At 60.2% G+C, this 56,683-nt stretch carries 52 protein-coding genes (2 of these 52 running past the window's edge); 18 read left to right on the top strand and 34 right to left on the bottom strand.

Annotation, left to right across the window (positions count from 1 at the left end; translation table 11 throughout):
- From CXK91_RS03450 to CXK91_RS03405, 10 genes are all read right to left on the bottom strand, one after another.
- On the bottom strand, positions 1-656 hold the 5' portion of the coding sequence (locus tag CXK91_RS03450) for an isocitrate lyase (RefSeq protein ID WP_103454973.1). The gene continues 940 nt to the left of window position 1, outside the view; 656 of the gene's 1,596 nt are visible here — the first part of the coding sequence; its start codon is at positions 654-656; the stop codon falls past the left edge of the window.
- A gap of 484 nt (positions 657-1,140) precedes the next feature.
- Positions 1,141-1,950 (bottom strand): secretin N-terminal domain-containing protein, encoded by an 810-nt coding sequence (locus tag CXK91_RS03445; RefSeq protein WP_103454972.1) that lies wholly within the window; start codon positions 1,948-1,950, stop codon positions 1,141-1,143.
- Positions 1,947-2,576, bottom strand: coding sequence for a histone acetyltransferase HPA2 (locus CXK91_RS03440; RefSeq protein WP_103454971.1), 630 nt, complete (start codon positions 2,574-2,576; stop codon positions 1,947-1,949). The genes CXK91_RS03445 and CXK91_RS03440 overlap by 4 nt, the downstream gene beginning before the upstream one ends.
- Before the next feature lie 6 nt (positions 2,577-2,582).
- A complete protein-coding gene (locus CXK91_RS03435) occupies positions 2,583-3,008 on the bottom strand; it encodes a GNAT family N-acetyltransferase (protein ID WP_103454970.1) in 426 nt (141 codons plus the stop codon).
- A complete protein-coding gene (locus CXK91_RS03430; RefSeq protein ID WP_103454969.1) occupies positions 3,001-4,167 on the bottom strand; it encodes a cupin domain-containing protein in 1,167 nt (388 codons plus the stop codon). Before CXK91_RS03430 ends, CXK91_RS03435 begins: the two co-directional genes overlap by 8 nt.
- Before the next feature lie 76 nt (positions 4,168-4,243).
- On the bottom strand, positions 4,244-5,614 hold the full coding sequence (gene purB / locus CXK91_RS03425) for an adenylosuccinate lyase (protein ID WP_103454968.1): 1,371 nt from the start codon (positions 5,612-5,614) through the stop codon (positions 4,244-4,246).
- Between the two features lie 87 nt (positions 5,615-5,701).
- Positions 5,702-6,340 carry a high frequency lysogenization protein HflD gene (gene hflD / locus CXK91_RS03420; protein ID WP_103454967.1) on the bottom strand — a complete coding sequence of 213 codons (639 nt, stop codon included), beginning with the start codon at positions 6,338-6,340 and terminating at the stop codon, positions 5,702-5,704.
- Entirely contained in the window at positions 6,337-7,464 is a 1,128-nt protein-coding gene (mnmA, locus tag CXK91_RS03415; RefSeq protein ID WP_146048116.1) for a tRNA 2-thiouridine(34) synthase MnmA, read from the bottom strand. The genes hflD and mnmA overlap by 4 nt, the downstream gene beginning before the upstream one ends.
- A gap of 69 nt (positions 7,465-7,533) precedes the next feature.
- Positions 7,534-7,974, bottom strand: a complete 441-nt coding sequence (locus CXK91_RS03410) for an NUDIX hydrolase (RefSeq protein WP_103454965.1) — start codon at positions 7,972-7,974, stop codon at positions 7,534-7,536.
- Between the two features lie 100 nt (positions 7,975-8,074).
- Positions 8,075-10,303: an NADP-dependent isocitrate dehydrogenase gene (locus tag CXK91_RS03405; RefSeq protein WP_103454964.1), complete on the bottom strand. Its 2,229-nt coding sequence runs from the start codon at positions 10,301-10,303 to the stop codon at positions 8,075-8,077.
- A 359-nt stretch (positions 10,304-10,662) separates the two neighbouring features.
- Here CXK91_RS03405 and icd point away from each other — a divergent pair, with 359 nt between their 5' ends.
- Positions 10,663-11,919 (top strand): NADP-dependent isocitrate dehydrogenase, encoded by a 1,257-nt coding sequence (icd, locus tag CXK91_RS03400; protein ID WP_103454963.1) that lies wholly within the window; start codon positions 10,663-10,665, stop codon positions 11,917-11,919.
- 60 nt (positions 11,920-11,979) lie between these two features.
- Here icd and cspD read toward each other — a convergent pair whose 3' ends face one another.
- The gene (cspD, locus tag CXK91_RS03395) at positions 11,980-12,243 is read right to left on the bottom strand and encodes a cold shock domain-containing protein CspD (RefSeq protein ID WP_103454962.1); all 264 of its coding nucleotides are present in this window, start codon (positions 12,241-12,243) and stop codon (positions 11,980-11,982) included.
- Positions 12,244-12,461: 218 nt separating this feature from the next.
- On the opposite strand from cspD, the gene clpS reads away from it, so the two are divergent.
- Positions 12,462-12,824 carry an ATP-dependent Clp protease adapter ClpS gene (gene clpS, locus CXK91_RS03390; RefSeq protein ID WP_103455014.1) on the top strand — a complete coding sequence of 121 codons (363 nt, stop codon included), beginning with the start codon at positions 12,462-12,464 and terminating at the stop codon, positions 12,822-12,824.
- Positions 12,825-12,852: 28 nt separating this feature from the next.
- A complete protein-coding gene (clpA, locus tag CXK91_RS03385) occupies positions 12,853-15,123 on the top strand; it encodes an ATP-dependent Clp protease ATP-binding subunit ClpA (protein WP_103454961.1) in 2,271 nt (756 codons plus the stop codon).
- A 132-nt stretch (positions 15,124-15,255) separates the two neighbouring features.
- Here clpA and infA read toward each other — a convergent pair whose 3' ends face one another.
- From infA to trxB, 4 genes are all read right to left on the bottom strand, one after another.
- A complete protein-coding gene (gene infA / locus CXK91_RS03380) occupies positions 15,256-15,474 on the bottom strand; it encodes a translation initiation factor IF-1 (RefSeq protein ID WP_002553999.1) in 219 nt (72 codons plus the stop codon).
- A gap of 100 nt (positions 15,475-15,574) precedes the next feature.
- Positions 15,575-16,282: an arginyltransferase gene (locus CXK91_RS03375; protein WP_103454960.1), complete on the bottom strand. Its 708-nt coding sequence runs from the start codon at positions 16,280-16,282 to the stop codon at positions 15,575-15,577.
- A 52-nt stretch (positions 16,283-16,334) separates the two neighbouring features.
- A complete protein-coding gene (gene aat / locus CXK91_RS03370; RefSeq protein ID WP_103454959.1) occupies positions 16,335-17,015 on the bottom strand; it encodes a leucyl/phenylalanyl-tRNA--protein transferase in 681 nt (226 codons plus the stop codon).
- Positions 17,016-17,060: 45 nt separating this feature from the next.
- Positions 17,061-18,008 carry a thioredoxin-disulfide reductase gene (gene trxB, locus CXK91_RS03365; protein WP_103454958.1) on the bottom strand — a complete coding sequence of 316 codons (948 nt, stop codon included), beginning with the start codon at positions 18,006-18,008 and terminating at the stop codon, positions 17,061-17,063.
- A 161-nt stretch (positions 18,009-18,169) separates the two neighbouring features.
- Here trxB and ftsK point away from each other — a divergent pair, with 161 nt between their 5' ends.
- The 6 genes from ftsK to cysG all read left to right on the top strand — a co-directional run bounded on the left by ftsK (position 18,170) and on the right by cysG (position 25,895).
- On the top strand, positions 18,170-20,623 hold the full coding sequence (gene ftsK / locus CXK91_RS03360) for a DNA translocase FtsK (RefSeq protein ID WP_181003910.1): 2,454 nt from the start codon (positions 18,170-18,172) through the stop codon (positions 20,621-20,623).
- A gap of 17 nt (positions 20,624-20,640) precedes the next feature.
- On the top strand, positions 20,641-21,267 hold the full coding sequence (lolA, locus tag CXK91_RS03355; RefSeq protein ID WP_103454956.1) for an outer membrane lipoprotein chaperone LolA: 627 nt from the start codon (positions 20,641-20,643) through the stop codon (positions 21,265-21,267).
- 61 nt (positions 21,268-21,328) lie between these two features.
- Positions 21,329-22,654 (top strand): replication-associated recombination protein A, encoded by a 1,326-nt coding sequence (locus CXK91_RS03350; RefSeq protein ID WP_103454955.1) that lies wholly within the window; start codon positions 21,329-21,331, stop codon positions 22,652-22,654.
- Positions 22,651-23,025: a fluoride efflux transporter CrcB gene (gene crcB / locus CXK91_RS03345; protein ID WP_103454954.1), complete on the top strand. Its 375-nt coding sequence runs from the start codon at positions 22,651-22,653 to the stop codon at positions 23,023-23,025. The genes CXK91_RS03350 and crcB overlap by 4 nt, the downstream gene beginning before the upstream one ends.
- Positions 23,026-23,097: 72 nt before the next feature.
- A complete protein-coding gene (serS, locus tag CXK91_RS03340) occupies positions 23,098-24,378 on the top strand; it encodes a serine--tRNA ligase (RefSeq protein WP_103454953.1) in 1,281 nt (426 codons plus the stop codon).
- 122 nt (positions 24,379-24,500) lie between these two features.
- The gene (gene cysG, locus CXK91_RS03335; RefSeq protein ID WP_103454952.1) at positions 24,501-25,895 is read left to right on the top strand and encodes a siroheme synthase CysG; all 1,395 of its coding nucleotides are present in this window, start codon (positions 24,501-24,503) and stop codon (positions 25,893-25,895) included.
- 34 nt (positions 25,896-25,929) lie between these two features.
- Here cysG and CXK91_RS03330 read toward each other — a convergent pair whose 3' ends face one another.
- The 8 genes from CXK91_RS03330 to CXK91_RS03295 all read right to left on the bottom strand — a co-directional run bounded on the left by CXK91_RS03330 (position 25,930) and on the right by CXK91_RS03295 (position 33,957).
- On the bottom strand, positions 25,930-26,595 hold the full coding sequence (locus tag CXK91_RS03330) for a response regulator transcription factor (protein WP_103454951.1): 666 nt from the start codon (positions 26,593-26,595) through the stop codon (positions 25,930-25,932).
- A gap of 52 nt (positions 26,596-26,647) precedes the next feature.
- The gene (locus CXK91_RS03325; RefSeq protein ID WP_103454950.1) at positions 26,648-27,211 is read right to left on the bottom strand and encodes a PQQ-dependent catabolism-associated CXXCW motif protein; all 564 of its coding nucleotides are present in this window, start codon (positions 27,209-27,211) and stop codon (positions 26,648-26,650) included.
- A 102-nt stretch (positions 27,212-27,313) separates the two neighbouring features.
- On the bottom strand, positions 27,314-28,105 hold the full coding sequence (locus tag CXK91_RS03320) for an ABC transporter permease (RefSeq protein ID WP_103454949.1): 792 nt from the start codon (positions 28,103-28,105) through the stop codon (positions 27,314-27,316).
- A complete protein-coding gene (locus tag CXK91_RS03315; protein ID WP_256055717.1) occupies positions 28,105-28,980 on the bottom strand; it encodes an ABC transporter ATP-binding protein in 876 nt (291 codons plus the stop codon). Before CXK91_RS03315 ends, CXK91_RS03320 begins: the two co-directional genes overlap by 1 nt.
- Positions 28,977-30,074 (bottom strand): YVTN family beta-propeller repeat protein, encoded by a 1,098-nt coding sequence (locus tag CXK91_RS03310; RefSeq protein WP_423833537.1) that lies wholly within the window; start codon positions 30,072-30,074, stop codon positions 28,977-28,979. Before CXK91_RS03310 ends, CXK91_RS03315 begins: the two co-directional genes overlap by 4 nt.
- The gene (locus tag CXK91_RS03305) at positions 29,974-30,459 is read right to left on the bottom strand and encodes a tetratricopeptide repeat protein (RefSeq protein ID WP_103454947.1); all 486 of its coding nucleotides are present in this window, start codon (positions 30,457-30,459) and stop codon (positions 29,974-29,976) included. Before CXK91_RS03305 ends, CXK91_RS03310 begins: the two co-directional genes overlap by 101 nt.
- Complete coding sequence (locus CXK91_RS03300) at positions 30,456-31,643, bottom strand: ABC transporter substrate-binding protein (RefSeq protein WP_103454946.1); 1,188 nt, start codon at positions 31,641-31,643, stop codon at positions 30,456-30,458. Before CXK91_RS03300 ends, CXK91_RS03305 begins: the two co-directional genes overlap by 4 nt.
- A gap of 142 nt (positions 31,644-31,785) precedes the next feature.
- Positions 31,786-33,957 (bottom strand): methyl-accepting chemotaxis protein, encoded by a 2,172-nt coding sequence (locus tag CXK91_RS03295; protein WP_103454945.1) that lies wholly within the window; start codon positions 33,955-33,957, stop codon positions 31,786-31,788.
- A gap of 416 nt (positions 33,958-34,373) precedes the next feature.
- Between CXK91_RS03295 and CXK91_RS03290 the strand changes: the two genes are divergently transcribed.
- Genes CXK91_RS03290 through CXK91_RS03280 form a run of 3 tightly spaced genes read left to right on the top strand, consistent with a single transcriptional unit; the run spans position 34,374 to position 36,793 of the window.
- On the top strand, positions 34,374-34,811 hold the full coding sequence (locus tag CXK91_RS03290; RefSeq protein ID WP_103454944.1) for a copper-binding protein: 438 nt from the start codon (positions 34,374-34,376) through the stop codon (positions 34,809-34,811).
- 60 nt (positions 34,812-34,871) lie between these two features.
- Positions 34,872-36,137 carry a HAMP domain-containing sensor histidine kinase gene (locus tag CXK91_RS03285; protein WP_103454943.1) on the top strand — a complete coding sequence of 422 codons (1,266 nt, stop codon included), beginning with the start codon at positions 34,872-34,874 and terminating at the stop codon, positions 36,135-36,137.
- On the top strand, positions 36,134-36,793 hold the full coding sequence (locus CXK91_RS03280) for a response regulator transcription factor (RefSeq protein WP_103454942.1): 660 nt from the start codon (positions 36,134-36,136) through the stop codon (positions 36,791-36,793). Before CXK91_RS03285 ends, CXK91_RS03280 begins: the two co-directional genes overlap by 4 nt.
- A gap of 61 nt (positions 36,794-36,854) precedes the next feature.
- Here CXK91_RS03280 and CXK91_RS03275 read toward each other — a convergent pair whose 3' ends face one another.
- From CXK91_RS03275 to exaA, 4 genes are all read right to left on the bottom strand, one after another.
- A complete protein-coding gene (locus tag CXK91_RS03275; protein ID WP_181003906.1) occupies positions 36,855-37,490 on the bottom strand; it encodes a 3'-5' exonuclease in 636 nt (211 codons plus the stop codon).
- Between the two features lie 166 nt (positions 37,491-37,656).
- Positions 37,657-38,973 carry a methyl-accepting chemotaxis protein gene (locus CXK91_RS03270; RefSeq protein WP_103454940.1) on the bottom strand — a complete coding sequence of 439 codons (1,317 nt, stop codon included), beginning with the start codon at positions 38,971-38,973 and terminating at the stop codon, positions 37,657-37,659.
- Positions 38,974-39,124: 151 nt separating this feature from the next.
- A complete protein-coding gene (locus CXK91_RS03265) occupies positions 39,125-39,778 on the bottom strand; it encodes a pentapeptide repeat-containing protein (protein WP_103454939.1) in 654 nt (217 codons plus the stop codon).
- Positions 39,779-39,937: 159 nt separating this feature from the next.
- The gene (gene exaA / locus CXK91_RS03260; protein WP_103454938.1) at positions 39,938-41,809 is read right to left on the bottom strand and encodes a quinoprotein ethanol dehydrogenase; all 1,872 of its coding nucleotides are present in this window, start codon (positions 41,807-41,809) and stop codon (positions 39,938-39,940) included.
- Between the two features lie 322 nt (positions 41,810-42,131).
- On the opposite strand from exaA, the gene pedF reads away from it, so the two are divergent.
- From pedF to CXK91_RS03240, 4 genes are read left to right on the top strand one after another with little or no spacing between them, the layout of a single operon-like run.
- Complete coding sequence (pedF, locus tag CXK91_RS03255; protein ID WP_103454937.1) at positions 42,132-42,569, top strand: cytochrome c-550 PedF; 438 nt, start codon at positions 42,132-42,134, stop codon at positions 42,567-42,569.
- The gene (locus CXK91_RS03250; protein WP_103454936.1) at positions 42,569-43,483 is read left to right on the top strand and encodes a substrate-binding periplasmic protein; all 915 of its coding nucleotides are present in this window, start codon (positions 42,569-42,571) and stop codon (positions 43,481-43,483) included. Before pedF ends, CXK91_RS03250 begins: the two co-directional genes overlap by 1 nt.
- A 50-nt stretch (positions 43,484-43,533) precedes the next feature.
- Positions 43,534-44,280, top strand: coding sequence for a quinoprotein dehydrogenase-associated SoxYZ-like carrier (locus CXK91_RS03245; RefSeq protein ID WP_103454935.1), 747 nt, complete (start codon positions 43,534-43,536; stop codon positions 44,278-44,280).
- Between the two features lie 56 nt (positions 44,281-44,336).
- Positions 44,337-45,266, top strand: a complete 930-nt coding sequence (locus CXK91_RS03240; RefSeq protein WP_103454934.1) for a quinoprotein relay system zinc metallohydrolase 1 — start codon at positions 44,337-44,339, stop codon at positions 45,264-45,266.
- 28 nt (positions 45,267-45,294) lie between these two features.
- On the opposite strand, the gene CXK91_RS03235 is transcribed toward CXK91_RS03240, so the two are convergent.
- A complete protein-coding gene (locus CXK91_RS03235; RefSeq protein ID WP_103454933.1) occupies positions 45,295-46,533 on the bottom strand; it encodes an ABC transporter substrate-binding protein in 1,239 nt (412 codons plus the stop codon).
- 279 nt (positions 46,534-46,812) lie between these two features.
- Between CXK91_RS03235 and CXK91_RS03230 the strand changes: the two genes are divergently transcribed.
- Positions 46,813-48,588 (top strand): PQQ-dependent methanol/ethanol family dehydrogenase, encoded by a 1,776-nt coding sequence (locus CXK91_RS03230; protein WP_103454932.1) that lies wholly within the window; start codon positions 46,813-46,815, stop codon positions 48,586-48,588.
- A gap of 103 nt (positions 48,589-48,691) precedes the next feature.
- Here the strand turns inward: CXK91_RS03230 and CXK91_RS03225 are convergent, their stop codons facing one another.
- Positions 48,692-49,561 carry a helix-turn-helix domain-containing protein gene (locus CXK91_RS03225; protein WP_103455013.1) on the bottom strand — a complete coding sequence of 290 codons (870 nt, stop codon included), beginning with the start codon at positions 49,559-49,561 and terminating at the stop codon, positions 48,692-48,694.
- 249 nt (positions 49,562-49,810) lie between these two features.
- On the opposite strand from CXK91_RS03225, the gene CXK91_RS03220 reads away from it, so the two are divergent.
- Positions 49,811-50,575 carry an SDR family NAD(P)-dependent oxidoreductase gene (locus tag CXK91_RS03220; protein ID WP_103454931.1) on the top strand — a complete coding sequence of 255 codons (765 nt, stop codon included), beginning with the start codon at positions 49,811-49,813 and terminating at the stop codon, positions 50,573-50,575.
- A 72-nt stretch (positions 50,576-50,647) separates the two neighbouring features.
- Here the strand turns inward: CXK91_RS03220 and fabI are convergent, their stop codons facing one another.
- The 5 genes in view from fabI to CXK91_RS03195 are tightly spaced (at most 2 nt apart) and all read right to left on the bottom strand, a layout consistent with a single transcriptional unit that may run on beyond the window.
- On the bottom strand, positions 50,648-51,442 hold the full coding sequence (gene fabI, locus CXK91_RS03215; protein ID WP_003282073.1) for an enoyl-ACP reductase FabI: 795 nt from the start codon (positions 51,440-51,442) through the stop codon (positions 50,648-50,650).
- Positions 51,423-53,084 carry an ABC transporter ATP-binding protein gene (locus CXK91_RS03210; protein WP_103454930.1) on the bottom strand — a complete coding sequence of 554 codons (1,662 nt, stop codon included), beginning with the start codon at positions 53,082-53,084 and terminating at the stop codon, positions 51,423-51,425. The genes fabI and CXK91_RS03210 overlap by 20 nt, the downstream gene beginning before the upstream one ends.
- A 1-nt stretch (position 53,085) precedes the next feature.
- A complete protein-coding gene (locus CXK91_RS03205; protein ID WP_103454929.1) occupies positions 53,086-54,105 on the bottom strand; it encodes an ABC transporter permease in 1,020 nt (339 codons plus the stop codon).
- Position 54,106: 1 nt separating this feature from the next.
- Positions 54,107-55,180, bottom strand: a complete 1,074-nt coding sequence (locus CXK91_RS03200; RefSeq protein WP_103454928.1) for a microcin C ABC transporter permease YejB — start codon at positions 55,178-55,180, stop codon at positions 54,107-54,109.
- 2 nt (positions 55,181-55,182) lie between these two features.
- A protein-coding gene (locus tag CXK91_RS03195; protein WP_103454927.1) for an extracellular solute-binding protein crosses the window boundary here: on the bottom strand, positions 55,183-56,683 show its 3' portion. Its footprint extends 383 nt past the window's final position; 1,501 of the gene's 1,884 nt are visible here — the last part of the coding sequence; its start codon lies off the right edge, out of view; it ends in the stop codon at positions 55,183-55,185.

The raw sequence follows: 56,683 nt of genomic DNA, 5'->3' as shown, positions 1-56,683 counted from the left end.
TCGTCGGAGACCTGGTTTTCGATCTGGATGCAGCAAGCGCCTGCTTCAATCATGCGCTTGGCCAGCAGGTAGGTCGCTTCCGGGTTGCCGAAGCCGGCGTCGATGTCGGCGATGATCGGTACGATGTGGGTTTCGTAGTTGTCGATCTGATTCTGGATATCTGCAGCCTTGGCGCTGTCGCCAGCTTCACGAGCGGCATCCAGGGCGGTGAACAGCAGGTCCAGTTCGCGGCTGTCAGCCTGACGCAGGAAGGTGTACAGCTCCTCGATCAGATCGGAAACGGCTGTTTTTTCGTGCATGGACTGGTCCGGCAGCGGGCCGAACTCGGAACGCAGAGCAGCAACCATCCAGCCCGACAGGTAGAGGTAACGCTTGTTAGTGGTCTTCAGGTGCTTCTTGATGGAGATCAGCTTCTGCTGCCCGATGAAGCCATGCCAGCAGCCAAGAGACTGCGTGTATACGGACGAATCGGCGTCGTACTCGGCCATGTCCTTGCGCATGATGTCGGCAGTGTACTGAGCAATTTCCAGACCGGTCTTGAAGCGGTTCTGGGCGCGCATGCGAGCGACGGATTCAGGGTTGATGGCGGCCCAGCTGCTGCCGTATTGCTCTTTCAGGGCGGCAACGGCCTTGATGTCGTCTTGATATGCGGACATGTTCAATCCTTCAAAAATAAGTGTGGTTGAGCACCGACTTTTCCCACCGAAACCTACGTGCTATCGCTGATCTTTGCGGGCAACACGCGGCAGAGCGTCGAAATATCGACTGGGACGAGGATTGAACCAAGAGAAGGGGGGATACGATCGCCGGGCTGGTTCCGGTCATTGCGCCCACAGCCGGCGTGGCTGCCGTGTGCGCTACAACAACGAGAAGCGGTCAGTCTGGCTGATGCGTCAATCGCTACCCCGTCCCTCAGGACGACTCGTTCCAGTCGCAACCTCGTCAGTCCGCCTTGTGGGCAGTACAGTCACGGAACGGCTCGGCTGGTTGGCTTGAGCACGCCCCGGAGACCCTTGCCAGGGCCCCTGGTTAGCGGGAGCGGGGCAATAATGCTCCGCCGAAATAGCATCGTCAATCGTTTTGTAGTGTTTTTTTCAGGGCACTACATTGCTGCGAGAGTGTCCGGACAGGCGCTGGCGTTCAGTCGAGAACATCGACCTTCAAGCGCATCGACAGGTTCTGGCCGCCCTCAGTCGAGTAGCGACGCAGCGTTCCGCGCTGTTCGGCACTGGCGCTTTCATCTATGCCGCCAATGGCGATCCACTCGCCGACGCGGCCGCTGACTCGCGTGTCGGCGCTCTGCACCTCGACGACACCACTACGGCCCTGGGCGAGCCGGTCACGAGTGCTACTGATGGTGATCTGCACTCGGTCGCCGTGCACCGTGGCGGTGGCATAGAAACCCCGAAGGACATCACGATATTGCGTTTGCTGGTAGATCTGGCCGTAGCCGTCCGTGTTCTGCGTGGTAAGCGGTACGCTCTGGCCAACCTGTATCAGTGCCGGATAACCCTCACTGGCCTGTATCTGCTGTACGCCACCGTCCCGACTGTTGGTGCTGCGGCGGATGATTCGTACCTGGTCGCGGCCACCTATCTCGCCGCGGCCGGTTTCGAACTCCACGTTACCGGAGCGCACTGACCCGTCGACCCGATATCCGCTGGCGCTGCTGCTTGCAGAGTCTTGGGTGTCGACGCTAATGAGTAGACGTTTGGGTTCCACGTCCAGTTGATCGACCACCCGGCGCAGTTCGCTGATCAACGATTCAGGTGCGTTGACGATTAGCTGGTTGCCATAGGCTGTAGCCCGTCCCTGATTGCCTAACACTGACTCGGCGACAGAGAGAACATCTTCGGCCATCCGGTTGTTCAACTGGATGACTTCAGTTGCGGCCTGAAGTGGCAGACACACGCTGAGTGTAACGGCCAACAGCAAGGTACGAGGGGTCATAGCAGGAAACTCCGCAGGTTCGCATCCGTTAGTCCATGTTCCCACGCCTTATCGAATTCCGCTTGGCGCACTCGCACCCGTGCGAGGTCACTGTACAGTGCGTAGCCAGTGTATTGGTCGACCTTGGGGCGTTCCAGTAACCCGCAGTCGTCGGCGATTAGATAGGCGCCGCCGGGCTCGGGATAATCCGGGTTTAGTTTACGGATATGTACGCTACTGGTCAGGCGGCGGGCAAGCTGCAGCAGCCGATTGCCTTCCTTCACTGCACGCGATGGATCACGTATCAGGATGCGTAGCTGATTACGAGGATGAGCCAAAAGCAAGCGTGCGCAAGCCTGCTGGACACTGCTGTGGTGATAAAGCCAAGGTTCTAGATCAGTACTGCAAATGCACACTGACCGATTCGCCTGCTGCAACATTGCCAGTGCATGCTCGCGCACCTCGGTAGGTTTGCTGAAGCGCTGGAGCGATGTGTGTTGACCGAGAAGAAAAGGCGCAGCATCGCAGCCTTGGGGCTCTGGAATTTCAGTTTGCGGGTTATGCAGCGCAAAACGCCCAGGGGAAAGAAAGTCGATGGCAGGCAGCTCGGCCTGATCAATTCGTTCGTCCGGGGCGTTATTGCTCATATGGTCTCAGTGGCTCCGGCGCAGCATTTCGACATGAGGTATGCCTGCTTCGAGAAATTCGTCGCTGACAATTTCAAAGCCGAGGCGCTCGTAGAACGCGGTGGCGTGCACCTGTGCGGTCAGTGTTTGCTGCGTCAGCCCGCGGCGTTCGGCCTCTGCAATGACGGCACGCATCAAAGCATCGCCAACGTTCATGCCACGCCAATCGCGTAGTACGGCTACTCGCCCGATCTGCCCGTCGGTTAAGAGGCGGGCAGTGGCTATTGGGTAGTCACCCTCCAATGCGAGAAAGTGAATGGCCTCGGCATCATCAGCATCCCATTCCTGTTCTGGGGGGACAGCTTGTTCGGCTATGAAGACTGCTTCGCGGATGCGACGCAGCTCGGCGTTGTCCTGTTCCCAGTTGGCGATGCGTACCTGAACGCTATTCATCAGCAAACTCCAGACTTCCCTGTTTGACCAGTTCACACAGCAGGCTACGCCCATCTTCGTCGCTGAGCCACGGGCCGATATTCTCGACATGTAACGCGTCGGCTGAGCAAACTAACTTTAGAAGGTCGCGCAGCTTGGCGGGCAGCAGGCGACTTTGACCACTGGCGAACAGCAGAAGGCCGATGTCCACTTCGCTCCAGGCCAGGCGGGCTGCTGGGTTGCGCACCAGAACAGCACCATCTTCCAGCGCGGATAACAGCTCGGCTTGCTCCAGTCCGGGGCCCTCTACACGCTCGGGGTAACGCGGTTCGGTCATGAACTGGCCGAACCAGGTGAGCAATAGACGCTCATCGCTCATATGCTCTGCAAGCAGCGCTTTTAGTCGATCCAGCGCGTCACTTTGAATCTGGTACGGATCGTCGGTCGGCTGCAGATCAGCGTCGCTGTAGCGATCTTCGTCCGGCAGGAACTGGGCCAGGAAGTCCGTGAAATGGGTCAGTACCTCGGCGGCGCTTGGAGCGCGGAAGCCGATCGAGTAGGTCATGCAGGCGTCTTCGGCAGTACCGAAGTGGGCAAGGCGGGGAGGCAAATAAAGCATGTCGCCCGGCTCCAGTACCCACTCGTCGGTACCCTGGAAGTCGGCGAGTATCCGCAGATCGCCGTGGGCGAGCATCGGGCTTTCGCTGTCGCACATTTGCCCGATGCGCCAGCGTCGCTGGCCATGTGCTTGCAGCAGGAACACATCGTAGTTATCAAAATGCGGACCTACGCCGCCACCCGGCGCCGCATAGCTGATCATCACGTCATCAATCCGCCAGTTGGGCAGAAAGCGGAAGTGCCCGATCAAGTCGGCAACTTCCGGTACCAGCTGATCTACGGCTTGCACCAGCAATGTCCAATCGCGCTCGGGAAGTTGCTGATAGGTATCGTCGGGGAAAGGTCCACGACGCAATTCCCAGGGGCTTTCACCGTGCTCGATGATCAGGCGGGATTCGACTTCCTCTTCCAAAGAAAGGCCAGCCAGTTCGTCTGGTGAAATGGGGCTCTGGAAGTCTGGGATGGCTTGGCGAATAAGCAGAGGTTTCTTCTGCCAGTAATCGCGCAAAAATTCCCGAGCGCTGATGCCGCCCAAAATTTGAAGTGGAATATCAGAAGTCATGCGTAACACCTTGCTCTATATACAGAGCTGAAAATAAAAACGCCCGGCACAGCCGGGCGTGCATACATGTGATCGCTTAGATGCGCTTGGCCTGGGCAACGGCATTGCCGATGTAATTGGCCGGCGTCAGTCTGCGCAGTTCTGCCTTGGCTTCGACTGGAATGTCCAGCCCTTCAATGAACGTCTGCAGGGCTTCGGGCGTAATGCCTTTGCCACGGGTCAGGTCCTTGAGCTTCTCGTAAGCATTTTCCACGGCATAGCGGCGCATTACGGTTTGAACCGGCTCGGCCAACACTTCCCAGCAGGCGTCCAGATCGTCAGCGATGCGGGAAACGTTGAGCTCCAGCTTGCCGATGCCTTTGAGGCTTGCTTCATAAGCGATGACGCTATGGGCGAAGCCCACGCCGAGATTGCGCAGCACTGTGGAGTCGGTGAGGTCGCGCTGCCAGCGGGAGATCGGCAGTTTGCTGGCCAGATGCTGGAACAGCGCGTTGGCGATCCCCAGATTGCCTTCGGAGTTCTCGAAGTCGATCGGGTTGACCTTGTGCGGCATGGTCGAAGAGCCGATCTCGCCGGCAACGGTCTTCTGCTTGAAGTAACCGAGGGAGATGTAGCCCCAGACGTCACGATCGAAATCGATGAGGATGGTGTTGAAGCGCGCAATGGCGTCGAACAGTTCGGCGATGTAGTCGTGCGGCTCAATCTGCGTGGTGTAGGGGTTCCAGGACAGGCCGAGGTCACGTTCGATGAATTCGCGCGCGTTGGCCTCCCAATCGATCTCTGGATAGGCACTGAGGTGGGCGTTGTAGTTACCTACCGCGCCGTTGATCTTGCCTAGCAGCGGAACAGCCTCGACCTGCGCAATCTGACGCTCCAGGCGGTAAACGACGTTCGCCAACTCTTTGCCGAGAGTTGTAGGCGAAGCCGGTTGGCCATGGGTGCGCGATAGCATTGGCACGTCGGCGAACTGCACCGCCAGGGTCCGGATCGAGTCGGCGATCTGGCGCATCAGCGGCAGCAGAACGCTGTCGCGCCCTTCGCGCAGCATCAGCGCGTGGGAAAGATTGTTGATGTCTTCGCTGGTGCAGGCGAAGTGGATGAATTCGTTGACTTTGGCCAGTTCCGGTAGCTGCTTGGCCTGCTCTTTGAGCAGGTACTCCACGGCTTTGACGTCATGGTTAGTGGTGCGCTCGAATTCTTTCACACGCTCGGCATGTACCAGCTGGAAGTTCTCGGCCAGTTGGTCCAGCAAGGCGTTGGCTTCAGCGGAGAAGGGGGGGACTTCCGGAATGCCTGGATGGGCTGCCAGGCGCTGGAGCCAACGAACTTCGACCTGTACGCGGCAACGGATCAGACCGAATTCGCTGAAGATCGGGCGTAGGGCGCTGGTTTTGCCGGCGTAGCGGCCGTCGACGGGGGAAACCGCCGTGAGCGAGGAAAGCTGCATAGAGGGCATTCTCGGACAGTCAGGCAACGAAAAGAGGGCGCAGATTATACATGAATGTACCGGGTGGACCCGGCACATTCGCTGCGGTTAGAGGTCTTCGCTCTGGGTCGAGCGAAGCCTGGGATAAAGCGCATCGAGTAGCTTGCGGCGGCTGAAGATCAGTTGCCAGCGATGTCCGCCGAGTTGGCGCCACAGGCGGGCCGAACGAATGCCTGATAGCAGCAGGGCGCGGATCTTTGAGGCATTGTCCGTCTGTTGAAGGTGGCGCATGTCGCCCTGGACTTGAATGCGCTGACGGAAAGTACTCAGGGTGTCCTGATAGAGGCCACCGAACGAGGCGACGACATTTTCATGGGTAATACCGAAGTGTTCGACCTGCTGCTGAATCTGGTCAAGACGACTGCCGATGACCTGAAGCATGTCGTCGCGTTTGTCGAGCTGGCGCTCCAGGCCGATCATCGCCAAGGCGTAGCGCAGCGGCTCGCGTTGCAGGGTGCTGCTGTCGCGCTCCAGCGCGCCGACCAATGCACGGTAGCCGTCTCGCAGGTTCAGGTCATCGCCGCCGTAGATTTCAAGGGTGGTTTCCGGGTTGCGGGCCAGTAGACTGCCAAGCATGCAGCCGAGCGAAGCGCTTGGGATCTGGCCTGTACGAGCGATGCGGTCCACCAGTGTTGCGGCTTCGAAAACCGCGCCAAGTGCGATCAGCTGTTCGTCCAGCGCTTTCATGGGCGGCCCTCGAACCAGGGTTCGGCCTGCTCGATCACTCCGCCCCCCAAACAGACTTCGCCTTCATAGAATACGACCGACTGGCCGGGTGTGACGGCGCGCTGAGGAGCTTCGAAAACAGCGCGATAGCCGCCTGAAGTCTTTTCCAGTCTGCAGGCTTGATCAGCCTGGCGATAGCGAACCTTGGCAGTCAGTTTGAGTGGCTCACTGAGATTGATCGGGTTCACCCAGTAGATATCCGATGCCAGCAGGGCGCGAGAAAAAAGCCATGGATGATCGTTACCCTGGCCGACTACCAGCACATTGCGCTGCAGGTCCTTGCTCAGAACGTACCAGGGTTCATCCGAAGCATCCTTGAGGCCACCTATGCCCAGTCCCTGGCGCTGTCCGATGGTGTGATACATCAGTCCGTGGTGGCGGCCGATCACTTCACCGTCGATGGTTTCGATATCGCCGGGTTGGGCCGGGAGGTACTGCTTGAGAAAATCACTGAAGCGCCGCTCGCCGATAAAACAGATGCCGGTGGAGTCTTTCTTCTTCGCCGTGGCGAGGCCGTACTTTTCGGCGATCGCGCGCACTTCGGGCTTTTCCAGTTCGCCGACAGGAAACAACGTTTTGCTCAGCTGATCTCCGCCAACAGCATGCAGGAAATAGCTCTGGTCTTTGTTCGGATCCAGTCCCTTGAGCAGCTCGCTGCGTCCATCCACGTCCCGGCGACGTACGTAGTGGCCGGTCGCGATGAGGTCTGCTCCCAGCATCAGTGCATAGTCTAGGAAGGCCTTGAACTTGATTTCCCGGTTGCAAAGGATGTCTGGGTTGGGCGTGCGCCCGGCCTTGTATTCGGCGAGGAAGTGTTCGAAAACGTTGTCCCAGTATTCGGCTGCGAAATTGGCGGTGTGCAGCTTGATGCCAATGCGGTCGCATACGGCCTGGGCGTCAGCCAGGTCTTCCTTGGCGGTACAGTATTCCGTGCCGTCATCCTCTTCCCAGTTCTTCATGAACAGGCCTTCGACCTGATAACCCTGCTCGAGAAGCAGAAGAGCGGAAACGGAAGAGTCCACTCCGCCGGACATGCCGACGATGACACGAGTTTTTTCCGGGGCGGTGAGGGGTGATACAGACATAGGAATACGCTGAGGCTCTGCAAAGGAGCGGAATTCTATCAGGCTGCACCTGGCATGACGAAGTGGTGATCAGTTGCGAATCACATCAAGCGAGTGCAACGGGCCGGCAAGGTAATCGTCGATGCAGCGGGGCACCAGTTCGCTGCGCCAGCGTTCGGGATGTTGGGCAAGGTCTTCGCGGCTCAGCCAGGGAGCAGCGACAATGCCGTGGTCGAGAGGGCGTTGCGGGTCATGGCATAACGCTTTGGCGGCAAAGCAGACACGTTGGTAGGTCACGCCGTTGCTGGGTGCCGTGTACAGGTAGATTCCGACCACGCCGACGAGCTCAACCTCCCAGCCGGTTTCCTCGAGCGTTTCACGCACGGCGGCCTGGGTTAGCGTTTCGTTGGGTTCCAAATGACCGGCTGGCTGGTTGAGCACCAGACGTCCAGCCTTCAATTCTTCTACCAGCAGGAAACGCCCTTGGTTTTCGATCACCGTTGCGACAGTGATATGAGGTTGCCAGTCCATATAAGCTGCCTTGCGCAAATGATCTGATCATAGCAGCCGGCTATCAGAAGCACGAACCCCGGCACGAGGCCGGGGTTCGTGGTGATGCTCTGGTGCTGACTCAGGTGTTCAGTGCGGCCAGGGCTGCATTGAAGGTCGCGCTGGGACGCATGACCTTGCTGGTCAGCTCTGGGTTGGAGCGGTAGTAACCACCGATGTCGACCGGCTTGCCCTGAACGGCAGCGAGTTCGGCAACGATGGTCGCTTCCTGGTCGGCCAGCTGCTTGGCCAGTGGGGTGAAATGCGCCTTCAGCTCAGCGTCTTCGTCCTGTGCTGCCAGGGCCTGCGCCCAGTAAAGTGCCAGGTAGAAGTGGCTGCCGCGGTTGTCGATCTGACCGACCTTGCGCGCCGGTGACTTGTTGTTGCCCAGCAGCTTGCCGGTGGCCTGATCGAGCGTCTTGCCGAGGATTTTGGCCTTGGTGTTGCCGGTCTTGATCCCGGTTTCTTCCAAAGACACGGCCAGAGCAAGGAACTCGCCCAGGGAATCCCAGCGCAGGTAGTTTTCTTCGACCAGCTGCTGCACGTGCTTCGGCGCGGAACCACCAGCGCCGGTTTCGTACATGCCACCGCCAGCCATCAGTGGAACGATGGAGAGCATCTTCGCCGAAGTGCCCAGCTCCATGATCGGGAACAGGTCGGTCAGATAGTCGCGCAGGACGTTGCCGGTCACCGAAATGGTGTCCTGACCGCGAATCATGCGCTCCATGCTGACGCGGATGGCTTCGTTGTAACCCATGATGCGGATGTCCAGACCGGTCAGGTCGTAATCCTTGAGGTAGAGCTCGACCTTCTTCTGCAGCTCGCGGTCGTGTGCGCGCTCCGGGTCCAGCCAGAAGATGGCCGGGGTGCCGGACTGGCGTGCGCGGGTGACGGCCAGCTTGACCCAGTCGCGAATCGGCGCGTCCTTGGTCTGGCAGGCGCGCCAGATGTCGCCTTTCTCGACTTCGTGCTGCATCAGCACGGTGCCATCGGCCAGGACGACGCGTATGGTGCCGTCAGCCTGCATCTCGAAGGTCTTGTCGTGCGAGCCGTACTCCTCGGCCTTCTGCGCCATCAGGCCGACGTTCGGTACGCTGCCCATGGTGACCGGATCGAAGGCGCCGTTGGTCTTGCAGAAGTTGATCATCTCCTGGTAGATGCGGGCGTAGGTGCTCTCCGGCATTACCGCTTTGGTGTCCTTCTGCTTGCCGTCCTTGCCCCACATCTGGCCGGAGTTGCGGATCATCGCAGGCATCGAGGCATCGACGATGACGTCGCTCGGAATGTGCAGGTTGGTGATGCCCTTGACCGAGTCGACCATCGCCATTTCCGGGCGGTGGCTGTACACCTCGTGAATGTCATGCAGGATTTCTTCCTGCTGCGAAACCGGCAGCGACTTGATCTTGTCGTAGACGCTGCTGATGCCGTTGTTCGGGTTGACGCCCAGCTCCTTGAACAGATCGCCGTACTTGTCGAACACGTCCTTGTAGTAAACGCTGACCGCATGGCCGAAGACGATCGGGTGCGAGATCTTCATCATGGTGGCCTTGACGTGCAGCGACCACATCACGTTGGTCTCTTTGCAGTCCTGCAGCGTTTCTTCGAAGAACGCACGCAGCTTGTTGCAGCTCATGAACATGCCGTCGAGCACTTCGCCTTCTTGCAGGGCGAGCTGCTTCTTGACCTCGACCTTGCCGTCCTTGCCGACGAACTCGATGCGCACGTCACCGGCTTTGTCCATGGTGATCGACTGTTCGCTGGAGAAGAAGTCGCCGCCGCGCATGTAATCGGCGTGGGACTGTGATGCCTTGCTCCACTTGCCCATGGAATGTGGGTGCTTGCGGGCATAGGCTTTGACGGCAGCCGGGGCACGGCGGTCGGAGTTACCTTCGCGCAGAACCGGGTTCACGGCGCTACCAAGGACTTTGCTGTAACGCGCGCGCGCGTCTTTCTCGGCGTCGGTCTGCGGGTCTTCCGGAAAGTTGGGGATGTTGTAACCGAGGGCTTGCAGTTCGGCGATGGCGGCCTTGAGCTGCGGAACGGAGGCGCTGATGTTAGGCAGCTTGATGATATTGGCGTCAGGCTGGTTGGTCAGCTCGGCGAGCTTGGCCAGGTCGTCTTCGGCTTTTTTATCCGCGTCCAGCTGATCGGCAAAACTCGCAAGAATGCGCCCTGCAAGAGAGATGTCGCGTGTTTCGACGGCTAGGTCGGCGGAGGCTGCAAACGCTTCTACAATGGGGAGAAGTGAATAGGTAGCCAAGGCTGGAGCTTCGTCGGTGAAGGTATAGATGATCTTCGAAGGGGTGGACATTTAGCGTTAACTCTCTTCTTGCTGGGCGTGCACAGAATCCCGAGTGCGCCGGGTAGGCGCTCTGGCTCTCCGTCTAGTTGAACCAGAAGTGGGATTCGCCGCGGTGTGATGGATGCACCAATAGAGTGTCGAGCATTTGAACCGGTGAGCCGCGATAGCAGCTCGACGGTTTCAAGAGGCGGGTCTTGTACAAGACAGGCTCGTCCCTTATGACTTGTTAGTCATCCGGGCAGTATACCATTGAGCCAGTGCATGGCAGAACGGCGTTGCGCATACGACGAACGAACATGTAGTTTCAGTCGATTCAAGTGAGTTACCCTCAAGATGATCGATGTCTAACCACGAAGACGGAGTCAAGCATGGGATACCAAAAGATCCAGGTGCCAGCCAGCGGTGACAAAATCACCGTTAATGCCGATAACACACTGAACGTCCCCAACAACCCCATCATTCCCTATATCGAGGGTGATGGCATCGGCGTTGACATCAGCCCGGTGATGATCAAGGTCGTGGACGCAGCTGTTCAGAAGGCCTATGGCGGTGAGCGCAAGATTGCCTGGATGGAAATCTATGCAGGTGAGAAGGCCACACAGGTCTACGACCAGGACACCTGGCTGCCGAAGGAAACTCTCGAGGCCGTTCGTGATTACGTTGTGTCCATCAAGGGGCCATTGACTACTCCGGTTGGCGGCGGTATCCGTTCATTGAACGTTGCGTTGCGTCAGGAGCTGGACCTTTATGTTTGTCAGCGCCCGGTTCGTTGGTTCACTGGCGTGCCGAGCCCGGTGAAAAAGCCGGAAGACGTGGATATGGTTATCTTTCGCGAGAACTCCGAAGATATTTATGCCGGCGTCGAATGGAAGGCCGGATCTCCGGAGGCGGAAAAAGTCATCAAGTTCCTGACTGAGGAAATGGGCGTCAAGAAAATCCGCTTCACCGAGAACTGCGGCATCGGCATCAAGCCCGTCTCCTTGGAAGGCACCAAGCGCTTGGTACGCAAGGCGCTGCAATATGCCGTCGACAATGACCGCAGCTCGGTGACCATTGTCCACAAGGGCAATATCATGAAGTTCACCGAAGGTGCCTTTAAGGAGTGGGGCTACGAAGTTGCCCGTGACGAATTCGGTGCGGAGCTGCTGGATGGCGGCCCTTGGATGCAGTTTAAGAACCCGAACACCGGCAAGAGCATCGTGGTAAAGGACGCCATCGCCGATGCCATGTTGCAGCAGATTCTGCTGCGCCCGGCTGAGTATGACGTCATCGCTACGCTCAACCTGAACGGTGACTACCTGTCTGACGCACTGGCTGCGGAAGTGGGCGGTATCGGTATCGCTCCAGGGGCAAACCTCTCGGACACCATCGCCATGTTTGAGGCGACTCACGGCACAGCGCCGAAGTATGCCGGTCAGGACAAGGTCAATCCGGGCTCGCTGATTTTGTCTGCCGAGATGATGCTGCGTCACATGGGCTGGGTTGAAGCGGCAGACCTGATCATCAAATCGACTGAAAGCGCAATCGCCGCCAAGACGGTTACGTACGACTTTGAGCGTCTGATGGACGGCGCTCAGCTGATGTCCTGCTCGCAATTCGGCGATGCAATGATCAGCCACATGTAAAACTGGTGCATCAAAAAGGCCGATCATCTGATCGGCCTTTTTGTTTTGTATCATGAAGAGTCAGGCGTCTACCGTTGAAACGCCTTGGGCTGCAGCAGGGGTCGTCGCTTCAGACACGACCTGCTGAGGTCTTATGTCGGTTGCGTGAAGGCCTTTCGGACCCTGCAGGATATTGAACACGACCGCTTGCCCAGCTTTGAGAGTTCGGTAGCCTTCCATCTGGATGGCCGAGTAGTGGGCGAACAGGTCCTCATCGCCGCCGTCTGCTACGATGAATCCATAGCCCTTGGCGTTGTTGAACCACTTGACCTTACCGCTTAGCATGCTGTTATCCCTCTGCAAATGAGTCCATTACTGGAGTAACATCCATTTCATTCCGCGCTTATGCAGCCCGAGGCCTCATGTTGCGCAACCCGTTTGCCCTTGTAGGCACATACTGTTTGTATCACCGTTTTGCCGATAGTCAAGGCGACTCGTCAGCTGGCTGCGAAGCTGTCCATATTTATCTGGCCCCCGCGCCACGACCTAGAACCGTTATGCGCATGCATGCTATTGCTCAGATTCGACTAACATTCAATCAGGATCGGCCCCTCGGGGACGAGGATGACGCCGCTGGCCTTGCTGTGCAGGAGGCCAAGCCTGAATTAAAGGCACCACCGATGTACAAAGTTGTCATGTTTAATGATGACTACACGCCGATGGATTTCGTCGTCGAGGTGCTGGAAGGTATTTTCAATCACAGCAGGGAGCAGGCCACCAAGATCATGCTGGCCGTTCATACCGAGGGGAAGGCGGTCTGCGGGATGTATACCCGTGACGTAGCCGAAACCAAAGCGATGCAAGTGAATCAATATGCAAGGGAGTGCCAGCACCCGCTGCTTTGTGAGATCGAGAAGGACGGTTAACTCCGACTGCTGGGGAAGAGGTGAAGCTATGTTGAACCGTGAGCTCGAAGTCACTCTGAATCTGGCTTTCAAAGAGGCACGTACCAAGCGTCATGAATTCATGACGGTTGAACACCTCCTGTTGGCCTTACTGGACAATGAAGCGGCTGCGACCGTATTGCGGGCCTGTGGCGCAAGCTTGGACAAGCTGCGCCATGATCTGCAGGAGTTCATTGATTCCACCACTCCACTTATTCCACAGCACGATGAAGAGCGCGAAACCCAGCCTACGCTTGGGTTTCAGCGAGTCTTGCAACGCGCAGTGTTCCACGTACAAAGCTCCGGCAAGCGCGAGGTCACCGGGGCCAACGTTCTGGTGGCGATTTTCAGCGAGCAGGAAAGCCAGGCTGTGTTCCTGCTTAAGCAACAGAACGTTGCGCGCATCGACGTCGTCAACTACATCGCCCATGGCATTTCAAAAGTGCCTGGTAGTGGAGGCAATCCGGAGGGCGATGCGGAAATGCAGGATGAGGACGGCGGCGAGCCGGGTGCATCGAGCAATCCGCTGGATGCATACGCCAGCAATCTGAATGAGCTGGCGCGCCAAGGGCGAATCGACCCACTGGTAGGGCGCGAAAGCGAGGTGGAGCGGGTTGCGCAGATTCTGGCGCGTCGTCGCAAGAACAATCCGCTGTTGGTTGGTGAGGCCGGTGTGGGCAAAACGGCAATTGCCGAAGGGCTCGCCAAGCGTATCGTCGATAATGAGGTGCCCGATCTGCTGGCCGACAGCGTCGTCTACTCGTTGGACCTGGGTGCGCTGCTGGCTGGAACCAAATACCGTGGGGATTTCGAAAAGCGCTTCAAGGCGCTGCTTGGGGAGCTGCGCAAGCGGCCTCATGCGATTCTCTTCATCGACGAGATCCATACGATCATCGGCGCCGGGGCTGCGTCCGGTGGTGTGATGGATGCATCGAATCTACTCAAGCCTTTGCTTTCTTCTGGTGAGATTCGCTGCATTGGTTCCACGACGTACCAGGAGTTTCGTGGAATCTTCGAGAAAGACCGGGCGCTTGCGCGGCGCTTCCAGAAGGTTGATGTAACCGAGCCTTCGGTCGAGGACACCATCGGCATTCTGCGCGGCCTGAAAGGGCGCTTCGAACAGCATCACAATATCGAATACAGTGATGAGTCGCTTCGTGCGGCGGCGGAACTGGCATCGCGTTATATCAACGACCGCCACATGCCGGACAAAGCCATTGATGTGATCGATGAAGCAGGCGCCTATCAGCGCTTGCAGCCGGAAGATCGGCGAGTCAAGCGCATCGAGGTGGAGCAGGTTGAGGATATCGTTGCAAAAATCGCGCGAATTCCTCCCAAGCATGTCAGCAGCTCGGACAAAGAGTTGCTGCGCAATCTTGAGCGTGACCTCAAGCTCACTGTTTTTGGACAGGACGACGCAATCGACTCGCTCTCCACTGCCATCAAGCTTTCGCGTGCCGGACTCAAGGCGCCAGATAAGCCGGTCGGCTCATTCCTTTTCGCCGGACCTACCGGCGTCGGTAAAACAGAGGCCGCGCGGCAGCTTGCCCGGGCGCTGGGCGTGGAGCTGGTGCGATTCGACATGTCGGAGTACATGGAGCGTCACACCGTATCTCGTTTGATCGGTGCGCCTCCCGGGTACGTCGGTTTTGATCAGGGTGGATTGCTGACCGAGGCGATTACCAAGCAGCCGCATTGCGTGCTGCTGCTGGACGAGATCGAGAAGGCGCATCCCGAAGTCTTCAACCTGCTTCTGCAGGTCATGGATCATGGCACGCTGACTGATAACAACGGGCGTAAAGCTGACTTCCGCAATGTGATCATTATCATGACCACCAATGCAGGGGCGGAAACGGCGGCGCGCGCTTCCATCGGCTTCACCTTTCAGGATCATGCGTCTGACGCGATGGAAGTCATCAAAAAGAGCTTCACGCCGGAGTTTCGCAACCGCTTGGACACGATCATCCAGTTTGGCCGCCTGAGTCACGAAGTGATAAAGAGTATCGTCGACAAGTTCCTCATCGAACTGCAGGCGCAACTCGAAGACAAGCATGTGACGTTGGAAGTGTCGGACGCCGCTCGCGGGTGGTTGGCAGAGCATGGTTACGATGCGCAGATGGGCGCACGCCCAATGGCGCGGCTGATTCAGGACAAGATCAAACGGCCACTGGCTGAAGAAATCCTGTTTGGAGAGCTGGCTGAACACGGCGGAGTGGTGCATATCGATATTCGCGGCGGGGAGCCGTTCTTCGAATTCGAGACCACTGCCGAGTTGGCGTGACTGTAAGTTGTATCGAGCGCCCGGCCTTGGCTGGGCGTTTTCGTTCTTGCTGCTTGTAGTGGCGTCTCTAGCAGTGGCGCTACTACAACAAAAAAGCCCGGTAAGAACCGGGCATTTTTTCTCGCAGCTCGCTTAGCGGGCGCGGTAGGTAATGCGACCCTTGCTCAGATCGTAGGGGGTCAGTTCCACGCGAACCTTGTCACCGGTAAGAATCCGGATGTAGTTCTTGCGCATCTTTCCGGAGATGTGCGCAGTAACGACGTGCCCGTTTTCCAACTCCACACGAAACATGGTGTTAGGCAGGGTGTCGACGACAGTACCTTCCATTTCGAAGCTGTCTTCTTTCGACATTCAGTAAAGTCCTCGGTGTCCAAATGAGTAACCCGGCGCATGCGTGCGCGGGCAAAAGCGGCAAGCATTGTGCCCGAAATGGGCCGATGAGCCAAGGACTTCAGCTGAGCGTAATCCAGCGCTGGTTAACCAGTAGTTCGATGGGACGATATTCGGTCTTGTAATTCATCTTCCGGCAGTTCTTGATCCAGTAGCCGAGATAGACCGCCTTCAACCCAAGACGCGCCGCTTCGCCGATCTGCCAGAGAATCGCATAGCGCCCCAGGCTGCGGCGTTCTTCTTCGGGATCGTAGAATGTGTAGACCGCGGATAGCCCGTTGGGCAGTACGTCGGTTACTGCGACCGCCAGCAGACGCCCGTTCAGGCGGAACTCATAGAAACGTGAGAACGGTAGGTCGCGTACCAGAAAGGTGTTGAACTGGTCCCTGCTGGGTGGATACATGTCGCCATCGGCGTGCCGCTTATCGATATAGGCGGCGTAGAGCGTGTAAAGCTCTTCACTGAATGCTGGGCGGACGCTACGAACTTGCAGGTCGCAATTGCGCTTCAGGATCCGCTTCTGTTGACGGCTCAGGTCCGGCGCGTTCACTGGGATACGTGCGGGGATGCAGGCCGAGCAGCGTTGACAGTGGGGGCGATACAGGTGGTCCCCGCTGCGCCGAAAGCCCATCTCCGACAGCTCTGCATACACCTGCACGTCCATCGGCTGGCTTGGGTCGAGGAACAGAGTGGTGGCCTGTTCATCGGGCAGGTAGCTGCACGGATGGGGCTGGGTGGCATAGAACTTGAGGCGAGCCAGTGAAGTCATGGTCAACTCTCAGAAATCATGAGCTCAGTGTAGGTCAGCTTACGATGGTCGACTAGGCGCGCCAATCGGCTGCGCCAGGGCGATCCAGGTGCTCGGCGAGAGCGTTCGCAAACGCCTCACGTGCAATGCTGCGAGCGCCGAAGCTTTCCAGGTGACGCGTGGGCATCTGGCAGTCGATCAACGCAAACTCCTGCTCTCGCAACCGCTGCACAAGGGTGACGAATCCGACCTTGGAAGCATCGGTCGCGCGACTGAACATCGACTCGCCAAAAAATAGCTTACCGATGGCCAGCCCGTAGAGTCCTCCGACGAGATGTTCGTCCTGCCAAACCTCTACCGAGTGTGCAAAGCCCATTTCGTGCAGTTTGATGTAGGCCTGCTGCATCGGCGTGGTTATCCAGGTTCCTTCTGCATAACTGCGAGGGTCGGCGCAGCCTTGAATGATGTCGCTAAACGCCCGGTCGAACGTAACCTGGAAATCGCCCTGGCGGATGCGCTTGCGTAGGCTGCGGGAGACGTGCAGCTCGTCTGGATAGAGCACAGTGCGTGGGTCAGGCGACCACCATAGCAATGGCTGTCCGTCCTGATACCAGGGGAAGCAGCCATGGCGATAGGCGGCCAGTAGACGCTCGCAGGTCAGATCGCCTCCGGCTGCCAGCAGGCCGTTAGGTTCGCGCAGAGCCGTTTCGAGGGGAGGAAAACTAAGGTCGTCGCGCTTCAGCCAAGTCAGCATATCGCCACGCTGGTAGAGGAGGGCGGGCCGAAGCCCGCCGCATGATCAGTTATCGAGGTACTTTTCGGCGTCCAGCGCTGCCATGCAGCCGGCACCGGCAGAGGTAATTGCTTGCCGATAGACGTGGTCCGCCACGTCGCCGGCAGCGAAGACTCCCGGAATGCTGGTGCAGGTGGCATCGCCTTCGCCGCCGCCCCGGATCTTCAGGTAACCATCCTTCATCTCCAGCTGGCCCTGGAACAGGTCGGTGTTCGGCTTGTGACCGATGGCGATAAACACACCGGCGAGGTCGAGTTTGTTCTCTTCGCCGGTAAGCGTGCTCTTCAGCCGAACGCCGGTCACGCCGCTTGCGTCACCAAGCACCTCTTCGAGCGTGTGGTTCCAATGCAGACGGATATTACCGTTGGTCGCCTTGTCCATTATCTTGTCCTGAAGGATCTTCTCCGAACGCAGCTTGTCGCGACGGTGGATGAGGTGGACTTCCTTGGCGATGTTGGACAGATAAAGGGCTTCCTCGACCGCAGTATTGCCGCCGCCGATCACAGCGACCACCTGGTTGCGATAGAAGAAGCCGTCACAGGTCGCGCAGGCCGAAACACCGCGTCCAGCGAACGCCTCTTCCGAAGGTAGGCCAAGGTACTGAGCCGATGCGCCGGTGGCGATGATCAGCGCGTCGCAGGTATACACGCCGCTGTCGCCGCGAAGGGTGAACGGGCGCTGCTGCAACTCTGCGGTATGGATGTGATCGAAGACGATCTCGGTGTCGAAGCGCTCGGCGTGCTTCTGCATGCGGACCATCAGGTCGGGGCCGGTCAGGCCTTCGACGTCGCCGGGCCAGTTATCGACTTCTGTTGTGGTTGTCAGCTGGCCGCCGGGCTGGATGCCAGTGATCATCAATGGCTTCAGATTGGCGCGCGCAGCGTATACCGCGGCGGTATAACCGGCCGGGCCGGAGCCGAGGATGATCAGACGCGAATGCTTGACTTCACTCATAAAAAGCCCTCATAAGCCTTTGTTGCAAATAGAGAAGCGTGCTCCAGTCGAGCCGCGTCGGGAAATCGGGCGTTTATGCTACACCGAAGCATCGGCAAAAGCCCAAGCCGCCGCGGAACCCGCATGCCATCGAATCGACAAACCCGTACAATGCCGAGGTTCTGGCTGACTACGGTTCATCGCGCCGCAGGCGCAGGAAAGAAAGCGTTTTGAAGAATTCCTCATCTCCCGCGCCGGCAACTGTCTGGCGACAACAATTGCACTATCGCCTCAAGGAAGGCGCGTTGATAGCGCTCGGTGCGCTCTGCGTCTACCTGTGGATGGCTCTACTGACCTATGACCCGGGCGACCCCGGCTGGACGCATACGAGTAATGTCGATCAGGTCCGCAATGCGGCGGGGCGTGCCGGCGCCTGGTTTGCGGATGTTCTGTTCATGGCGCTAGGCTATTTCGCTTATCTGTTTCCTCTGCTGCTCGGCGTCAAGACTTGGCAAGTCTTTCGTGCGCGGCATCAGGCCTGGGTGTGGAACGGTTGGCTGTTTTCCTGGCGTCTGATTGGACTGGTATTCCTGATCCTGTCGGGGTCGGCCTTGGCCTACATCCATTTCCAGTCAGCAGCTGGTTTGCCTGCGTCTGCCGGTGGTGCGCTGGGCGAAAGCCTCGGCCAGTTGGCTGTACTTTCGCTCAACGTGCAGGGCAGTACCCTCGCGCTCTTGGCGTTCTTCCTGTTCGGCCTGACCGTTTTTACCGACCTGTCCTGGTTCAAGGTGATGGACATCACCGGCAAGATCACCCTGGATTTGATAGAGCTGATCCAAAGCGGCTTCAGCCGCTGGTGGAACGCACGGGCAGAGCGCAAACAGATGGTTGCTCAGCTTCGGGAAGTTGACGATGTGGTGAGTGAGGTGGCGGCGCCCATGGTTCGCGACCGGCGTGAGCAGGCCAAGGTCAAGGAGCGCATCATCGAGCGCGACGAATCCCTGGCCAAGCACATGAGCGAGCGTGACAAGCGTGTGGCGCCGGTTATCGCGCCTTCTGCACCGCCCAAAGCCGCCGAGCCGAGCAAGCGCGTGCAGAAAGAGAAGCAGGCCACGCTGTTCGTTGACCCACTGATTGAAGGCAGCCTGCCTCCGATTTCTCTGCTCGATGCCGCCGAAAAGCAGCAGAAGCAGTACTCGCCGGAGTCGCTGGAGGCAATGTCGCGACTGCTGGAAATCAAGCTGAAAGAGTTTGGCGTCGAGGTCATCGTCGAGTCCGTTCATCCAGGTCCGGTCATTACCCGGTTCGAGATCCAGCCTGCGGCGGGGGTCAAAGTCAGCCGCATTTCCAACCTGGCGAAGGATCTTGCGCGCTCCCTGGCGGTTATTAGCGTGCGCGTGGTTGAGGTCATTCCAGGCAAAACCACGGTAGGTATCGAGATTCCCAACGAGGATCGCCAGATCGTGCGCTTCTCCGAGGTTCTTTCCTCCGCACCTTATGACGATGCCAAATCGCCGGTCACCATCGCCCTTGGCCACGATATCGGCGGCAAGCCGGTCATTGCCGACCTGGCGAAGATGCCGCACCTGCTGGTAGCCGGCACCACTGGTTCCGGTAAGTCGGTGGGGGTCAACGCGATGATTCTGTCGATCCTGTTCAAGTCCACGCCGGCAGAGGCGCGGCTGATCATGATCGACCCGAAGATGCTCGAACTGTCGATCTACGAGGGTATTCCGCACCTGCTCTGCCCGGTGGTTACCGACATGAAGGAGGCGGCCAATGCCCTTCGTTGGAGTGTCGCGGAGATGGAGCGACGTTACAAACTGATGGCGGCCATGGGCGTGCGCAACCTTGCGGGCTTCAATCGCAAGGTCAAGGACGCCGAGGAGGCCGGTACACCGCTTACCGATCCGCTGTTCCGCCGCGAAAGCATGGACGACCAACCGCCGCCGCTGAAGACGTTGCCAACCATTGTGGTGGTGGTGGACGAATTTGCCGACATGATGATGATCGTCGGCAAGAAGGTCGAAGAGCTGATCGCCCGCATCGCGCAGAAAGCACGTGCGGCGGGCATTCATCTGATACTTGCCACTCAGCGTCCGTCGGTTGATGTGATCACCGGTCTCATCAAGGCCAACATTCCTACCCGCATGGCGTTCCAGGTATCGAGCAAGATCGATTCGCGGACCATCCTCGATCAGGGCGGAGCCGAGCAGTTGCTCGGCCACGGCGACATGCTGTATCTGCCACCGGGCACCGGTTTGCCGATTCGCGTACATGGTGCCTTCGTTTCCGACGAAGAGGTCCATCGAGTGGTTGAGGCCTGGAAGGCCCGTGGTGCGCCCGATTACATCGAAGAGATCCTCGTTGGCGTGGAAGACAGCGGCAGCGGCTTCGATGGCGGCAGTGGCGAAGGTAGCGGAGAAGGCAGTGAAGAGGATCCGCTGTACGACGAGGCCGTGCGCTTCGTTACCGAAAGCCGTCGTGCGTCGATCTCTGCCGTGCAGCGCAAGCTGAAGATTGGCTACAACCGTGCCGCGCGGATGATTGAGGCCATGGAAATGGCTGGTGTGGTGACGTCCATGAATACCAATGGCTCGCGCGAAGTTATCGCGCCGCCACCTATGCGCGATTGAATCGCTTCGAGGGCTAAATGCAATTGATACGTTTGCTGTGTGCATCTGTCCTGATGGTCGCCCTGGTCCCGGCTCACGCCGACCAGGCTGCGTCCACCAAACGACTGACTGGCTTGCTTAACCAGGCTGAAACCCTGACCGGCCGCTTTTCGCAGCTTTCGCTCGATGGCGGCGGTACGCAACTGCAAGAAACCTCCGGTGAGCTGGCGCTAAAGCGTCCCGGACAGTTCCGCTGGCACACCGATGCTCCGATGGAGCAGCTGCTGGTCTCCAATGGTGAGAAGGTCTGGCTGTACGACCCGGATCTCGAACAAGTCACCATTCAACAGCTCGACCAGCGTCTGACCCACACTCCGGCGCTACTGCTCTCGGGCGACGTATCGACGATCAGCGAGAATTTCGAGGTCTCTCACACGGAGGCTGGCGAAGTGGTGGACTTCACCCTCAAGCCCAAGGCCAAGGACACACTGTTTGACAATCTGCGGCTGTCCTTCCGCGGTGGAGTGATCAACGACATGCAGTTGATCGACAGTGTTGGTCAACGCACCAACATTCTCTTCATGGGCGTGAAGATGAATCAGCCGCTCAGGGCCGATCTGTTCACCTTCGAGATTCCAGAGGGTGCCGACGTCATTTCCGAGTGACCGTCATCTGACATCCGGCCTGCGCAGCTGCGGGCCGCTGCAATCGAGGTAACCGTCCGCAATGGACCTGTTCAACCGCGAACCTGTCGCTCAGCCACTTGCCGCGCGCCTGCGTGCGTCCAGTCTCGACGAGTACGTTGGGCAGGACCACCTGCTCGCTCGCGGCAAGCCTTTGCGCGAGGCGCTAGAGCAGGGTGCGCTGCATTCGATGGTGTTCTGGGGGCCACCCGGAGTCGGCAAGACAACTCTGGCGCGATTGTTGGCCAAAGTGTCTGATGCCCATTTCGAGACGGTCTCCGCCGTGCTCGCCGGGGTCAAGGAGATTCGCCAGGCGGTGGAGATCGCCAAGCAGCAGGCGGCTCAATATGGCCGGCGCACCATCCTGTTCGTCGACGAGGTGCATCGTTTCAACAAGTCCCAGCAGGACGCATTCCTGCCTTATGTTGAAGACGGCACGCTGATCTTCATCGGGGCTACCACCGAAAATCCTTCCTTTGAACTGAACAACGCTCTGCTCTCGCGTGCTCGCGTATACGTGCTGAAAAGCCTGGACGAAGCAGCTCTGCGCAAACTGGTGGTGCGGGCGCTGAGCGAACCGAAGGGCCTGGGCAACCTGCGTCTGGAACTGCCGGAGGAGAGCTTCCAGATGCTGTTGGCGGCCGCCGATGGCGATGGCCGTCGGTTGCTCAACCTGCTGGAGAACGCATCGGACCTGGCCGAGGAGGGCGGGAGCATCAGTACCGACCTGCTCCAGGATCTGCTGGGCGACAGTCGACGACGTTTCGATAAGGGCGGCGAAGCGTTCTACGACCAGATTTCCGCCCTGCATAAGTCCGTACGTGGTTCCAATCCGGATGCGGCACTTTACTGGTTCGCACGGATGCTCGATGGCGGCTGCGATCCGCTGTATATCGCCCGGCGTGTCGTACGCATGGCCAGCGAGGAGATTGGCAATGCCGACCCTCGCGCGTTGCCGTTGTGTCTCAATGCCTGGGATGTTCAGGAGCGTCTGGGTAGCCCGGAAGGGGAGCTGGCAGTCGCGCAGGCCATCGTCTATCTCGCCTGTGCACCGAAGAGCAACGCCGTATACACAGCCTTCAAGGCAGCAATGCGCGATGCCGCCGAGAATGGCTCGCAAGAGGTTCCGTTGCACCTGCGTAATGCGCCGACGAAGCTGATGAAAGAGCTTGGTTACGGCAATGAATACCGCTACGCCCATGACGAGCCTGAGGCTTACGCCGCAGGCGAGGATTACTTCCCCGAGGCCATGGAGCCGCGCCGCTACTACCAGCCTGCGCCACGTGGGCTGGAGGGCAAGATCCGCGACAAGCTGGAGCATCTGGCGCGGTTGGACCGTGAGAGCCCCATTAAACGGAGAAAAGGATGATCCGCATGGCCCTGGCCGTCGCCTGCGGCGGTGTGATTGGAACCTTGCTGCGCTTTGCCGTCGCCACCTGGGTTAGCGTCCAGTGGCCACGGTATTTCTATCTGGCCACGCTGGCGGTGAACCTGCTCGGGTGTCTGCTGATCGGCTATCTCTATGCAACATTTCTCGCCCGGCCTGACATCTCTCCGGAGTTGCGCGGCGCGTTGATCATCGGCTTTCTCGGTGCGCTGACGACTTTCTCCAGCTTTTCGCTGGATGCACTGCGGTTATTGGAGAGCGGCCAGCTGGCGACCGCTTTCGCCTATGTCGGTGGCAGCGTGCTCGGCGGGTTGCTGGCAGCCTGGGCCGGACTCACGCTCGCAAGGTTATGAAGCGACGCCCGTTCACAGTAAACTTCGCTCCCTCTTCGCCCTTCATCCAAGCTTTCACAGACGAGACCCACCATGCTTGATTCGAAACTGGTACGCACTCAGCTACAGGACGTGGCGGCCCGCCTGGCCACTCGTGGCTACCAGCTGGACGTAGCGCGCATCGAGGCGCTGGAAGCTCAGCGCAAGACCGTGCAGACCCGCACCGAACAACTCCAGGCCGAGCGCAACGCGCGCTCCAAATCCATCGGCCAGGCCAAGCAGCGTGGTGAGGACATTGCGCCGCTGCTCGCCGACGTGGATCGCATGGGTTCGGAACTCGAATCCGGCAAGCAGGAACTGGACTGCATCCAGACCGAGCTTGACCAACTGATGCTGAGTATTCCCAACCTGCCGCACGAATCGGTGCCGGTCGGTGCGGATGAAGACGAAAATGTCGAGATCCGCCGCTGGGGTACGCCGAAGTCCTTCGACTTCGCCGTACAGGATCACGTTGCCTTGGGCGAGCGAAATGGCTGGCTGGACTTTGAGACTGCGGCAAAGCTGTCGGGCGCCCGCTTTGCTCTGATGCGCGGGCCTATCGCGCGTCTGCACCGCGCGCTGGCGCAGTTCATGATTGACCTGCACACCCGCGAACACGGCTATGAAGAAGCCTATACGCCCTACCTGGTTCAGGCTCCGGCCCTGCAGGGCACCGGGCAGCTGCCCAAGTTCGAAGATGACCTGTTCAAGATCAGCCGCGAAGGTGAGGCCGATTTCTACCTCATCCCAACTGCCGAAGTGTCGCTGACCAACATCGTTTCCGGCGAGATTCTCGATGCCAAGCAGCTGCCGCTGAAGTTCGTTGCCCATACGCCATGCTTCCGCAGCGAGGCGGGCGCGTCGGGGCGCGATACACGCGGCATGATCCGCCAGCACCAGTTCGACAAGGTCGAGATGGTGCAGATCGTCGAGCCTTCGAAGTCTTTCGAGGCGCTGGAAGAGCTCACCGGCAATGCCGAAAAGGTACTTCAGTTGCTGCAGCTGCCATATCGCGTGCTTTCGCTGTGCACTGGCGACATGGGCTTCGGTGCAACCAAGACCTATGACCTGGAAGTCTGGGTGCCGAGCCAGGACAAATACCGGGAGATTTCTTCCTGCTCCAACTGTGGCGATTTCCAGGCGCGTCGCATGCAGGCGCGTTATCGCAACCCTGAAACCGGCAAGCCGGAGCTGGTGCACACGCTCAACGGTTCTGGCCTGGCGGTTGGCCGTACTCTGGTCGCCGTGCTGGAAAACTACCAGCAGGCCGATGGACGCATTCTTGTACCGGAAGTGCTGAAGCCTTACATGGGCGGAATCGAGATCATCGGCTGAGGTTGCCTGGCGCGGCGTCACCGCGGTCCTGACATCAGGCCGGATCCTTGATATTCGACAAGGGACATCGCAGCCTTAATGGCTGTGATGCCTGTACCTTCAACACCCTCCAGGATTCGCCCATGGAATACCTTCCGCTGTTCCACAACCTCAAAGGCCGTACGGTGCTGATCGTCGGTGGCGGCGAGATCGCATTGCGCAAGGCTCGCCTGCTCAGCGAAGCCGGCGCACGGCTACGGGTGGTGGCACCGAGCATCGAGGCGCAACTGGCCGAGCTGGTGGCGGTGGGGGGCGGCGAATGCCTGGACCGCGGTTACGACCGCCAGGATCTGCAGGGTTGCGTACTGGCTATCGCCGCCACCGATGACGAGCCGTTGAACGCCTCGGTTTCGGAGCACGCCAATGCGCTCGGTGTGCCGGTGAACGTGGTTGATTCGCCACAGCTGTGCAGCGTGATATTCCCCGCCATTGTCGACCGCTCGCCGCTGGTGATTGCGGTTTCCAGCGGCGGTGATGCGCCGGTCCTGGCGCGGCTGATTCGCGCTCGCATCGAGACCTGGATTCCGGCCGCATACGGACAATTGGCTGGACTGGCCAAGCAGTTTCGCGCGCAGGTCAAAGCAAAGTTCGCTGACGTGCAGCAGCGGCGAGTGTTCTGGGAAGAAACCTTCCAGGGCACGATCGCCGAACAGGCGCTGGCTGGACGTACCGCTGAGGCCGAGCGCTTGCTCGCCGAAAAGCTCGCAGGTGCGGCGCCGCGCGCGCTGGGCGAGGTCTATCTGGTTGGCGCCGGCCCGGGCGATCCGGATCTGCTGACGTTTCGCGCCTTGCGCCTCATGCAGCAGGCCGATGTTGTGCTTTACGACCGTTTGGTTGCGCCGGCGATCATCGATCTATGCCGGCGTGATGCCGACCGTATCTACGTTGGCAAGCAGCGTGCAGAGCATGCAGTGCCGCAGGATCAGATCAACCAGAAGCTGGTGGCTCTGGCGAAGGAAGGCAAGCGGGTGCTGCGCCTCAAGGGCGGCGACCCGTTCATCTTCGGTCGCGGCGGTGAGGAGATCGAAGAGCTGGCAGCCCACGGCGTGCCGTTTCAGGTTGTGCCCGGCATTACGGCTGCCAGCGGCTGTGCAGCCTATGCCGGTATCCCCTTGACCCATCGCGACCATGCTCAATCGGTGCGCTTCGTTACTGGTCATCTCAAGGATGGCAGCTGTGACCTGCCTTGGGCTGAACTGGCGGCGCCAGGCCAGACGCTGGTGTTCTACATGGGCCTGGTGGGATTACCGGTGATCTGCCAGCAGTTGATTGCCCACGGTCGTTCGGCAGATACGCCGGCCGCGCTGGTGCAGCAGGGCACTACGAGCAATCAGCGGGTATTCACCGGCACGCTGGCCACGCTTGCAGAGCTGATTGCGCAGAAAGAGGTACAGGCACCGACGCTGCTAATCGTCGGCGATGTGGTGAAGTTGCGGGATAAACTCGCCTGGTTCGAAGGCGCCCAAGCGAGCGTGTAGGACGGCACCCTCGCGTGCGGTCAGTGTCGGCTCGTCAGCGGCGCAGATAAGCGGTGAAGTCGATGTCGCCGGCGGAAAGAATCGCCTGAACGCGGTTGTGCACGTTGAGTTTGCGCAGGATCGCCGAGACATGCGCCTTTACGGTGGTTTCAGCGATGTCTAGGTTGTAGGCGATCTGCTTGTTGGATTCGCCCTTGGTCATGCGCTCCAGCACCAACAGTTGCTTGCGGGTCAGGGCTTGGAGCAGCTCCGGCGGTATCGACGGTTCGCTGTGATAGGAGTGCCGGCTGGTGGGCTTCTGACTGCGAATGATCTCCGAGGGCAGGTAGACGTTGCCGTTGAGGATCTGCTCGATAGCGTCGGTCATCTGCGCCCGTGGCGAAGATTTGGTGATGAAGCCAACGGCGCCATAGGTGATCGCCTGCAGCACGATCTGCTTGTCCTGCTCGGCGGAGACAATGACCACAGGGATGGTGGGGGCTTCGTTGCGCAGGTTGATCAGGCCATTGAGCCCGTGCATGCCGGGCATGTTCAGGTCCAGCAGCACCAGATCGAGATCGTCATGTTCCAGGGTCAGCGCCAGCGCACTGTCGAGGTCGGCAGTTTCGAGGATCTCGCTGTCGGGAAAACCGTCGCGAATGACGTTATGGATGGCTTCACGAAACAGCGGGTGGTCATCCGCAATCAGGATCTTGTACAAGGCCGGTCACCTCTTTGTTGTGATTATGGTGGGCATGTTCATTCGGGGGCGTTTAGTCGCTGCCAAGCAGGGGCTCCGGTTTGGCAGGGTGCAAGGGCAGGCCCGCCTGTTCCCAACCATCCACCCCGTCGCGATACCAATACAGTCGTTTGTAGCCCAGTGCATGGGCGCGTTTGGTGGCGTTCCAGCCGAGCCAGCAGTCGGAGCGGCAGTAGAAGACCAGCGGTCGCTCGATGTCTCCCTGGCTGACACGAGCGAGGTTGTGGCTGAAGTAGCTTGCCCATTCGCGCTGTAGATTGCCATCGCCGGTATTGGGTAGCCAGATGCTACCCGGCAGGTTGGCATGCGGCTCGCTGTCGATGAATCGACCAGCCAGCCATTGGCTGCGATACACGTCTACTAGCACCAGATCGGGATCTTGCGCCAACAGCGTCTGTAGCGATGACGTGTCCAGGGTCTCGGCGCCCTCGGCGCTGGCCGGTGTCGGGCTACGGTACTGCGTCTGACGATAGCCGTCGGAGGAGAACAGTTGCACCTGTGCGTCCGCCGAGACGGTCAGCGGTATGCTGAGCCCAGACAGCGCGGCGATCAGCAAGGGCAGCAGCGACCTGAACATGATCCTGATCCTTAGCACTTCGGTGAGTCGATTACAGAGCATTGGCCTCGTCTTTGAAATCCTACGATGGAGAGTAAGACCGGTACCAAAGTAGTAATTGCCTCATGCCGAACGGCGCAATGCTGCGTGCTGCGGGTTGAAGCTGAGCACAGCGAGCAGGCTGAACAGCAGCGTCAGACCGATGCAAACCAGCAGCGCTGTGGGGGCGAGCCGCAGGTACAGTGCGTGACGAACCAGCTCGACAGCGTAGGAGAAAGGGTTGATCGCGCAGATCCAGTACAGCCATTCGCTGGCTTCACGCATCTTCCAAAGCGGGTACAGCGCTGAGGACAGGAAGAACATCGGGAAGATGACGAAGTTCATGACCCCGGCGAAGTTCTCCAGTTGGCGGATGCCATTGGACAGCAACAAGCCCAGCGCGCTGAGTAGCAGCGCCACCAGTAGCAGGGCGGGCAGGGCGACGAGTAGGCCAAGCGGCGGCGGTTGAACGCCGTAGAACCAGGCAATGGCAAGAAACGCATAAACCTGCAGCAGTGAAATCAGTGCCGTGGCCATCAATTTGCTGGCCAGCAGGAAACTGCGTGGCAAAGGACTGGTCAGCAGCACCCGCATGCTGCCCATTTCGCGGTCATACACCATCGAGAGCGACCCCTGCATGCCGTTAAACAGCAAGATCATGCAGGCCAGCCCCGGAACAATGTAGGTCTCATAGGTGATATAGGTTTCGTACGGCTCGATGATCGCGATCCCAAGGGCCGCGCGAAAGCCTGCAGCGAACACCACCAGCCACAGCAGCGGGCGCACCAGGGCGCTGAAGAAGCGCGAGCGCTGCTGCACGAAACGCAACCATTCGCGCAGAACGATCCCACGCAGGCATTCCCAATAGATGCTCATCAGGAGTGGTGCCCAGGTCTGGGGGCTGCATTTGTCTCAGGAGCAGCCTTGGCACCGGACCCAGCCGTTGCTTTGCCCGTGGCGACGGTATCGACCCCGAATGGCGTGGCGGCTTGCCGAGATCGTTCGTAGCCTGGGCTGCTCTCACCGCTTTGTGCTTCTTTGCCGGTCAGTCTTGCAAAGCTCGCGGCCAGATCCTCACCTTCGACGGCGAGCGTCGCTGCGCGACCCTGGCCCACCAAGCGACCACGGTTGAGTACCAGCAGGTCGTCGTCGCTGCGCACTTCATCGAGCAGGTGGGTGGTCCACAGCACACTCATGCCGCGCTCCTCGCAGAGCAGGCGCACATGCTGGTTGAGTGCCTGCCGGCTGGCTGGGTCAAGGCCGGCGCTGGCTTCATCGAGCAACAAGAGATCGGGTCGGTGCAACAGCGCACGGGCGATTTCCACGCGTCGGCGGTGGCCGCCATTGAGTTCTCTCACTTTGCTTTGGCGGCGCTCGCCGAGCTGCTGGCGCTGCAACTCCAGCTCAATACGTTCGCAAGCCACCTGCCTGGGCATGCCATGCAATGCAGCGTGATAGCGCAGGTTCTGCTCCACGGTCAGGTCCAGATCCAGCGTACTCTGCTGGAACACGACGCCCAGGCGCACAAGGGCTTTGCGCGGGGCATCACGTAGGCTGAAACCGGCGATATGGATCTGGCCCTGCTGCAGATCGTAAAGACGAGTCAGCAGCGCGATCAGTGTCGACTTGCCCGCACCATTGGGGCCCAGCAGGGCGGTAAAGCGTCCCTTTGCCGCGCTAAAAGTCACCCCGTCGAGTGCCCGGCGCGCACCGTAGGCGAATGCGACATCAGTAACTTCAAGTGCATTCATGGCGTGACCACCACGCCCCATGGATAACGGCCGACCTTGATCGATTTGGTGACCTTCAGCTTGGCTACATCGATCACCGATACGTCGCCGCTGACGCCGTTGGTGGTCAGCAGCAGGCTCTCGTCAGGGTTGAAGGCCATGTGCCAGACGCGCCGGCCCACCAGCAGATAATCCAGCACCTCGTAGGTTTTCGCGTCGACTACCGCGATGTGGTTGGCCGGGCCGAGCGCGACGAAGGCGTATTTGCCATCGGAGGAGAGCTTGATGCCCACGGGCTGCACCTTGTCCGGATGCACGCCCTTGATCTTGAATGTCAGGACCTTGAGGATTTCGCGTTTGTCCACGTCCACCACGCTGACCGTGCCGCCGATCTCGGCCGATGCCCAGAGCAGCTTGCTGTCTTTGTCGAACTCGACGTGGCGCGGGCGCTGATCGACCAGTGTGTTGTCCACCAATTCGTTGGTGCTGGTGTCGATCCAGTGCAGCATGTTGGTGGTTTCGCTGGTATTGACCGCCCACTTTCCGTCCGGGCTGACGGCCATACCCTCGGGTTCGACTCCGACATCGATCTGGGCCAGCACCTCTTCTTTCTCGACGTCGACCACCGTCACCAGCGCGTCATCCTCGTTGGAGATGTACAACCATTTGTTGTTGGGATGCAGCGCGAATTGCTCCGGATCGGCGCCCGAGGGCAGCTGCTTGATGATCTGCCGTGTGGCCAGATCCATCACCTGCACGGTGTCCGAGTCACTGGCGCAGATGTACAGCAACTTGTTGTCGTGGGAGAGGGTCAGGCCGCGTGGGCGCATGCCGACCTGCAGGGTCTCGACGGTTTCCATCTTGTTCAGATCGATCACGCTGATGCTGTCGTCTTTCTCGTTGGAAACGTAAGCGGTGGCGGCCGAAGCCGAGCCGCTGGCAAGGCTCAGGGCGAGGGCGATCGCAGCGGCAAGTGCAGTTCTGGTCATGTCGGGCTCTCTTGTCGTTATTTTGTTATGGGGCTGTCGCACGGCCTTCGTCGAGCCGCAGCAGATATTCAATGGCTTCCTCTTGGCCTCCGGCGGCGGCGCGTTGCAGCCAGGTGCGTGCGGCAGCGCGATCAGCTGTGACGCCGTGTCCCTCCGCCAGAGCAATTCCCCAGTGGTAACGCGCCAGGCTGACGTAGCTGACGTCATCCGATTGTTCTGCGCCTTGTTTGAGTAGCGCGGCGGCTTTGCCTAGGTCCGGCTCCACGCCGCTGCCGCTCTCGTACATCTGTGCCAGCGAGATCAGCGAGTAAACGTCGTTCCAGCGCGCTACGCAGTCTTCGAATATGGCTTTGGCCGCATCGAAGTTGCCGGTTTTTGCTGTTACGTAACCATAGAGGCATTTGATGCGCTTTGGACTGTCGACGTAGGCCTCATAGCCCAGCTCATCGCCTTGGGCAGCTGCGCTGGACAAAGCAGCCAAGCCGAGCAAGCCTGCAGCCAAGTGGTTCATGGGCGAGCCTCGCTCAGGCGGCAGCTGCTTTCCGGCGCGTCAAAGCCCAGGGTGTCCAGTTCGCTGGTGGGGTGCAGGAAGCCATCCTGCGGCGAGTTCGAAACCAGCGCGCGAGGGTGCACAAGGGGAATCGGCTGGCGCAACTGGCCGTTCCAGGGGCGGAAGCTCAGCTTGCGTCCCTTGAAGCCGTCCAACGGCAGATCGCCGCTGAGAGACAACTGGCGGATCTGCGCCGCGTCGGTGCTGCGCAGGCGCGTCACTGCGGCGGCGAGACTGCGCACGCCCATCCACGCGGCGAAATCGCGGTCGTTCATCCAGCGCTTGGCGTGCGCCTCGAAGCGTTTCTGCAGTTGGGCGGCGCCGTAGGTTTCCACCGTTTTATGCCAGCCGGTGGCGGTCAGCCCTTGAGTGCCCGCGACCGGACGCGGCAGCCAGGTGTGATACGGCACGTACTCGCCGAAGTCGCCACGCTCGTCGGCCACCAGTACTACGTCGTATTCGGCGCCCTGAGTGAACAGCGGCATCTCCGCCTGGGCACTGCGACGCTGGTCGTTATCGAAGCTCCAGGGCTTTTCCAGCACGATGCGGTGGCCGAAGCGCTTGGCCGCGCGACGCAATGCCTCGGCATAGGCCTGGTCATCATCAGTGGGGCCTGCGATCAGCATCCAGCGATTCCAGCGGCGCGCCGCGAGAAACTGGCCAAGCGCATCGGCAAGCATGCTGCGGCTGGGCAGGGTGTGCAGAACGTTTGCCAGGCAGCTCTGGCTGCGCAGCGCATCGTCGGCACTACCTGCGTTGATCAGCAAGGCTTCGGGCATGGTGTAGGACAGCTGGCGCAGAGTCGCAGCCGGGGTGTTGACCACGAACAGGCGCAAGCCAGCGGCGTATTGCTCGGCTGCCTGCTCCAGCAGGTCCTCCGATGTTTCGCTGGTAATCGTTTCGAGTATGTAACTGTGCTTGAGAAAGCGCCCAGTGCTGTTGCTGTCAGTAATCGCCAGTTCAGCGCCGCGCAGGCCCGCATCGTCCGGCTCGGGAATGACGTTGGAGAGCACCGGGCCGGTGTCCGGGCGATAGCCGAGATAGCCGATTCGTATCGACAGTTCGGCGCTAGGGGCCCCTGCGGCGAAGGGCGCGCAGCAGGTGAGGGCGATCAGGAAACCAGCTCGTCGTAATACATGGCGCATGGGCAGCTCCTGTGGCGTTGTAGGCAGCATAGGAACCATGGTGGGGCGGGGGAATATGCAGAAAGTACCGGTCGCGGTGTACCAAGGTCGTAGAAACCTCGGCAGGTTGAGGCGGCGCTGGAGCCAGCGCCGCCACAGCTCCTTAGCGGGAGTGCCGGACTTTGAACCGCCCGACTTGCACGATCATCTGCTGCGCCTGCTGCGTCAGCTCCTGAGCAGCTCGGGTGGACTGCTCCGAGTTCGTGCTGTTGTGATGGACGACCTCATCGATCTGGCCGATGGCCAGGCTGACCTGCTCGATGCCGGACGCCTGTTGGCTCGATGCCGAAGCAATCTCATCCACCAACTGCGAGACCTGCGCCGCGCCCTGGACGATCGCCTCTAGTGCCCGAGCAGTATCGTCGGTGAGCTCCATGCCCTTGATCGTCCGCGCGTTCGACTCCTGGATCAGACGGGTAGAGCGCTGTGCGGCTTCGGCGCTACGGGCTGCGAGCTGGCGAACCTCATCGGCAACCACTGCGAATCCGCGGCCATGCTCACCGGCACGGGCTGCTTCAATGGCGGCATTCAGCGCCAGCAGGTTGGTTTGCGTGGCAATCTCTTCGATCGCCTTGATGATGTTAGTGATATCCAGACCGGACTGATTGATCTCCTGCATGGCGGCTTTCAGGGTGACCATCAGCTCGTTGCCGCTGCGTGCCGAATGCTCGGAGCTACGCGACAGCGCATTGGCTTCCCCTGAGTATTCGGATGTCTGGCGGATCTGCGCGGCCATCTGATTGATGGTGGCGCTGATTTCTGTGACTGCGGAGGCTGACTCCGTAGCACCGTTGGAGAGATCCTGGCTCAACGCCGTCACTTGCCCGGCCTTGTCATTGATCAGCCCGGAGCTCAACTGCACCTGGGATACCAGTTCGTTGAGGTTTTCGACCATTCGCCGCAGCGCAAGACCGAGTTGGTCCTGGTCAGATGCCAGACGGACTTCCACCGCCAGATCGCCCTGGGAAATGCGCTCGGCTACGTGCACCTGTTCCTGAAGGCTGTCTGCCATCCGATCGAGGCTGGCGGAAAGCTGGCCCACTTCGTCTTCCGACTGATGCCCCAGGCGCTGCGAGAAGTCGCCTTTCTGAATCGCGCCGGCCAGTTGGGCGGCTTTGCGGATAGGCAGCGCGATCGCGCGTGAAGAAATCCACAGCGCAATGACCGCGAGAATCGAAATGAGCACGCCAGCGCCGATTTGCTGCAGCATGCTCTTGTTACTTTGCGCGTCCATCTCGGCTTTCAGTTCGTTCGCCTTGGCCAGCACAATCGCTTTGTCGATCTTCAGCATCATCGACCAGGGCTTGCCGGTACGGCCCAATACGATGGGGGCGAAGACGACGACCATGCCGCTATCGTCTATGCGCGCGAGCTCTTCGCCTTTCTGAATGGAGTTCAACGCTGTTTGCCAGTCGCCCGGCATGACTTGTTGGAAATGCTGGCCAATCAGGTTCGGATGGCGACTTTCCGCCACGATCAACCCCTGATCACTGATGATCGCCACCTCGCCCTGACCGTCGAACAGCTTGCCGGATACTTCCTGGCTGATCTTCTGTACGAAATCGAGGTTGTAGTCGGTGCCCGCCACACCCATGAAACGACCATCGACAATGATCGGAACCGACAGTGTCGCCAGCCAGACCTGTTTGCCCTGCACGATATAGGGAAGCGGGCCGAGCACGCTTTCCTTGAGACTTTCCCTTGGGCCGATGTACCAACCACCTTTGAGTACGCCATTGGGGTGCTTGTCCATGGTGTCGTACTCGACCAGCGGCTGAACCGCTATCTTGCCGTCTGCCCCGCGGGTCCAGTAGGGCGTGAAGCGTCCGGTCTGCTCGTTGTTGCCGTTCTGGCCGCCGGTAAAGAGGAAATCCTGGCCGTCGATTGCGTCCGGCTCCCAGCATGAGTAGGTGCCGTTGAAGTCTGGTTGGCTCTTGAGCACGTTCAGCAGGATTGAATTGACCTCATTGCGGCCGATCTGCAGGCCGTCGCCACTCGTCGAATTCGCTTTACCTACTGCGAAGGTTGTCGCCATACCGCGTGCGGCTTCCATGGCTTCAGTAAATTTGGAGCGGATATCGCCCGCGTATTTTCCGCCGAGGTTTTGCAGGGTTTGCAGCGCGTCGTTCTGCGCTTGCTGGTTGACGCGGCTTGAGACCAGCTGCTGTGTAGAGCTGGCGATGTACACGCTGTAGCCGATCAGTATTCCGGCTGTCGCAAGCAGACACAGTCCGCCAATGACAGCGATTCGCTGTTGTATGGATTTAAGTGACATCACGGTTCCCACTCCTGATTAGCGCAAGAAAATTGGTGGCGTACGTGCACGGTGAAACCGCCGCGATTCTCTGGCGTGGTGCAGTAGCAGGAGGCCGATGTCCATATGGCATCACGTGTACCGTTATGGCGGCCTGGGCCGTGATTTGTTGAGTGATACCTTGGTCTTGCTACTTTGGTACTGGTTTTGGCCGGTTGCTGATCGGCTCGGGCGTCCCTCGGGAAAACCACCGAAGCGCAGAACGGCGCTCAACGGCCGAATCCGGGGCCGGCTGATCGCGTTCTTGCCTTTTGGGCTGCTCAAAACAGCAGGATCGCGACCGATCTGAATGCAACTGGCCGCTACCAAGGTAGGAAGCTGGGCCGCTTGGGGCGCCTTAGGATGGGCTACCGAAAACAATAAATGAGGCCATCGCCATGCCCACCTACAAAGCGCTGCTGCTCAACTTGCTGTTCATCGGCAGCCTGATTGGTTTCGATCAGGGCCATGCCGCCGGTGATCTGACCCGCCGTACCCAGGCGTTGCCAGACCTACGGTTCGGCTCGGAGGAGAGCGACTACGCCGTCTCGCAAAAGGAATACCAGCTTGAAACGGGCGTTGCCTATCAGCTCAAGGTCAGCTCCGACGGCCAGAAGGAGTGCGCTTTCCAGGCTCCCGAATTCGCCCAATCCATTTTCCTGCGCAAGATTGAAGCGGGTGGGGTAGAGATCAAGGCCATCACGCTGGTCGAGTTGGAATTCGAGGATGCCGGTGAAGCGGAGATTTTCTTCCTGCCGGTCAAGCCGGGCAGCTATCCGTTCTACTGCAAGGGCCTGCAAAACAAGGGGATGGAAGGCCGATTCGTAGTCAAGTGAGGCTGGTTGCAGTGCATGCCGCCGGGCCGGACCGCTCAGTGGCTACAGGAGATCTGTGACATGTCCGCGCTCTGGCGAATCAATTTGCTTGTCACGCTGTTTTTTGCGCTGGTAACGCTGGTTTGCCTGGCGGTGCTTATCCGCCAGGCCAGCCATGACGTGCAGCGCGAGTTGGATGCCGCTGCTGCGGTGGTGGGTTATCTCAGTGAAATGGTCGAGCGTAATCCTGAGTCGTTGCGCCCGGGGCTTACCGATAGCCTGCGGCACATTCGCGTGCGTTGGCTGAAGGAGCAGGACGCTGACCTAAGTTCTGCTGAATCGAGGTTCGACGACTGGTTAGGTGCCTGGCTGTATCCGGCCGAGCAGGTTGCGCCAACGGTGGTAGGCCTGCCGAACGGCGAGCGCCTGCTGATCAGTGTCGACCCGAGTGATGAGGTCGAGGAGGTTCGAGATTCGCTGCTGCAGCTGCTGGTGTTGTTCGGCCTTGCGTTGCTGCTTTGCCTGCTGGCGATCCGCTGGGCGGTGCGGCCGGGGATGCGCGTGCTGGGCGAACTCCTGAGCGCGCTGGTGCGTATTGCCGACGGCCGCCTCGATACCCGTTTGCCGTCACATCGATTCGCCGAAGCTCGCCAACTGGCCGAGCGGTTCAATCATATGGCCGCTGCGCTTGAAGATACCCGGGCGGATAACGACCGGTTGACCCAGGCGCTGCTCGCCTTGCAGGAGCGCGAACGCACCCGGCTGGCGCAAGCGCTGCACGACGACCTTGGCCAGTATCTCGCCGGAATTCGCGCTCGGGTCTGCTTGCTTCGCGTGCAGGCGGACCAGCCGGATGCCGTACGTGAAAACGCGGCCCATCTCGAGCGACACAGCCTCGACCTGCAAAACGGCTTTCGTGCGCTGGTGCACGATCTATATCCGGTAATGCTCGATCACCTGGACCTTGAAGATGCTATCGATCAACTCGCCCAGCAATGGCAGAACACGCAGGGCATCGCGTGCGAAGTCCGGCGGCAGGGTGTGATTCCCGCGCTGTCGATGGATGCCAAGGTTCATCTATATCGCATGGTGCAAGAGGCGCTGACCAATGTAGCCCGCCACGCGCGCGCCACGCGAGTGAGGCTGCATTTGCACGGCACAGGCAACGGCCTGCGCTTGCTGCTCTGCGACAACGGTCACGGCTCGCCTCCGGAGCAGGCCGGGGTTGGCCTGCGCTCGATGGTCGAGCATGCGCGCTGCCTCGGCGCTCGGCTGCGCTTGAGGCATCGGCCAGGAAGTGGCTGGACGCTTTATTTGAACCTGGCATCGAAAGAGGTAGCGTCATGAAGATCCTGCTGGTGGATGACCATGCGGTGGTACGTCAGGGCTACGCCAGTCTGCTCACCGCGTTACTCCCAGAGGTGACGGTCAGCGAGGCGGCCAGTGGCGAGCAGGCGCTGCAGCAGGTGCAGGAGAGCATTCCCAGCCTGGTTGTCCTCGACTTGGGGCTGCCCGGCATCAGCGGGCTGGAAACCTGCCGCCGCCTGCGGCAGCGATTACCGCTGTTGCCGGTGCTGATCTTCAGCATGCACGATGAGCTGGCGCTGGTCCGTCAGGCATTGGATGCCGGGGCATCCGGCTATCTGACCAAGCGCTGCGCACCCGACGTGCTGGTCGAGGCGGTACGCAAGGTGCTCTCCGGGCAGTCCTTCATCGAGCAGCCGCTGGCCACCGAGCTGGCGTGCCAAAGGCCCTCACAGTCCCCGATGAAGGGGCGCTTGGCCGAGATGACGCCGCGGGAGATGGAGATCTTCATCATGCTCGCCCGCGGGATAGGCAACCGGGAGATTGCCGAGCGGCTGTGCATCAGCAGCAAGACTGTCTCGAACCATATGGCATTGCTGAAAAACAAGCTGGAGATCAGCTCCCAGGCGGAGCTGGTACACCTGGCTATTGATCAGGGCCTGTTGCGCGTCGGCGACCGGATGGTCTGCGAGGCCTGAGCAGGCCGCCCCCTGCACGGCGCAGCGCAGACCTGCTAAATGGGTAAGCGCAGGTCTGTGGTCAATTGCGGCCTTCGCCTAACAGCATTTGCTGCTGTTCGGCAGGCAGGCCGAGAAAGACCCTTAACGCTGCATAGGCGTCGTTCGCTGCATACGATTGCTGAGCCTCTGTCAGCGTGGCTCTTGCCCAGTTCGACGTTGCCACGCTGCGGGATTTACTGACCCGTGCGTTGAGCACTCCAGCTACAGCGCCGCGCAGGCCCACCTGACCCTTCTTGCCCTGATAGCGCAGGGTTGAACCGAGGTCGAGCAGCTGGTTCGCTTGGATATCCAGCCTGCTGCGCAGCCGGCTGCGATCGGACTTCAATCCGAATCCGATCTTCACGATATCCCGTGCCTGAAGCACGATACGAGCCGCTTCGATGCAACCTGGCGCGAACACCTGGAACAGATAGGCCTTGTCCGGCGTGGCAAACTGGATCAGATGCGGGCCGCTGGAAACCTCGCCGACCTTGAAGGTCGGTTTGGATTCGGTATCGAATCCGATGCAGCTGAATGCAGCTATTTCGTTTACCGCTGCACGAAAGTCGTCCGGCGTCGCTGGAGTGACGATGCGTTCGCACGTGATCCCCTCGAACGCTGGCAGCTTGTCGAGCTCAGCATGTTGCGGAATATGAATGATTAGTTTCTGGCTCAATCGTTGGATCCTCGGAAACCAGAAAGACAGGCAAAACACACCGCAGCCTGGAAGCATTCCATCGCGTGTTTTGAGCGCTCGCCAGACAGTTTGCATGCCCTCGCTATAGCGCAGTCCAGAAGACTGTCGCCATTGATTTCCTGGGCAATGGGGCGCCTGGTATTCATCAGGTCTTCAGTTGGCTGGCAAACTGCCCGACGGCGCTCACCACGCGTTGCGCACCGTCCTGAATCTCGACGATCACCGCACCAGCCTGGTTGGCGAACTCCAATCCCTGTTCGGCTTGGCTCCGGCTGGTGGACATGCTGCGTACAGCCGCTTGCGCGAGGTCCTGGTTCTTCTGCACCACACCAATGATTTCTTCTGCAGCATTGCTGGTTCGGGCGGCCAAATGGCGCACCTCATCAGCCACCACGGCGAAACCGCGGCCCTGGTCGCCAGCTCTCGCCGCTTCGATGGCTGCGTTGAGCGCCAGTAGATTGGTCTGGTCGGCGATGCCGCTGATGGTCTTCAGGATTGCACTGATCAGCTGGGACTGTTTGTCGAGCGCCTCGATGCCGTCGGAGGCCTGCTGCATCTGTTGCGCAATACGACGCATCACGTCGACCGTCTGCTGAACGACTTGGGCACCTCGCTGGGCGCTGAGGTCGGTGTGCCGCGAGGTATCGTAGGCAATGGTTGCGGCCTCGGCGACGGCCAGTTCACGGTTGACCTGATCGGTGACGACCGTGGCGAACTTGATCACCTTGTACAGTTTGCCGTGTGCGTCGTGTACCGGGTTGTAGGAGGCTTCGAGCCAAACCGTTTGGCCATGTGCGTCGATCCGCTTGAAGCGTTCGACGATGTATTCGCCGCGGTTCAGGCTGGACCAGAACTCCCGGTACGCAGCCGAGTCGGCTTCTTCGCGGTCGCAGAACATGCGGTGGTGCTTGCCCGTGATTTGCTCGAGGCGATAACCCATGCCGTCAAGAAAGCGCTTGTTTGCGGTGATGACATGCCCGCTCAGGTCGAATTCGATGACCGCGGTCGAGCGCATCAGGGCATTGATCACCGCCTCATGTTCGCGGGAGGTTTCGATGGTGCGCGTCAGGTTGGTCGCGCACAGGGTGAAGCGGTGCAGCGTGCCGTCCGAGCCCTTGATCGGTTGCCAGATGGAGCGTAGCCAGGCTTCCTTGCCATCGCCGCGCAGCAGCCGATAGGCACCACTGATGTGTTCGGCGCGCTGCATGGCGTTTTTCAGCCGAGCGTAATTGGGCTCGCCGCGAAACGGCTGAGTGAAGAAGTCGTCAAGTGGACGGCCGACAATATCGTCACGGCGATAGCCCATTTCGCTGAGGAACAGTTCGTTGGCGTGCTCGATGCGTCCTTGCCGGTCCACTTCCAAGACCATCATCTCCCTGTACAACGAGTCCTTGATCTGGCCGTTGATCGCGACTTCTTCGCGTAGCTCGGCCAGTTCTCGTTTGAGGTGATTGTTGAACATCGTATTTGCATCCAGTGGTGAGGCAAGACCGCCTAGTCATTAAGTCGGCGACTGGATGAATTTCGTGAGGAGGCGCAGCTACAGATTTCTCAATCAGGTCGATTGAGCCCGGCAATGACGACAAATCGCGCTTTGTTCGTGGACTGGTTTGTCATTTTTCCCAGTCGTGCGGGCAGTCCTTGCAGCCTTCCATGTTAGTCCCCTGAAAGGTCGCGTAATGCCTGCGCGCACCGGTCAGCACGGCATCGCCCAGATTGGCATCGTTGAGCTTCGCCTCCTGCAGGTTGGCATCGGTCAGATCGGCACCCTTGAGATCCGCTTTGCTGAGCCAGGTCATTTCCAGATCCGCAGCGCGCAGATTGCTGTCGTGCATCTTTGCGCCGCTCATACGAGCAAACTCAAGATAGGCACCGGTGAGGTCAGCGCCCTTGAACTGCGCCGCCTGGGCGAAGAGGCCCCAGCCTTGAATGGCAATCAGCCGGGCGTTGGTGAAATTTGCCAGGCGCAGATTGGCCTGCTGCAGGCTCGCGCGGTTCAGGGTGGCGTCGGTAAGGTCGGCCTTTTCCAGATTGGCTAGATCGAGCACAGCATGACGCAGATTCGCACCTGACAGATTGGCACCGGCGAGGTTTATCCGTCGAAGATCCTGATTGCTGAGGTCGGCACCGCGCAGGTCGGCGTTGGCACACTGACTATCGGGTTCAAGGACGCAGCCGTTGATGGTCAGAGGCCCGCCCTCGGCGGCAAAGGTTGCGCTGCTGGCCAGAAGCGCCAGTGGCAGTAGCAGGTGGGGGAGTGTAGTCATGACGATTCATCCGGGGAGTAGGCGGAAAGGAGCGCTCGCGCGGCATTTCTGGCTTATCGGCGAGAGCGCCAACTCGTTGCCGACTTGCCAGACGTACCGCGTGAAGCGCTGTACCTTGGTGCTGAGGCGTGCCCGCCGCTATGACGGGCACGCTTTAGCTCATCGCTTCGCGGTCTTGTTTTCCCAGTCCGGCAATTTGAACACCCAGAAGGAGCCGCCCTGGGCGACCGGTTTGGTCAGCACGGCCATGTCTCCGCCCCACAGCGGTACGGCACCACCGTAGCCGACGGTCACGCCGACGTACTGCTCGCCGTCCTGGACCCAGGTGACTGGCGGCGAGATGATTCCGCTGCCGGTCTGGAACTTCCACAGCTCCTCACCGGTTTTTGCATTGAAGGCCTTGAAGTAGCCGTCGCTGGTGCCCGTGAAGACCAGGTTGCCCTTGGTGGCCAATACGCCGGCCCACAACGGCAGTTTTTCCTTGTGCTCCCATTCCACCTTGCCGGTGGTGGGGTTCATCGCGCGAAGAATACCGACGTGATCGTCGAACATGCGCTTGATACGGAAACCCTGACCGAGGTAGGCCGAGCCCTTCTTGTAGCTGACTTCTTCGGTCCAGTAGTCCTCTTTCCAATGGTTGGCCGGCACATAGAACAGGCCAGTGTCCTGGCTGTACGCCATGGGGTTCCAGTTCTTGCCGCCAAGGAACGGCGGGGAGACCTCCACCGATTTGCCGTGTTTCTCGCCGGGTTCCGGCTTGGGCGGGCGTTGGCCCTCGTTCTCAACCGGACGGCCGGTTTCCAGGTCGATATGGCTGGCCCAGGTGATGCCGTCGACGAAAGGGAAGGCGTTCTGCAGTTTGCCGTCCTTGCGGTCGACTACATAAAAGAAACCGTTACGGTCAGCGTGGGCAGTGGCCTTGACGGTCTTGCCGTTCTTGTCCTTGTAGTCGAACAGCACCAGTTCGTTGTTGCCGGAAAAGTCCCAGGCGTCGTTTGGCGTGTGCTGGTAGAACCACTTCACCTCGCCAGTACTTGGGTCGACGCCGACCTGACCGGAGGTATACAGGCTGTCGTAATCCTTCGGGTTTCCGCCGTCGCTAGTGCGCTCCCAGCCATTCCACGGGGCCGGGTTACCGGCGCCGACGATGATCGTGTTGGTTTCCGGGTCAAAGCTGGCGCTCTGCCATGGAGCGCCGCCGCCCTGGCTCCAGGCTTCTTTCTTGCCGGTCGGGTGGTTGGGATCATCCGGCCAGGACGGCGCTTTGATGTCGCCGGTGGGGGTACTGTCCTTGCCGTTGAGGCGCCCCATGTGGCCCTCGACGAAAGGGCGCATCCAGACTTCTTCACCGGTATCCGGGTCGCGAGCGAATAGCTTGCCGACGATACCGAACTCGTCACCCGAGCTGCCGTGTACCAGCAGCACCTTGCCGGTCTTGCCATCCTTCACCAGAGTCGGCGCCCCGGTCATGGTGTAGCCGGCGGCATGATCACCGAATTTCTTGTTCCAGACGACCTTGCCGGTGTCTTTGTTCAGTGCGACGAGGCGCGCATCGAGCGTGCCGAAGTAGATCTTGTCGCCATAAATGGCGGCGCCGCGGTTGACCACGTCGCAGCAGGGGCGGATGTCGTCGGGCAGACGATGTGCGTAGCTCCACAGGCGCTTGCCGGTCTTGGAATCCAGCGCGAAGACGCGGGAGTAGGAACCGGTCACGTAGATCACGCCGTCATGGATGATGGCCTGGGATTCCTGTCCGCGCTGCTTCTCGTCACCGAATGAAAACGACCAGGCCGGAGTCAGCTTGAACACATTGTTTTCGTTGACCTGAGCCAGCGGGCTCCAGCGCTGGGCGTTGGTGCCCATGCCGTACTGCAGCACGTTGCTGGTGGTCACGTGATCGTTGGCGATGTCTTCCCAGCTGACCGGTTTGGCTAGTGCAGCACCTGCCCAGGCGAGGCTGCCGGCCAGTGCCAGGCATTGCACGGCGACGGCGAGTGGGCGTTTGATGCCGGGGTGCGATCTTGTTGTCATGGTTGCGATTCCCTTGGTCGATTCGGACGAGGCCGCCGTATAGCGGTGGCCTGGCGATTCGATTATTGGGAGAGCGCCGCCGAAGCCGACACGGAAAATCTCCCGGTAAGACCGGGAATACTTCCCAAACGCCCGGTGTTTGGCCTTGCTACCGGAGTGGCGTGCGGGCTGCTGCAAAAGGTGGTGGCAAAACCCAGTACCAAGGGAGGAGATGCAGGCGTCCAAAGCAGGATTCTGCCAGCCCGCTCGCCCCTCCAACATGACCACCATGCGCTCCGATGGGGGCTGCCTTGCACAGGTTCTCGAATAGAGGGTGGTAGTCATGAATAACAAGATCTTTTTGCGCTCACTGCTGGCAGCGGGTTTCCTCGGTATGGCTGGTCTGGTCATGGCCCACGGCGATGTGACGCCGCAGGCAGTGAACACCAAAGGTCTGCCATCGCTCGGTGAAGAATGGCTGGACGAAAACCCCTACCGCGCTCCGAACGAGCACTATGATGTGGCCGTGGAAATCGGCTCCTCTGCCTACAACCAGAACTGCGCCCGTTGCCATGGCCTGGAAGCCATTTCCGGCGGCATTGCGCCTGATCTGCGTGAGCTCGAGGCCAGCTACGACGGTGACGAGTGGTACAAGGAGCGGGTAATCAACGGTGCGGTGCGTGACGGCGCCGTTTACATGCCGCGCATGGCCGACACGCTCAGCCAGGAAGCGCTGTGGGCCATCCGCACCTATATCGAAAGCGAAGCGGCCAAGCAGTGATGAACGCCGTGCGGCTCGTTCTGGCGTTGTGGCTGACGCTCTGTTGCGCATTGGCGCAGGCGGATGTGGTCAAGGTGCGCGCCTTCGATGACATCATCGAGTCCGGCGTGCTCAAGGTGGCGATGTACGAGAACTTCCCTCCGTACAGCTATCAGCAGGACGGGGAGCCGCGCGGGGTCGATGTCGAACTGGCGCGCAAGCTGGCTGAAGGGCTTGGCTTGAAGCTGCAGTTGCTATGGGTGAGCCCGGACGAAACGCTGGACGATGACCTGCGCAACTTCATCTGGAAGGGGCATTACTTGCGTCCGGACGTACTGGCCGATGTGATGCTCCGCGTGCCATACGATCGTGAGTTTGCCTACAAGCGCAACGAGTTGGGTGAGGTGATCAACGAGCTGGTGGTGATGTTCGGTCCCTATCAGCGTGAACGCTGGCAGACCGCTTACGATGATCGCCGTGTGGATGAAGTGCCAAGCGTGGCGATCTTCCAGTACCACCCGATAGGGGTGGAGGTCGATAGCGTGCCCTCGTTTTATCTGTCCTCGGTATTCGAAGGGCGGTTGGCGAAAAATACCCATCACTACCCAAGCGTGCAGCAGGCCTTCGCCGCGCTGCGGCAGGGCGAAGTGGATGCAACCATGGCCATGCGTGGGGAAATCGAATGGCTGCTCCACCAGGCCAGCGATGACCACCTGAAACTCGCCGAGAATGCGTACCCGAACATGGGCAAGCAGGTGTGGGATCTGGGCATGGCGGTGCATGAATCCAACCGGCAGCTGGCCTACGCGCTGGAAGAGGTGCTGGAACCGCTTATTCTTGAAGGTCAGCTGGAGAAACTCTATGCCAGCTATGGATTGAGCTACGAGTTGCCCGGGTTGTACCAGGATGTGGAGAGCGACGTGGCTGGTCGCTGACCGGCAGCGCCATGCCGATCCCGCCGCGGATCGCCGTTCGAGGAGTCGATATGAGCGTCCGAATCTTGCTGCTGCTAAGCGCCTTCCTGACATCGCCCGTGATGGCGGCTGAGGCCGACCCGCTGCAGTCGGTGATGTGGGAATACCACCACAAGGGCCTGCTCGACGGCGAGCCCTACGTGTTCGACGAACGCGTACAGGTCCAGGTGCCGCCGTTCGCCGAGGACTCCCGCCAGGTGCCAATACACATCGATGCCCGCGCCCTGGGCGATGAGGTTGTGCGCATCGAGGCGTGGGCCGACCTCAACCCGATCCCGCGTATCTTCACCTTTACTCCTGGCGACCAAGTGCTGCCGCTGGTGGCGATTCGCATTCGGGTCGAACAGGCGACGCCGATTCGCGCTGCCGTGCTGACGCGTGACGGCTTATGGCACATCGGCTCGGCCAAGGTCGATGCCGCAGGCGGCGGCTGCACGGCGCCGAGCGTTGTGCGCGCACAGCAAGGCTGGGAAGACCGGCTAGGGGAGGTGATTGGTGGGCGCTTTCCACGGGGCGACCTCAGCCGGCTACGCGTGCAGGTATCCCACCCCATGGATAACGGCCTGGTGGGCGGTATCCCCGAGTTCTTTCTCAATCAGGCCGAGCTGCGCGATGCGCACGGCCAGGTTCTGGCAGCGCTGGAGCTGTATCCCGCTGTCAGCGAAAACCCCAGTCTGAGCCTGGAAGTGAAGGGCAGTCAGGACACCCGTCTATGGCTGCGCGACAACAACGGCAACGAGTTCGAAGCAGCCTTCTAGCCGTGCGCTCGCGGTCGTGAATGCGCCAAGCCTGCAAACCAAGCCAAGGAGGCGTCATGCGCCTGTTCATGCTTATCTTCGCGTTCTGTCTGGTGCTGCCCGTACAGGCCGAGCTGCATTACGCCCTACAGCCACGGCAGATCGCCGATGACGTCTGGCTGCTGGAAGGGGCCACCGACAACTTCGACAAGCGCAATGGCGGCAATATCGTCAACACGGGATTCATCGTCACGGATGCCGGCGTGGTGGTGATCGACAGCGGGCCGTCCAGGCGTTACGGCGAGGCGATGCGCGCGGCCATCGCCAGCGTTACCGACCGGCCGGTGGTCAAGGTTCTGCTCACTCATCACCACCCCGACCATGTGCTGGGCAACCAGGCGTTCGCCGATGTACCCATCGCTGCGCTGGTTGGCACTACCGAATTGCTGCGCGAGCAGGGCAATGCCATGGCGGAGAACATGTACCGCCTGGTCGGCGACTGGATGCGTGGCACCGAGGTGATGCTGCCAAATGAAACGCTTGAGCCCGGCGCCCTGCAGATCGGCAATCGCACGCTGCGTCTGCTGGCGCTACGCGGTCATACCGGAGCAGACCTGGCAATTCTCGATGAACGCAGTGGCGTACTCTTCGCCGGCGACATCCTCTTTTATCAGCGCGCGCTGACTACGCCGAACAGCCCGGGCCTGGACGTTTGGCTGGATGATCTCGATACCCTGCAGGCGCTACCCTGGAAGTTGCTGGTGGCCGGTCATGGCCCGGTGGCCGACGACGCCGAGCCCTTCACACAGATGCGCGATTACCTCGCTTGGCTGGACGCCTTGTTGCGCGATGCAGCCAGCACGGGCGCAGACATGAATGAGGTGATTCAGAGCCCGATCCCGGAGCGTTTCGCCGGCATCAGCTTGACCCGTTACGAGCTGATTCGCAGCGTCAGCCATCTGTATCCGCGCTACGAAGCCATGGCGCTGCCGCGCGTCGACGAGTGAAGGCGCGCCAGGTTGTCGTGGACAGCCGCTACTGCAGTTGCAGTTGATCACCACGTTCCTGCTGCCAATCGTCCAGGCTTGGTGCCGCTTCTTCACCATCCATGCGATGGATGATCGTGAAATAGTCCTGCTTGAAACGGTCCTGCATGATCTCGCTGCGATCTCGAACCCGCACAGCGTAGATGCTCTGGACGTTCTGGTGGTCGAAGTCGCGCCAGTACTGCTCATCCTTCAGCAGGCTGTAGCGATGGTTCTCAAGCGCCGCGATGACGGCTTCGCTATCGAGTCGGCCAGCCCGCCTTACGCCGTCGGCCCATTGCTGGACGATGCTGTACGCCGACGCCGCAGTGCTACCGGGGTAGCCTTGGTGCAGCGCGATGAAACGCTCGACGAATGCCTGTCCGGCTTCACTTTTTTCTCGCTGCGGCACCCGCCAGGTCCAGGCCTCGGTACCGATGACATTTTCCATCACCAGTGGCCCGGCTTGCTCAACGATGCTCTGCGTGAGGTTGGGCACGATGATCTGCATGCGCTTGCCCAAATCCAGTGTCTGCGCCAGGCGCATGGTCTGCACCAGATCCTCGCCAAGCAGCACGATCACCAGCACATCTGCTTGACTGGCAGCGGCCTTTTGCAGAGCGCTCAGGTAATCGCCGCGTCGAGCACCGCGCTCAGCGATCTTCGAGTAGCCATGACGAGCGCGGTCGCGGCTCTTGGTCGCTTCGCGCAGGGCCTGCTCCATGCTGCGCCCCCACGCATCATCGAGGCTGATGTAGTGGTAGCGTCGGTTTGGCATGTGCCAGCTCAGGTATTCACCCAACACGCGCGCGCTCATCCAGGCGCTATTTGATTCACGAAACAGATGACGATGACCGTCACGTCCGGTGATCTCGTTGGCGTAGCCGAGAGTCGGGAAATAGAGAAGCCCGAGTTCGCGGGCACGCTGGCCGGCAGTGAGCGCCTCCTCGCTATTGGCGCCGCCGAATACCATCGCCACGCCCTGGCTGGCGAATCGCTCGACGTTCGCTCGGGCCTTTTCCGCACGGGCTGCGGAGTTGAGGCTGACCAGTTCCAGCGGGCGCCCGAGCACACCGCCAGCTTGGTTGATCTGCTCGACGGCGAGCATGGCGCCACGGCGTAGCTCCAGCCCTTCGGACTTGTAATTGCCGGTACTCGGGTAGTTGAGCCCGAGGCGAATCGGTGTGGCTGCGTGAGCGACGGTGAATGTAAGGGCGGTGAGGGCGATGATCAGGGTAGGGCGCAACATGGCTCGTATCCTTCTGAGCGAGGGGTCGTCCGTTTTAGGGGCTGAGCGGGCACAGCGGAATAGTCTTTTCCGGCTGAATGGCTGCGACTTCGGTGCCGCTGGCGGCCCGTAACGAGCAGCAAAAGCAGGGTTTGCGCTGCTTGCGGGGGAGTATTGCTACCAAGGGAGTAGGGAAATCGGTACTGCGGGCAATTGTTGGCGAGGCGGCGCAAACCAAGAATCAACGGCAGACCGGGAAAATTTCCCGGCATAACAATGAACCCGCAGAGGTAAGCCGCAATGAAGCACACCGGTCTTCGCAAGCCCTTCGCCCTGACGGCGCTATGCGCCGCGGTGGCGATGTCCAGCCTGCACGCCTGGGCCGTAACCGACCAGGAAATCCTCGACGACGCCAAGTCCACCCATCAGATCGTCACCAATGGTCTGGGCTTGCAGGGCCAGCGCTACAGCCCCCTGGAAACGTTGAATACAAATAACATCAATCAGTTGCGACCGGTTTGGGGCTTCTCTCTCGGCGGTGAAAAGCAGCGCGGCCAGGAAGCACAGCCGCTGATCAAGGACGGCGTGATGTACATCACCGGCTCCTATTCGCGTGTCTATGCGGTAGACGCCCGCACCGGTAAAGAGCTGTGGCAGTACGATGCGCGCCTGCCGGACGGCATCATGCCGTGCTGCGACGTGATCAACCGCGGCGTTGCGCTGTATGACGATCTGGTTATCTTCGGCACCCTGGATGCCAAGCTGGTCGCCCTGAACAAGGACACTGGCAAGGTGGTCTGGAAGAAGACCGTTGCGGATTACAAGGCCGGTTACTCGCTGACTTCTGCACCGCTTGTGGTCAACGGCAAGCTCATTACCGGTGTCTCCGGCGGCGAGTTCGGCGTGGTCGGTAAAGTCGAGGCGTACAACCCGAAGAATGGCGATCTGCTGTGGACCCGTCCTACCGTGGAAGGCCACATGGGTTACGTCTGGAAGGATGGCAAGAAGGTCGAAAGTGGAATTTCCGGCGGCGAAGCCGGCAAAACCTGGCCTGGCGATCTCTGGAAGACTGGCGGTGCAGCGCCCTGGCTGGGCGGCTACTACGATCCGGATACCGATTCGCTGCTGTTCGGCACCGGTAACCCCGCTCCGTGGAACTCGCACCTGCGCCCTGGCGACAACCTGTTCTCGTCTTCGCGTCTGGCACTGGACCCGAACGACGGCTCGATCAAATGGCATTTCCAGTCCACTCCGCATGACGGCTGGGACTTCGACGGTGTGAACGAGCTGATCTCCTTCGACTATCAGGAAGGCGGCAAGACCATCAAGGCCGCCGGTACTGCAGACCGCAACGGCTTCTTCTACGTGCTGGATCGTACCAACGGCAAGTTCATCCGCGGCTTCCCGTTTGTCGACAAGATCACCTGGGCCAAGGGCCTGGACAAGACTGGCCGTCCGATCTTTGACGATACCCACCGACCCGGTAACCCCGGCGACGCCGACAAAGGCAAATCCGTGTTCGTCGCGCCTTCCTTCCTGGGCGGCAAGAACTGGATGCCGATGGCCTACAGCCAGGACACGGGTCTGTTCTACGTGCCGTCCAACGAGTGGGGCATGGACATCTGGAACGAGGGTGTTGCCTACAAGAAGGGCGCCGCCTACCTGGGTGCCGGTTTCACCATCAAGCCGCTCAACGACGACTTCATCGGTGTACTACGCGCCATCGACCCGAAGACCGGCAAGGAAGTGTGGCGTTATAACAACTACGCTCCGCTATGGGGCGGCGTTTTGGCCACCAAGGGCAACCTGGTCTTCACTGGTAACCCTGAGGGCTACCTGATGGCCTTCGACGCCAAGACCGGTAAGAAGGTCTACGAGTTCAACACCGGCTCGGGTGTGATCGGTTCTCCGGTTACCTGGGAAATGGACGGCGAGCAGTACGTCTCCGTTCTGTCCGGCTGGGGTGGTGCGGTACCGCTGTGGGGCGGTGAAGTCGCCAAGCGGGTGAAGGAGTTCAATCAGGGCGGCATGCTCTGGACCTTCAAGCTGCCGAAGGATCAGGTCGCCAAGCGCTGATCAGCCTGCGTGGCGGAAACCCGGCGAACGTCGGATTTCTGCAAACTGAACCCCGGTCATCACGACCGGGGTTTTGTCTTTCTGGCGCCCCAGCAAAGGCAGCTCATGCCTGGCGATAGGTGCTGGGCGTGACGCCGACCGCGCGGCGGAATACCAGAGAGAAGTGGCTCGGGCTCGAATAGCCCACCTCCAGTCCGATGTCGATGACGCTGCGCTGTGTTTCGATCAGCAGTCGGCGCGCCCGCGCCATGCGCAGGTCGATGAAGTACTGTGAAGGCGAGAGCCCGGTGGCACGTTTGAACATCCGGCTGAAGTGGTATTCGCTCAGCTCGGCGATTCGTGCCAGCTGAGCAAGACTGAAATCCTCGGCTAGCTGTGCATCCATCGCTTCGATCACCCGCCGCAGCTTGTAGGCAGGCAAGGCATTACTGCGCCGGACGGCGTCTTGCGGATCCCGATAGTGGCGCACCAGATGCACGGCCAGTGCCTGGGCCAGTCCGCGAATGCAAAGCAGGCTAGGCTCGCGCTGGTCGACCAGCTCGTGGTGCAGTTTCTCCATCAACCAGCGAATCGTTTCATCGTGGGCACCGGATACATCCAGCAATGCAAGCGCTGCGCTCTGCGGCCCGAGCAGTTCCTGTGCTGCTTGGTCGATGAGTGGCAGGCCGAGATACAGGTGCATCACCTCGAAGCGGTCGCCCTCCAGCGCCTGCCAACGCATTTCGTACGGCTCATGGGTATCGGTCAGGAAGAAGTCGCCGGCCCTGACCGTTGCGGTGCTCCATTGCCCACCCGGCGTACGCTCCTCGACGCGTGCCGCACCGGCCAGTACCAGCACCAGCAGCGGCTCTACCACCGCCGGCACCTGTATTGGCTCGACGATCGTGCGATGGCTGAAGAGCTGCACCACCACGTCCTGCATCGGCGGCTGCTGTGCGGTCGCGTGCGCTTCACCAGGCAGGTAATGGCTCATCGACTGGGGGCTGGCCTGCCCCGCATGGGGCCGTGGCGGGGCTTGTGATAACCGCGGCATGGCTTGCTCCTTGGCAAGAACTGCAAGTGATCGACGCGAAAGGGTAGCGCAGGACCCGGCGTCCGGCAGATCGATGCTGCGCGCAAAACCCCGATAGCCAGCGCAAGTGTGCGAGAGCTCAGACTGCTGCGATGGGGGACAGTTAACCCATCGCGCCTCGTGGCGCAGTACATAAGAGAGGAGAGCACCATGACCGATTCAAATAACTGTGTCGTTCAGGAAGTCGAAGGCAAGGTCGCGCTGATCACCGGCGCTGCCAGTGGCATCGGCAGGGCCATCGCCTTGCTGCTGCACGAGCGAGGCGCCAAGGTCATCGCCGAAGACATCAACCCAGCCGTCGAGGAGCTTGCTCGGCCGGGGCTGGTGCCGCTGCTGGCGGACATTACCGAGGATGGCGCAGCCGAGCATGCGGTCGGCCTGAGCATCGAGCATTTCGGTCGGTTGGATATCCTGGTCAACAACGCCGGCATCATCATCAACAAGTTGGTGGTGGACATGACTCGCGAGGATTGGGAACGCATCCAGGCGGTCAACGTAACCGCGGCCTTTCTGCATTGCCGTGAAGCGGTCAAGGCGATGACGCCGAACGGGTCGGGGGCGATCGTCAACATTGCTTCCTATGCGTCCTATTTCGCCTTTCCGACCATCGCGGCCTACACGGCATCCAAAGGCGCATTGGCCCAGCTGACCCGCACGCTGGCGCTGGAGGCGATCGAGCATGGCATTCGAGTCAATGCCATCGGCGTCGGTGACGTGGTGACCAACATCCTCAACGACGTGGTCGAGGACGGCCCGGGCTTTCTCGCCCAGCATGGCGAAGCCGCACCCATCGGTCGTGCGGCGCAGCCGAAGGAGATCGCTGAGATCGTCGCTTTTCTCGCCTCGGAGCGGGCCAGCTTCATGGTGGGCTCGGTGGTCATGGCCGATGGCGGCATGACGGTCACGGCCGGTTGATACCGCCCCAGAAACACGAACCCCGCCAGTAGGCGGGGTTCGGTGCTTTACGTTACGTAGACAGGCGCGGGATCAGTCTTCCAGCGAGCCCATCGCGGTGGTGTTGAAACCGCCATCGACGTAGAGGATTTCACCGCTGATACCCGAGGCGAGATCGGAGCAGAGGAAGGCACCGGCATTGCCGACTTCGTCGATGGTGACGTTGCGGCGCATCGGGGTCTGCTTCTCGTTGGCAGCGAGCATCTTGCGGAAGCTGGCGATGCCGGAGGCGGCCAGGGTACGGATCGGGCCGGCGGAGATGCAGTTCACGCGAGTGCCTTCCGGGCCGAGGCTGCCGGCCAGGTAACGAACGCCAGCTTCCAGGCTGGCCTTGGCCATGCCCATGACGTTGTAGTTCGGCATGGTGCGCTCGGCGCCCAGGTAGGAAAGGGTCAGCAGGCTGCCATTGCGGCCCTTCATCATTTCGCGGCCGGCCTTGGCCAGGGCAACGAAGCTGTAGGCGCTGATGTCGTGAGCGATCTTGAAGCCTTCACGGGTGGTGACTTCGGTGAAGTCGCCATTGAGCTGGTCGCCCGGAGCAAAGCCGACGGAGTGTACGATGCAGTCCAGGCCGTCCCACTTCTTGCTCAGTTCTTCGAATACGCGCGCGATCTCTTCATCGTTGGCAACGTCGCAGGGGAAGCACAGCTCAGGGCTCGAGCCCCAACCGGAAGCGAATTCCTCGACGCGACCCTTGAGCTTGTCGCCCTGGTAGGTGAAAGCCAGTTCTGCACCTTCGCGATGCATGGCGGCGGCGATGCCCGAGGCAATCGACAGTTTGCTGGCAACGCCGACGATCAGTACGCGCTTACCGGTGAGAAAACCCATGTGCTTGTCCCTCTTCTGGTTGTTCGGCAGAGCTGGGTGCCATGAAGGCGGATTCCAGCAGCTGCTGTGTATACGGATGTTGCGGTGCCGCAAAAATGTCCGCGGCCGCACCCTGTTCCACCACCTGGCCCTGCTTGACCACCATCATCTGGTGGCTGAGCGCTCTGACCACCGCCAGGTCATGGCTGATGAACAGGTAGGTCAGGTTGTACTTGGCCTGCAACGAGCGCAGAAGCTCCACCACCTGGCGTTGTACCGTGCGATCGAGCGCCGAGGTCGGCTCGTCGAGCAGTATCAGCGCCGGCTTCAAAACCAGAGCCCGGGCAATGGCAATACGTTGCCGTTGTCCGCCGGAAAACTCATGGGGGTAGCGATGCCGGGTGTCCGGATCAAGGCCAACCTCCACGAGCGCGTCAATGATTGCCTGTTCCTGTTCCTGCGCATTACCCATCCTGTGGATGCGCAGTCCCTCGCCAATGATCTGCCCGACCGACATACGCGGGCTCAGGCTACCGAAGGGGTCCTGAAAGACCACCTGCATCTGCCGGCGCAACGGCCGTATCTGGCGCTGCGACATGCTTTGCAGGTGCTGGCCCTGGAAGCGGATCTCGCCCCGACTACCCAACAACCGAAGAATAGCCAATCCAAGCGTGGACTTACCGGAACCGCTCTCGCCGACGATACCCAGCGTCTGCCCCTTGGGCAGGCTGAAGTTCACGCCGTCGACCGCCTTGATGTGGTCGACGGTGCGTCGCAATAGCCCTTTCTTTATCGGGAACCACACGCGCAGATCTTCGACTTCCAGCAGTGGCGCCGCTTCCTCGACTGCCACAGGACCGCCACTGGGCTCAGCCGCCAGCAGTTCCTGGGTGTAAGGATGCTGGGGTGAGCGGAACAGATCTTCACACAACGCCTGTTCGACGACGCGACCGCGCTGCATGACACATACACGATGGGCGATGCGTCTGACCAGGTTGAGATCGTGGCTGATCAACAGCAGGGACATCCCCAGGCGTGCCTGCAATTCCTTGAGCAATTCGAGGATTTTCAGCTGCACGGTGACGTCCAGCGCAGTGGTGGGTTCGTCGGCGATCAGCAGCTCGGGCTCGTTGGCCAGCGCCATGGCGATCACCACCCGTTGCCGCTGCCCGCCCGACAGCTCGTGCGGGTAGGCGCGGATGCGCTTGTGCGGTTCGGGAATGCCGACTAGCTCGAGCAACTCCAGCGTCCGGGCGCTGGCCGCCTTGCCGCGCAGTCCCTTGTGAATCTCCAGCACCTCGTTGATCTGCTTGCCCACGGTATGCAGCGGGTTGAGCGAGGTCATCGGTTCCTGGAAAACCATGGCGATGCGATTGCCACGGATTTTGCGCATTGCCTTTTCGTCGGCCTTGAGCAGGTCCTGGCCATGGAACAGGATCTGGCCCTGAGGGTGACGGGCAAGCGGGTAGGGCAGCAGTCGCAGAATGGAATGGGCTGTGACCGACTTGCCCGAGCCGCTTTCGCCAACCAGTGCCAGGGTTTCACCCTTGCGAATATCGAAGGTCACGCCTTCGACGACGCGCTGGGCCTGCTCGCCGGTAACGAACTCGACGGCCAGGTCGCGGACCTCGACCAGATTCTCGGCAATCGGTTGTTCGGCCATGTTATTTCCTTGGGTCGAAGGCATCGCGCGCCGCCTCCCCGATAAACACCAGCAGGGTGAGCATGATCGCCAGCACCATGAATGCACTGATACCCAGCCAAGGCGCCTGCAAGTTGGATTTACCCTGCGCGACCAATTCGCCTAGCGATGGAGAGCCCGCTGGCAGGCCGAAGCCAAGGAAGTCAAGCGCGGTGAGAGTGCCGATGGCGCCAGTGAGAATGAACGGCATGAACGTCATGGTGGAAACCATGGCGTTGGGCAGAATGTGGCGGAACATGATTGCGCCGTTCTGCATGCCGAGGGCGCGCGCGGCCCGCACGTACTCAAGGTTGCGGCCGCGGAGGAATTCGGCACGCACCACGTCTACCAGGCTCATCCAGGAGAACAGCAGCATGATGCCCAGCAGCCACCAGAAGTTTGGCTGCACGAAACTGGCGAGAATGATCAGCAGATAGAGCACCGGCAGGCCCGACCAGATCTCCATGAACCGCTGTCCGACCAGGTCGACCCAGCCGCCATAGAAACCCTGCAGGGCGCCGGCGATAACACCGATCACCGAGCTGATCAGCGTCAGGGTTAGGGCGAACAGTACCGAGATGCGGAATCCGTAGATGACTCGCGCCAGTACGTCGCGCCCCTGATCGTCGGTACCAAGCCAATTCTCCAGCGAGGGTGGGGCCGGGGCGGGTACCTGCAGTTCGTAGTTGATGCTCGAATAGTTGAAGGGAATGACCGGCCAGATCATCCAGCCGTCTTTTTCGGCGATCAGCTCCTTGATGTAAGGGCTCTTGTAGTTGGCCTGCAACGGAAATTCGCCGCCAAATGCCGTTTCCGGATAGCGCTTGAACACCGGGAAGAACCATTCACCGTCATAACGCACGACGATGGGCTTGTCATTGGCAATGATTTCCGCGCCGAGGCTGAGTCCGAACAGGGCAAGGAAAATCCACAGCGACCACCAGCCGCGCTTGTGTGCCTTGAACAGCGCTAGTCGGCGCTGATTGAGGGGGGACAACTGCATCTCAGGCCTCCCTGCTTTCGAAATCGATGCGCGGATCGACCAGGGTGTAGGTCAGGTCGCCGATCAGCTTCACCACCAGTCCGAGCAGGGTGAAGAGGAAGAGGGTGCCGAACACTACCGGATAGTCTCGGTTGATCGCCGCCTCGAAGCTGAGCAGACCGAGCCCGTCCAGAGAAAAGATCACCTCGATCAGCAGCGAACCGGTGAAGAACATGCCGATGAACGCCGCCGGGAACCCGGCGATGATGATCAGCATGGCATTGCGGAACACGTGACCGTAGAGCACGCGATTCTTGCTCAATCCTTTGGCCCGCGCCGTGATCACGTACTGCTTGTTGATCTCGTCGAGGAAGCTGTTCTTGGTCAGCAGCGTGAGCGTCGCGAAGTTGCCGATCACCAGCGCAGTCACGGGCAATGCCAGATGCCAGAAATAGTCGATGATCTTGCCGCCCATGGTCAGGTCATCGAAGTTGGCCGAGGTCAGCCCGCGCAGCGGGAACCAGTTCCAGTAACTGCCGCCGGCGAACAGCACGATCAGCAGAATGGCGAAGAGGAAGGCTGGGATGGCGTAGCCGACGATGATCGCCGAACTGGTCCAGACGTCGAACTTGCTTCCGTGCCGCGTGGCCTTGGCGATCCCCAGCGGAATCGAGGCCAGGTACATGATCAGCGTGCTCCACAGCCCTAATGAAACGGAGACCGGCATCTTTTCGATGATCAGGTCGGTGACCTTGGCGTCACGGAAGAAGCTTTCGCCGAAATCCAGCCTCAGGTAGTTGCTGAGCATGATCCAGAAGCGTTCAAGCGGCGGTTTGTCGAAGCCGTACAGGCGCTCGATCTCGGCAACCAGTTCAGGATCAAGACCTTGGGCGCCACGGTAGCTGGTGCCTGCAACGGCTACTTCCGAACCACCGCCGGCGATACGGCTGGTAGCGCCTTCGAAGCCCTCGAGCTTGGCGATCGCCTGTTCTACCGGCCCGCCAGGTGCCGCCTGGATGATGATGAAGTTGATCACCAGAATGCCGAACAGGGTAGGGATGATCAGCAGCAGTCGGCGAAAGATGTAAGCCAGCATGCTTAGCGCTCCGCCTTGGCTTCGTCATCCGGGGCGGCGCCAGCTTCTTCGGCCTTTTTCGCCTCCGCCGGGTCGGCGACGGGCGTTTTCGCGTCCGGCTTGCGCCACCAGGTCATCAGGCCAATGTCCTGTTTGGGCGTTACCTCAGGGTGGGTCAGATGATTCCAGTACGCAACGCGCCAGGTTTTGATATGCCAGTTCGGCACCACGTAATGACCCCAGAGCAGTACCCGGTCGAGTGCTCGGGTGTGAGTGATCAGCTCCTTGCGCGAGCCGGCACTGATCAGGCCTTCGACCAGAGCGTCGATTGCCGGGTCCTTGAGGCCAATGAAATTGCGGCTGCCCGGGTTGTCGGCGCTCGCCGAGTGCCAGTACTCGCGCTGCTCATTACCAGGGGAGTTGGATTGTCCGAAGCCGCTGACGATCATGTCGTAATCACGCGAACGGAGCCGGTTGATGTATTGCGATACGTCCACCCGGCGGATCTCAAGCTCGATCCCAAGATCAGCCAGATTGCGTTTGTATGGCAATAGGACACGTTCGAATTCAGCCTGAACCAACAGGAATTCCAGCTTCACCGGCTTGCCTTCGGCATCCACCATTCGGTCGTTCTCGACCTTCCAGCCCGCTTCGGTCAGCAGTCGGTAAGCCTGGCGCTGTTGCTCGCGGATCACGCCGTTTCCTTCCGTGCGTGGCAATTCGAAAGCTTTGTCGAACACCTCGTCGGGTATCTTGCCGCGCAGCGGTTCGAGGAGCTTGAGTTCGTCTTCATCCGGTAAGCCGGAGGAGGCGAGGTCGGAGTTGTCGAAATAACTGCGGGTGCGGGTATAGGCACCGTTGAACAGCTGGCGATTGGTCCATTCGTAGTCGAACAGCAACCCAAGCGCCTCGCGAACGCGTCGATCCTGCAGTTGCGGACGGCGGATATTGAAGATGAACCCCTGCATGCCGGTTGGGTTGTGGTTACGGATTTCATCTTTGACGATGCGTCCGTCTCTCACAGCCGGAATGTCGTAGGCGGTCGCCCAGTTCTTCGCACTGGTCTCGAACCAGTAGTCGAAGTGCCCGGCCTTGAAGGCTTGCAGCGCCACAGTGTTGTCACGGTAGTAGTCGAAGTTGATGCGATCGAAGTTGTAGAAGCCGCGGTTTACCGGCAGATCCTTGCCCCAATAATCTTCGACGCGTGCATAGCGAATCGAGCGGCCCGCCTGGACCTTGTCGACCCTGTAGGGCCCGCTGCCCAGCGGAACCTCCAAGCTGCCCGAGGTGAAGTCCTTTCCTTCCCACCAGTGCTTTGGTAGTACCGGCAGTTGCCCGAGAATCATCGGCAGTTCGCGATTGCCAGCGTGTTTGAAGTCGAAGCGCACTCGTCGTGGGCTCTCGGCGGTGACTTTCTCCACATCGGCGTAGTAGCCGCGGTAATGCGGTGCGCCTTGGCTCATCAGTGTTTCGAAGGTGAACACCACATCTTCGGCTTTCACAGGTTCGCCATCGTGAAAGCGA

Origin of the sequence: Stutzerimonas stutzeri (assembly GCF_002909485.1) — a bacterium.
GTDB lineage: Bacteria > Pseudomonadota > Gammaproteobacteria > Pseudomonadales > Pseudomonadaceae > Stutzerimonas > Stutzerimonas stutzeri_AH.
Note: the sequence above shows the minus strand (reverse complement) of the source record. Positions and strands in the feature narration are given on the sequence as shown.

Bases quoted from the DNA above. Each gene is read 5' to 3' on its own strand.
- CXK91_RS03445 (WP_103454972.1), bottom strand. From the start codon at position 1,950: ATGACCCCTCGTACCTTGCTGTTGGCCGTTACACTCAGCGTGTGTCTG.
- CXK91_RS03440 (WP_103454971.1), bottom strand. From the start codon at position 2,576: ATGAGCAATAACGCCCCGGACGAACGAATTGATCAGGCCGAGCTGCCT.
- CXK91_RS03435 (WP_103454970.1), bottom strand. From the start codon at position 3,008: ATGAATAGCGTTCAGGTACGCATCGCCAACTGGGAACAGGACAACGCC.
- CXK91_RS03430 (WP_103454969.1), bottom strand. From the start codon at position 4,167: ATGACTTCTGATATTCCACTTCAAATTTTGGGCGGCATCAGCGCTCGG.
- purB (WP_103454968.1), bottom strand. From the start codon at position 5,614: ATGCAGCTTTCCTCGCTCACGGCGGTTTCCCCCGTCGACGGCCGCTAC.
- hflD (WP_103454967.1), bottom strand. From the start codon at position 6,340: ATGAAAGCGCTGGACGAACAGCTGATCGCACTTGGCGCGGTTTTCGAA.
- mnmA (WP_146048116.1), bottom strand. From the start codon at position 7,464: ATGTCTGTATCACCCCTCACCGCCCCGGAAAAAACTCGTGTCATCGTC.
- CXK91_RS03410 (WP_103454965.1), bottom strand. From the start codon at position 7,974: ATGGACTGGCAACCTCATATCACTGTCGCAACGGTGATCGAAAACCAA.
- CXK91_RS03405 (WP_103454964.1), bottom strand. From the start codon at position 10,303: ATGTCCACCCCTTCGAAGATCATCTATACCTTCACCGACGAAGCTCCA.
- icd (WP_103454963.1), top strand. From the start codon at position 10,663: ATGGGATACCAAAAGATCCAGGTGCCAGCCAGCGGTGACAAAATCACC.
- cspD (WP_103454962.1), bottom strand. From the start codon at position 12,243: ATGCTAAGCGGTAAGGTCAAGTGGTTCAACAACGCCAAGGGCTATGGA.
- clpS (WP_103455014.1), top strand. From the start codon at position 12,462: ATGCATGCTATTGCTCAGATTCGACTAACATTCAATCAGGATCGGCCC.
- clpA (WP_103454961.1), top strand. From the start codon at position 12,853: ATGTTGAACCGTGAGCTCGAAGTCACTCTGAATCTGGCTTTCAAAGAG.
- infA (WP_002553999.1), bottom strand. From the start codon at position 15,474: ATGTCGAAAGAAGACAGCTTCGAAATGGAAGGTACTGTCGTCGACACC.
- CXK91_RS03375 (WP_103454960.1), bottom strand. From the start codon at position 16,282: ATGACTTCACTGGCTCGCCTCAAGTTCTATGCCACCCAGCCCCATCCG.
- aat (WP_103454959.1), bottom strand. From the start codon at position 17,015: ATGCTGACTTGGCTGAAGCGCGACGACCTTAGTTTTCCTCCCCTCGAA.
- trxB (WP_103454958.1), bottom strand. From the start codon at position 18,008: ATGAGTGAAGTCAAGCATTCGCGTCTGATCATCCTCGGCTCCGGCCCG.
- lolA (WP_103454956.1), top strand. From the start codon at position 20,641: ATGCAATTGATACGTTTGCTGTGTGCATCTGTCCTGATGGTCGCCCTG.
- CXK91_RS03350 (WP_103454955.1), top strand. From the start codon at position 21,329: ATGGACCTGTTCAACCGCGAACCTGTCGCTCAGCCACTTGCCGCGCGC.
- crcB (WP_103454954.1), top strand. From the start codon at position 22,651: ATGATCCGCATGGCCCTGGCCGTCGCCTGCGGCGGTGTGATTGGAACC.
- serS (WP_103454953.1), top strand. From the start codon at position 23,098: ATGCTTGATTCGAAACTGGTACGCACTCAGCTACAGGACGTGGCGGCC.
- cysG (WP_103454952.1), top strand. From the start codon at position 24,501: ATGGAATACCTTCCGCTGTTCCACAACCTCAAAGGCCGTACGGTGCTG.
- CXK91_RS03325 (WP_103454950.1), bottom strand. From the start codon at position 27,211: ATGTTCAGGTCGCTGCTGCCCTTGCTGATCGCCGCGCTGTCTGGGCTC.
- CXK91_RS03320 (WP_103454949.1), bottom strand. From the start codon at position 28,105: ATGAGCATCTATTGGGAATGCCTGCGTGGGATCGTTCTGCGCGAATGG.
- CXK91_RS03315 (WP_256055717.1), bottom strand. From the start codon at position 28,980: ATGAATGCACTTGAAGTTACTGATGTCGCATTCGCCTACGGTGCGCGC.
- CXK91_RS03305 (WP_103454947.1), bottom strand. From the start codon at position 30,459: ATGAACCACTTGGCTGCAGGCTTGCTCGGCTTGGCTGCTTTGTCCAGC.
- CXK91_RS03300 (WP_103454946.1), bottom strand. From the start codon at position 31,643: ATGCGCCATGTATTACGACGAGCTGGTTTCCTGATCGCCCTCACCTGC.
- CXK91_RS03295 (WP_103454945.1), bottom strand. From the start codon at position 33,957: ATGTCACTTAAATCCATACAACAGCGAATCGCTGTCATTGGCGGACTG.
- CXK91_RS03290 (WP_103454944.1), top strand. From the start codon at position 34,374: ATGCCCACCTACAAAGCGCTGCTGCTCAACTTGCTGTTCATCGGCAGC.
- CXK91_RS03285 (WP_103454943.1), top strand. From the start codon at position 34,872: ATGTCCGCGCTCTGGCGAATCAATTTGCTTGTCACGCTGTTTTTTGCG.
- CXK91_RS03280 (WP_103454942.1), top strand. From the start codon at position 36,134: ATGAAGATCCTGCTGGTGGATGACCATGCGGTGGTACGTCAGGGCTAC.
- CXK91_RS03270 (WP_103454940.1), bottom strand. From the start codon at position 38,973: ATGTTCAACAATCACCTCAAACGAGAACTGGCCGAGCTACGCGAAGAA.
- CXK91_RS03265 (WP_103454939.1), bottom strand. From the start codon at position 39,778: ATGACTACACTCCCCCACCTGCTACTGCCACTGGCGCTTCTGGCCAGC.
- exaA (WP_103454938.1), bottom strand. From the start codon at position 41,809: ATGACAACAAGATCGCACCCCGGCATCAAACGCCCACTCGCCGTCGCC.
- pedF (WP_103454937.1), top strand. From the start codon at position 42,132: ATGAATAACAAGATCTTTTTGCGCTCACTGCTGGCAGCGGGTTTCCTC.
- CXK91_RS03250 (WP_103454936.1), top strand. From the start codon at position 42,569: ATGAACGCCGTGCGGCTCGTTCTGGCGTTGTGGCTGACGCTCTGTTGC.
- CXK91_RS03245 (WP_103454935.1), top strand. From the start codon at position 43,534: ATGAGCGTCCGAATCTTGCTGCTGCTAAGCGCCTTCCTGACATCGCCC.
- CXK91_RS03240 (WP_103454934.1), top strand. From the start codon at position 44,337: ATGCGCCTGTTCATGCTTATCTTCGCGTTCTGTCTGGTGCTGCCCGTA.
- CXK91_RS03235 (WP_103454933.1), bottom strand. From the start codon at position 46,533: ATGTTGCGCCCTACCCTGATCATCGCCCTCACCGCCCTTACATTCACC.
- CXK91_RS03230 (WP_103454932.1), top strand. From the start codon at position 46,813: ATGAAGCACACCGGTCTTCGCAAGCCCTTCGCCCTGACGGCGCTATGC.
- CXK91_RS03225 (WP_103455013.1), bottom strand. From the start codon at position 49,561: ATGAGCCATTACCTGCCTGGTGAAGCGCACGCGACCGCACAGCAGCCG.
- CXK91_RS03220 (WP_103454931.1), top strand. From the start codon at position 49,811: ATGACCGATTCAAATAACTGTGTCGTTCAGGAAGTCGAAGGCAAGGTC.
- fabI (WP_003282073.1), bottom strand. From the start codon at position 51,442: ATGGGTTTTCTCACCGGTAAGCGCGTACTGATCGTCGGCGTTGCCAGC.
- CXK91_RS03210 (WP_103454930.1), bottom strand. From the start codon at position 53,084: ATGGCCGAACAACCGATTGCCGAGAATCTGGTCGAGGTCCGCGACCTG.
- CXK91_RS03205 (WP_103454929.1), bottom strand. From the start codon at position 54,105: ATGCAGTTGTCCCCCCTCAATCAGCGCCGACTAGCGCTGTTCAAGGCA.
- CXK91_RS03200 (WP_103454928.1), bottom strand. From the start codon at position 55,180: ATGCTGGCTTACATCTTTCGCCGACTGCTGCTGATCATCCCTACCCTG.